Source organism: Pontibacter harenae (assembly GCF_020907245.1).
Classification (GTDB): Bacteria; Bacteroidota; Bacteroidia; order Cytophagales; family Hymenobacteraceae; genus Pontibacter; species Pontibacter harenae.
Window position 1 is genome coordinate 115343 of the sequence record NZ_JAJJWH010000002.1, and the last position, 57671, is coordinate 173013.

Consider the following 57671-nt stretch of genomic DNA (forward strand, 5'->3'; position numbering starts at 1 on the left):
CTCACCAGAAGTAGCACCGTAAAGCGCTACGTTACCGATAATGATATTATCCTCTGGTTTAAAGTTAGCCTCTTTATCAGGATACACTACCAGGTGCCCGCCAGAAAGCCCTTTACCGAAGTAATCGTTGGCCTCTCCTTCCAACTCTAGATGCAGGCCTGGGGCCGCAAAGCCACCAAAAGTCTGACCAGCAGAACCCCTGAACTTCAGGTGAATGGTATCGGCTGGCAATCCAACGCCTTTGTAGCGCTTAGATACCTCATTCGAAAGCATTACACCTATAGAACGGTTTGTGTTTTTTAACACGAAACTTGCCTGAACTGGTGTCGCATTTTCAAGTGCTTCCTGAGCCGCATCAATCAACTTCCAGTCCAGCACTTCTTCCAGCACATGGTCTTGCTCCATCTGCTTATAAATGCCTGTGCCTGTAGATTCTGGTTGTCTGTACACCAACGGTGCTAGGTTCAGGTCTTTTATTTTCCAGTGGGTAATGTTATCTCTCACCTTCAGCACATCGGCCTGGCCCACCATTTCGTCAACTGTTCTAAAGCCAAGCGATGCCATAATCTCTCGCATATCCTCAGCCAGGAAGTTGAATAGGTTTACTACATCCTCTGGTTTGCCTGTGAACAATGCTCTTAACTCAGGATTTTGTGTAGCCACACCTACAGGGCAAGTGTTCTGATGGCACTTACGCATCATGATACAGCCTTCCACAATAAGGGCAGCTGTTGCCACACCCCATTCCTCAGCACCAAGCAACGTAGCAATGGCAAGGTCGCGGCCTGTTCTGATTTGTCCGTCAGTTTGCAGCGTTACACGGCTACGAAGGTTATTTTTTACCAAGGTCTGATGCGCTTCTGCAAGCCCAAGCTCCCAAGGAATACCCGCATGGCGAATAGAACTGATTGGTGAAGCACCTGTTCCACCATCGTGGCCAGAAATCATGATCACATCAGCCTTTGCTTTCGCAACACCAGCTGCTACTGTACCAACACCAGCCTCAGAAACTAGTTTCACGTTGATACGAGCTTCTCTGTTGGCGTTCTTTAAGTCAAAGATCAGCTGTGCCAGGTCTTCTATAGAATAGATGTCGTGGTGTGGCGGAGGCGATATCAGGCCTACACCAGGCGTAGAGTGACGCACTTTGGCAATCCAATCATCTACTTTATCACCTGGTAATTGACCGCCTTCGCCAGGCTTGGCACCTTGCGCCACTTTTATCTGAAGTTCATCAGCATTGGTTAAATAGTAGCTTGTTACACCAAAACGGCCCGACGCCACCTGCTTTATAGCAGAGCGTTCCCAGTCGCCGTTCGGGTTACGCTCAAAGCGTACTTCGTCTTCGCCACCCTCGCCGCTGTTGCTCTTTGCACCAATGCGGTTCATGGCAATAGCCAAAGTACTGTGTGCCTCATAAGAGATAGACCCGAAAGACATGGCACCAGTGGCAAAACGCTTCATGATGCTTTCTACTGGCTCTACTTCTTCTAAAGGAATAGCCTCACGCTGCTTAAAGTCCAGCAGGCTGCGGAGCGTACATACACGTTCGCTTTGGTCATTTATAAGTTGTGCATATTTCTTATAAAGCGCATAATCGCCGCGCTTGGTAGAATATTGCAGCAGGTGAATTGTTTCTGGGTTCATCAGGTGGAATTCGCCATCGCGTTTCCACTGATAGAAGCCACCTACAGGCAATCTGGAGGAAACGTGCTGCGGGAATGCGTAACGATGACGCGCAAGCACTTCTTTCGCAATGCCATCGAAACCAATGCCTCCAATACGCGAAATAGTCCCCTCAAAACACTTATTTATTACTTCAGCACCTAAGCCAAGGCACTCAAATATCTGGGAGCCCTGGTAAGACTGCAGCGTAGAAATGCCCATTTTAGACATGATTTTCAGCAATCCAGCGTTTACAGCCTTAATATAATTCTGCATGGCCTGCTGATCGCTTACCTCCTTCTGCAGTTGCTTATTTTTATTAAGCGAAAGAATTGTTTCGAAGGCCATGTAAGGGTGTACCGCACTCGCGCCAAAACCTATAAGCGTTGCAAAATTATGTGTTTCCCAAACATCGCCAGCCTCTACCACAATACCCGCCATCGTACGGATGCGCTTACGGATCAGGTGGTGCTGTACAGCGCCTGTAGCCAGTAATGAAGGCATAGGAGCCTGTCCTTTGTCTACATTTCTATCTGTAAGAACTAAGATATTATATCCGTCTGCAATAGCTTGTTCAGCTTCTGCACACACTCTGTCAACGGCTTCCTCTAACCTACCTGACTCGCCATCGGCGGCAAACACAATAGAAATATCTTTGTGTCGGTAGCCATACTTGTGCAGTTGCTTTAGTGTAATGATATTCTCGTGCGAAAGCACGGGCTGCGAAATGTGTACCTGCTTACAGTGTTCTGGTGTTTCGTCCAGAATATTAAGCCCCATACCCACACGCGTAAACAACGACATTACCATTCGTTCCCTGATTGGGTCGATGGGTGGGTTACTTACCTGGGCAAACAGCTGCTTAAAGTAGTTCGACAAATGCTGGCTCTGCGTCGAAAGCACGGCTAAAGGCGTATCAGCACCCATAGAACCTACTGGCTCTTTCGCGCTTTCTGCCATTGGGCCTACAATCATCTTCAAATCTTCGGCAGAGTAACCGTATACTTGCTGGCGTTGCAGTAGTGTCTCTTCATTCAGCTCAAGCGCAGGCACCATTGGCGGCAACAGTTCACGCAGCTTCAGGCGCTTAAAGCGCAGCCATTCGCGGTAAGGATTGCGGCTGGCAATCTGCTCTTTTATTTCTTCATCACTGATAATTCTGCCTTGCTCCAGATCTACCAAAAACATCTTTCCTGGCTGCAAACGACCTTTGGAGATCACTTTGCTTTGATCTACAGGAAGGGCACCCGCCTCAGAAGCCATGATAACAGTTCCGTCTTCTGTTACACAGTAGCGCGACGGTCGCAAGCCGTTTCTATCGAGCATAGCACCTACTATCTTACCATCGGTAAAGCAGATAGAAGCAGGGCCATCCCAAGGCTCCATCAATGAAGCATGGTACTTGTAGAAATCCTTCTTCGTCGGGGTCATCAGGTAATTGTACTCCCATGCCTCCGGCACCATCATCATGAGAGCGTGCGGCAACGAGCGTCCAGCTAAAACCAGCAGCTCCACCATGCTATCAAAGTTAGCTGAGTCGGAGTGGCTGGAATCACAGATTGGAAGAAGCATGTTCAGCTCTTCTTTCGTGAACAGCGAAGACTCCATCAGCACTTCCTTCGTTTTCATCTTGTTCACGTTGCCACGAATGGTGTTAATCTCACCGTTATGAGCAATAAAACGAAAAGGCTGTGCCAGTTTCCATTTCGGGAAAGTATTGGTAGAGAAACGAGAGTGCACCAAGGCTATCGAAGACACCACACGCTCATCCTGCAAGTCAAGATAATACGTTTTAACCTGGTCGGTACGTAACTGCCCTTTGTAAACTATAACACGTGCCGATAAGCTGGCAAAATAAAAATCGTGAAGTGATGCATCTATGGTACTGCCAATGGTGTGTGTGGTGTAGTTCCTGAACACGTACAGCTTACGCTCCAAAGCATCGGCATCCAATGTAGTATCCTGGTGCACCACAAAAAGTTGTTCTATATTTGGCTCGTTAGCTAGCGCTGTTGCACCCAAACCTTTACGGCTTACAGGCAGTTCTCTGTAACCTAAGATAGTTAAGTTCAGCTTATCAGCAGCCTCCTGCAATATTTGCTTACACTGCTCCCTTACCTCAGCCTCAGCAGGAAAGAAAACCATACCCACACCGTACTTGCCAGGTTCAGGAAGCGCAATATTTAGTTTTGAGGTTTCTTCCTTTAGAAACTGGTGTGGCAACTGGAAAAGAATACCCGCTCCGTCGCCAGTTTCTGGCTCACAGCCACAGCCACCTCTATGCTCCATGTTCTCAAGCATAATAAGTGCATCTGCAATGGTGGCATGCGTTTTTCTTCCCTTCAAGTTTGTCAAAAAGCCTATTCCACAGGCATCATGTTCAAGTTCAGGAATATAAAGGTCTTTTACAGGTTCTTTTTTCATTGTATGATGTATATACAGTTATTTTACCACAACACAGGGTTGGGCGGTTAACGTTTAACAAGTATTAAGTTTGGATGGGTGCCTCTAACTCTTAAACATCATTGTAATTGTTGAACTGCACATAAAATACAGGTTCGTAACGTTTACAATGGCTTTTAGTGAAAAGTACATTTCGTAGCGCGAATCAGATTCAATACAATATCATAAACAGCGTTTTGTATGAATTGGCTCAACAAGTTAGCACTTTTTTTTAAAAAATGGAAATACAAGGGCCTATTAGCAGCTTAAATAGAAATATATTGTATACAAATTTGCATTTTTATAATTGCACAAGATTATAGTTTTTACACTTACCCCCTATTCATAAAAGGGGGCACTGAGTTAAAAACATCTAAATAAGAACCACTCCTACTTGCCATAAAGGGGGCAAAAACAAAAAATTAAGTTTTAAGCCAAAAAATAAAAATTTCTAAACTGACAACATAATTTTAAAAACATTGAAATTATAATAAGTTATACGAGATATTATTCTAAAACAGACATCACTCCTAAAACTCTCCTAGGTATTTGGTTATCAAACAACTTGCTAACTACATTTCTGAAGCTACCTATTCCTAAGCAACTATTAACCAACATAGTACCTATTAATAAGGCAATTATTTATGATAGCAAAAAAACTATGCAACAAACACACCATAGTTATTTGTAACTGTCGCTTTAACTTAATTGATGTTCGTACATTATTTTTTCAATAATCTGTTTCTTTCACAAGATAGATTCCTACCTTTGCAAACCGAATGAACATTCAATAGAGAGGAAAGCAATGGAGCCGTTAGCAGAAAAGAAAAAGGCCATATTCGAAAGCACACTAGAACTAGTGAATGAAAACGGTTTTCATGGCACGCCTATGAGCATGGTAGCCAAGAGAGCTGGAGTTGCTGCAGGCACTATATATCATTACTTCGAAAGCAAGGATAGCCTTATCTGCGAGTTGTTTCAAAGTATAGAAGCACAACGGTTGAACGTGTTAAAAGAGGCCGATGACAAGACCCTGCCCTACCAGGACAGATTTTTCAATGTCTGGCGCAGTTTGTACCTCTTCTATATCAAGAACCCAAACGTGCTTAAATTCTACGAGCAGTTTGTAAACTCCCCCTATAACTCTACAAAGAAAGGCGGTGGTTTCAAACCATACCTAAACCTGATTTTCTCATTTTTTGAAGAAGGAGTAAACGAAGGAATTCTCAGAAAAGTAGACCCGCAGGTATTAGGTGTTATGGTGCACGGGAATATCATTTCCACAGCTAAAATACATGTTCATGGCACCATCAGCTTAAGCGAAGAAGCATTGAAACTTATACAGCAGATAGTTTGGGATGGTATTGTGAAGCGCGACAGATAGCCAGTTGGTTCATCTCACTCAAATCATTATAAAACAAATCTAACTTAAATAGCAACTATGATTATTATGCCCGTGAAAAGCATCTAAACCAGCAAATCCAGATAAAATTCGAAACACAAAAAGGTACTATCAGAATATATGAAATTAGTAGATCGTTTAAAGCCATTGCTGCTGGGATGCCTCCTGTCTCCCACGCTGCTAATGGCCCAAACAGCCCCAGCTACCGCACCACAGCAACTTACACTGGAGCAGTGTGTGGAGTATGCGCTGAATAACAGAGCGGCTGTGGAACAGGCAACCATAGACGAGGCCATTGGTGAGAGGCAAATCAATGCCAGCCTATCAGGCTGGCTTCCGCAAATTAGCGCCAGCTACGGTGGCACGCACAATATACAACTGCAGCAACAGCCTTTTGGAGAGCAGATTGTAACGCTCGGTCAGAAGTATACCTCTAACCTGCTGCTGGAAGCAAACCAAACCCTTTTTAGCAGCGATTTGCTCCTAGCCTCCAAAGCAGCGCGATTCCAAAGGGAGCAGCTAGACCTGAACACCGTGAACACCAAGATTAATACGGTGGTGGATGTGAGCAAAGCTTTTTATGATATTTTACTTACGCAGGAACAGATCAGGATTCTGGATGAAAACCTGGCAAGGCAGGAGAAGCAGTACCAAGATGCACGAAGCAGGTATGAGGTAGGCTTGGTAGACAAGACAGACTATCAACGGGCTGCCATTACGTTGGCTAATATCCGCAGCGACCGTAAACGGGCGCAGGCGGCCATAAGCGCTAAAAAGGCACTGCTGAAACAGCTGATGGGTTACCCTATTGAGTCGGACTTGAGCCTGAGTTTCGCTTATGATGTCATGCAGCAGGCTGTATTGATAGATACCACTGCTATTCCAGAGTTCGGGAACAGAGTTGAGCTACAGCAGTTACAGACTCAGCGACAATTGCTCCGACTGAACACCAGCTATAGTAGGTGGGGCTTTTTACCAACGGTTTCCACTTATATCAATCATAACAGGCTGTTCTTCAACAACGAGTTTTCTGAGCTTTACAGTACTACTTACCCTACCTCAGCAGTCGGTCTACGTGTGGCTATACCTGTATTTCAGGGCACCAGGAGAATACAGAACCTACGGATAGCCCAGCTGCAGGAAACACGTGCCGACATTGAAATCGAAAATACCCGCAAAGCCATCAATACGGAGTACCAAACTGCGCTGGCTAACTATAAGAGCAGCTACAACGATTGGATCACACTCAGAAATAACTTAGAGCTGGCACAGGAGGTGTACGACATTATCAGACTACAGTACGACGAAGGAATAAAAGCCTATGTCGATCTGATTGTAGCAGAGACAGACCTGCGCACCACGCAGCTTAACTACTACAATGCCTTGTTTAATGTGCTGGCGAACAAGCTAGACTACGAAAGAGCTTTAGGAACTATAGACGTTAATTAAAACAGCTAATAAACCAGAATGAAAAGGAATTATACTTGGCTGCTATCAGCCGTATTGTGCTCCACTGTATTGGCATCCTGCGGCGGAGACCAGGCTGCAGAGCAACAGCAGAACCCAATGGCAGCCGCTGTGCCTGTTACAGCTTATACTGTAAAGTCTGAGTCTGTAACAGGCACCGACACTTACCCAGGCAGTGTTGTCCCAATTAATGAAGTGGAGCTTCGCCCTCAGGTGGCAGGCTATATCTCGAACATCTATGTGCAGGACGGACAGCGCGTTACAAAAGGCCAAAACCTATACGAAATAGACAGAAACAAATACCAGGCTGCCTACCAGCAGGCGCAGGCTAACCTGCAGAGCACCCGAGCCAATCTGGCACGCGTACAGAAAGACCTGGAGCGCTACGAGCGTTTAGCTGAACGTGATGCCATTGCCAGGCAGCAGGTAGACTATGCACGCACAGATGTACAGACAGCGCAAGCACAGGTTACATCGGCCCAGGCGCAGGTGAGAAGTGCGTCCACCGACCTAGAGTACTCGCTTATAAAGGCTCCTTTCACAGGTGTCATCGGTATTTCGCAGGTGCGGGTGGGTGCGCAGGTTTCCCCTGGCCAGCCTACTTTAAACACTATTTCCTCTGTAGATCCTATTGCGGTGGACTTCGTGATAAACGAGCAGGAAATAGGTCGTTTTGCCGACTTGCAGCAAGGGCAACAACCTGATTCTCTTTTCACCATCAAGCTTACCAATGGCAGGGAATATCCTTACCCAGGAAAATTGCTGGCCATTGATCGCGCAGTTGGACGCCAAACAGGCTCTATAACCGTACGGGTACAGTTTCCTAACTCTGAGCGCCAACTTATTCCAGGCATGACGGTGAACGTGCAAGTACTAAACCAAGATATAGGAACACAGCCAGTTATTCCGTTCAGAGCAGTAACAGAGCAGCTAGGCGAATACTATGTTTACCAAATTCAGGGCGACTCAGTGGTGCAGCAGAACGTGCAGTTGGGCACCAGGTTTGGCAGCGACATTGTGGTGCGTGAAGGAGTAAAGCCAGGCGACCAGTTAGTTGTTGAAGGAATACAGCGCCTTAGCCAGGGAGCCAAAGTACAAGTAGGTGCTCCACAAGCCACCCCTGCTCAACCTGCTGCAGCAAGATAATTTTCACGAAGCAAGATTCTCTTAAGAAACATGATATCAGATGTATTTATAAGAAGGCCCGTCACCTCCATTGTGATCTCCATAGTGATCGTACTGGTGGGTGTGCTGGCTATGATGAACCTCCCCGTTACGCAGTATCCCGATATTTCGCCTCCTACGGTATCCGTGTCGGCCAACTATACAGGTGCCGATGCGCAGACGGTAGAACAAACGGTGGCTACTCCTGTGGAGACACAGATTAACGGTACGCCAGGCATGGCTTACATCACCTCTACCAACACGAGTACAGGTCAGATGAACATGAGCGTGGTGTTCGAGATCGGAACCGACATTGACATAGCCACGCTGGATGTGCAGAACCGTGCCAGTATCGCGGAACCAAGCCTACCAGAAGAAGTAAGGCGATTGGGTGTAACGGTAAGAAAACGTAACCCAAGCATCATGATGGTGATTGGTATATACTCCCCTAAAGGCACGCACGATATTCAGTACCTGGATAACTATACGAACATATTTGTGCGCGATGCCTTGCTTCGTGTGCAGGGTGTAGGCGATATAAGTGCCCTGGGCCAGGATTTTAGTATGCGTCTATGGCTACAGCCAGATTTGATGGCGCAGTATGGCATAAGCTCTAACCAGGTTATAGCAGCTGTACAGGAGCAGAACTTACAGGTAGCCGCGGGTACAGTGGGCGGCAAGCCACAGGAGAACACACAGGCATTCCAGTACCCGATAACTGTGAGTGGACGTTTGACTACCCCAGAGGAGTTTGAAAACATTGTAATTCGTACCGATCCTGCAACGGGTTCTATTGTATACCTGCAGGATGTGGCCCGAGTGGAATTCGGAAGGTTTGACTATGGCAGAGCATCCAAAATAAACGGTGATCCTGCGGCCATGTTGCTCCTTTACCAGGCTCCAGGCAGTAACGCCTTGGAAACCGCAGAAGGTATTTATGCCACATTGGATGAGCTTAAAAAATCCTTCCCTGCCGACGTAGACTATGTGGTGTCTTTTGAGACGATTTCAGTAGTGCAGGTATCCATCAATGAAGTGGTACATACTCTAGTGGAGGCCCTGATTCTAGTTATTATAGTTGTGTTCCTGTTCCTGCAGAGCTGGCGTGCCACGTTAGTGCCTATCCTTGCTATACCTGTTTCTATTATTGGTACTTTCATTTTCTTCATACCGCTTGGCTTCACTATCAATACCTTAACTTTGTTCGGCTTCGTGCTGGCAATTGGTATTGTGGTAGATGATGCCATTGTGGTGGTAGAAGCAGTGCAGCATTATATAGACCACGAACGGCTCTCAGCGAAGGAAGCAACACGCAAGGCTATGAAAGAAATCACTGCACCTGTAATTGCAATTGCCCTTATTCTGGCGGCGGTATTTATACCTGTAGGCTTTATTCCTGGTATCGTAGGGCGACTGTACCAACAGTTTGCCATCACCATCGCCATCTCAGTATTGATCTCGGCATTTGTTGCGCTTACCCTGACACCAGCACTATGTACGCTGATGCTAAAGCCAATGAATGTGAACAAGAACTCCAGGGGACTTAATAAGTTCTTCTACAAGTTTAACAACTGGTTCGGCAGAACTACAGAGTCTTATTCTGGTGGTGTTCGCAAAAGTATAAAGGCTGCACCGTTAGTGCTGATTCTGTTGGTTTGCCTTTATGTTGGTACGATTGGATTATTTGCCACCAAACCTACAGGCTTTATTCCTACGGAAGATGAAGGCCGCTTATTTATTTCAATAGAGCTGCCTGAAGGTGCTTCTGCTAACAGGACGGAAGCGGTTATGCAGCAGATGAGCGATATACTCGCAGATGTTCCTGCGATTGTAAACAATACGTCCATTTCTGGTCTGAACGTTATTAACTTCTCCTTTAAGTCTAACTCAGGAACTTTCTTCCTGCAGCTGAAGCCGTGGAGCGAACGCGAAGATCCTTCCATGCAGCTAGCCGGTGTAATGGCAGAGTTAAATCAGCGCTTTGCAAGCATAAAAGAGGCAAGCATACGGGTGGTATCTCCCCCTGCCATTCCAGGCCTTGGCCAGTCAGGTGGTTTCAGCTTTATGCTGGAGCAGCGTTCTGCCGGCGATATAAAGGAAATGGAGCGCATAATGGGTATGTTCTTAGGCGCAGCGAATCAGCGCCCTGAGATTGCGATGGCTTATAGTTTCTTTAACACCAATACTCCTGGTTACCATGTGGAGGTAAATCGTGAGCAGGCGAAGCGAATGGGTGTATCCATATCAGACATTTACAGCACCATGTCGTCGTTCATGGGTAGCCGTTACATCAACGACTTCACTCGCTACGGACGTAACTTCCGTGTGGTAGCACAGGCTGATACTGCTTTCAGAATGGACATAAACAGGCTAAACCAGTTTTACGTGCTAAACAGGCTGGGAGAATCTGTACCGCTGAGTGCTTTAGTAAATTATAGAGTAGTTGAAAACCCTTCAGTAATCTCACACTATAACTTGTTCCGCTCTGTAGAAATTATGGGTAACGCTGCCCCTGGTTATAGTAGCGGGCAGGCACTGCAGGCACTACAAGAGGTTGCAGCGGAAGTACTTCCTACAGGCTATGGCTACGACTTCTCAGGCCTCAGCCGCGAGGAACTTACAGCGGGTAACAGCACGATCTATGTGTTCTCACTTTCCATTATTCTGGTACTGCTCCTTTTGGCAGCGCTGTATGAAAGCTGGTCGGTTCCGTTCTCTATCCTGTTTGCGATTCCGCTGGGAATGTTTGGGGCCATACTTGCTCTTACCTTCCTGCCAAGGCTGGACAATAACGTGTACGCGCAGATTGGTATGATTACATTGATTGGTCTGGCCGCTAAAAACGCCATCCTTATTGTGGAGTTTGCCAAAGAGCGTGTAGACCGTGGCATGGAGTTGATCGAGGCCACCATAGAGGCTGTAAAGCTCCGACTGCGCCCGATCATTATGACCTCGCTTGCCTTCATACTTGGTGTTGTTCCTTTGGTGCTGGCCTCAGGCGCTGGAGCTGTATCACGCCAGACAATAGGATGGGTGGTAGTCGGCGGTATGTTAGCCGCGACATTCCTGGCTATCTTCATAGTTCCTGTGTTGTATGTAGTTATCACCAGGCTGGCATATGGTAAAAAAGGACTGGCAGAACTTCAAGCCAACTATAAACCAGAAACTGATGAGGGAGGCGATCCTGAGTATGTAAATCCTCATTAAGAGCACCTAAACTGTATCTTTAAATTTGAAAAAGCTCTGGCCGATATGGTCAGAGCTTTTTTGTTACTCTATATGGTTGTAACACAATTGCTATGAGGCATCTTAAAGCTGCCGCACCAAAACAAAGTTTAAACATTTTATTTTGAGCCGCTAAATCTTTAGGCTATATTCATGGCTAAAACAAACTTTTAGCCATGAAGAAATGCTACATCTTATCTCTCTTCGCTCTTCTTTTAACAGGAGGTAAAGCGTTTAGTCAATTTAATGCAGCTTATCACCAATCTAGTTTGCCGTTTGCCTCTGTTTCCTACGACTTCAACAGATTCCATCCTGATCTACGTTTGAGCACAGATGTCTTAACAAGAGATTTAAGTGCAGAACTAACTCTGAACTATAAGTTTATAAACAAAGACAGCTACTACATGTACAGCGGCTTGGGTTTTAGAGGAAACAACTTCCAGGGCTTTGTTTTACCTGTTGGGCTTACCGTTTTTCCGTTTGAGCGTAAGATGTTCGGTTTCCACTCAGAAGTAGCCGTTATTGGTTTAGGTAATGATGTTCCTGCTCTCAGAGGAAGCTGGGGTATAAAAGTACGATTTGCCAGAGGAGAAGAATAACAACAGTTCTTTCAGAACACTTCTAAAACAACAAGAGCCGCTACAGCAGAATGCTATAGCGGCTCTTGTTTTGCTATACAGCCTGTTTTACAATTTGAACTGTACCGAAAACTTCAGACCAAATTTTCTGGTAACAGGCTGGTTTAAATAAGTTAATCTATGGAAAGCATCTACACGAAGTACCTTGAAAATATTTTCTATACCATAACCCACCTCAACGTATGGCTTACTTCCAAGCGTCATAAAAGTTTGCTGCGGAGTTCCGTTAGCTCCTGTAGGTGATAAAATTGAAAGGTTCTTTTCGCTAAGGTTACCATACAGTACATTGGCGGTGGCAAGCGTTCTCCATTTTAGCTTCTTAATCAGCGGGAGCCTGTTCATCAGCAACCCTTCAAAAAACTGCTCATAATGTAGCGAGGCGTATGAATCGCTTGCAAACTCAAAGTTATCCATCAACTGGTATGTCTGGTCGTAATAAAAAGGAGTTTCATTGCCCAAATGTACTTCCAGCAGCGGATAAGGTACTGCCGAGAAAATTTTACCTGCATCAATGCGATAGTTAGCATTTCCCAAACTCCCCATTACAAACTCTTGGCTAATACCTACATCTGCACGTTGATATTCAAAACTGGAGCCTATCACATTATTCAGTCCAAGCGTGTACTTAAACGTAAGCACAGGCCAACTTCCATTGCCCAGGCTAATACGTTCGTTGTCGTTTTGCACAAAGACCTCGTTTTTAGCTATTCTGGCTGAATACGTGAGTTCAGTTGTATTGAAGTCTTTCGCAATGTTCAGCGGCTGTTCCTTCCCGCTTGTATAGTAGCCAAAATCATACTGTGGCTGAAAAACTTTATTGCTGATAGCAATGCGCTGGGTAACTCCTCGTATCAGATCGCGCTGCAGGTAAAAATTTGACTCCTTGATCAACATCGGCATCTCTAATTCTCCGAATCGGGAGAAGCCGACATAAAAAGGGCTACTGTTCAACCGATCGCTGAGTAAAGCAACCTGTTGCAGGTCTTCGCTCCTGCTGACACCCATTTCGCTCCAGTGTTTTCGAGAAAATATATAGCGTGCAGAAGCTCTGTATTTAAGGCACTCATCTTCTGTGCCGTAGGCTGTGTACCCACTCAGTTCCCACTTATCGCTAAAGTTAATGTTTGTTTTTAACCCTGCCTGAAAACGGTGCCCCTCAATGTTGTTATAGGCATAGGTATAAGGGTACGCTCCTAAACTTACTTTACCTACTTTTTTATACCCTGTGGCAAGCACAGTTACTAAATTGGTCAGGCGTTCAACCTTGGGCGAAGAACGAATGGAATCTATCAAGGCATAGGCTTGTTGGTCTGAAACTGTAAGCGTGTCATGGCGCTTTTCTTCCCAAAATAGTTTAGTATCAGCATTCGCTTTTGCGGTTACTTCTATCGACTGCTGAAAGAAAGATGATTCTTTTTCATTGTTTACCTGTACATCTTTACTAGAGGTAGTTACTTTAGCAACAATACCAGGACGCTTCTCGCTTAGCTTCGCAATTTTCATGGTGGCCATCGTTTTAGCAGGTATCCAAGCCCCTTGCCCCACAGGAAGCAACTCCTGCACCAGGTGCACACTCTCAACCAAATTTATGTTCGCTGACTTGCTAATCGTTACGTCAATCTTGCGCAATGCATAGGAGTCAGCTGCAATCCATATATGGCCGTTAAAAGCCAGATCCTGCTTTCTTTTCTGATCAACTTTTATTTTATAGCACCAGTTATTTCCTACATAAAGGCTGTCAAGCAATTCATACTCATAATAGCCTTTCCAGCCATCGGCTATAGGGCTGACAAAGTTCTTTTGCAGCACACTTACCCAGTTCATATAAAAGTTGTAGTCCTGGTGATTGGAACCAATGACTTGCGTAACCAATGAGCCATCCTGAATGCCTATACCACTAACCTTGGAGGCTTTGATAATCTCTTTCGTCTTCTTCGGGTCGCGGTTATAGTAGAAATCAGAAAGCGACTCCGACATAAAGAAAGGAAGCATTTTTTTACCGTCTTCTCCTGCTATATACATAGAAGAATCAACCATAGAAGAGAGCGCAGAACGCAGCCCCACCTTATGTACTTTTTTAGGTGCAAGGTTGTCTACTTCAAACTGCATTTTGGTATAGGCTTCGTAGTTATAAGCCATCAGTTTACGCTTATCGTTCTCTTTTTTATGCGCTACCACCTCCCTCATAATCCTGAACGCAGGATTTTCTGTAGGCCTGATAACAATTTCCTGAAGATTTAAAGCATTTGTCCTTAACTGGAAATCAATTACCTGAGAGGGAGTTCCTTTGCTGATCGCTTTTGATTGGGTAATATATCCCATAAACGAAACAGTGATAGAATCGGGGATTGTAGCCAAACGCAGGCTGTAAATACCTGTATCGTCCGTAGTAGTGCCCAGGCTGGTGTTTTTAATGTAGATACTTACAAATGGCAGAGCCTCGCCTGTGACGGCGTCTGTCACTTTACCAGAAACACGCGTTTGCGCCTGTGCTCCCAGCACACCAAATAGTGCAACCAGGAAAATTATATAATTTTTCAATACTTTCAAATTTTGCGGTCGCAAAGGTAGAACGAAGTTTAAACAAAAGCTATTTAATAGAATTAAGAAAAATTAAAGTTTTTCTAATGTTAGACTTTTGAGGTCCCAAGGAAATGGGCAAAGGAGATTAACTTCTAGCAAGCTACTATATACTAACAACTTATACGCTTCAAAGCAAAAAAAGAGCAGTATCTCAAAAGCCTTTTCATATGCTATTTTGTGTAGAGAGCATCTCCATTGCTTAATGCTGATTTCTCAAGTGCAAGAGTTAGTTTTAGAATCGCAAAACAGGCTAATCAATACATTCTTTAAGCAAAAAATGATCATGACCTTTCAATATATGATTGCTGTGCAAAAGTTACCTGCTGAACAAAAAATCAGCATCTGATTTTAAACTATAACTATGCAGAAATAATGTTTTGATTTATCTTTTAATTTCTATATTATTTCTTGCTTATATTTATAACAGACTATAAATTTGACAGTTAGTCCAACCTTTTATCTGAATGCTTTATGAGAGCAAACCAATTCCTGTTACTGCTATTCTTTATTGTTTGTGCCTCCAACGCCAGCTTTGCACAAGACATTGTCACAAAGAAAAATGGTGAAGATGTGAAGTTGAAAGTACTTGAAATATCCCAGACCGAGATCAAGTACAAACGGTATGAAAGCTTAGAGGGTCCTATCTATACCATGTCGAAGGCAGATGTTTTAAAAATCACTTTTGAAGACGGCACGGTAGAAGTTTACGACGTGGAAGATGTGGTATCTTTGGGTGCAAGCAAAGATGGCTTGTATGTACAGGGGTAGCATGATGCAAACAGGTATTACAAAAGTCTATACTGGTGCCAGCACAGGTACACTGGTCACAAGTTTGGTCTCCCCTTTAATAGGGTTATTTCCTGCCATTATCTGCTCTTCAGCAAAGCCTCAGGAGTCGAACCTGGACTATCCTAGTCATGAGCAGATGAAAGACCCAGATTACAGAGCAGGGTATACACAGCGGGCCAAAAAGATAAAATCTCGCAAAATATGGACAAACTGTGGAATTGGCTTTGGCGTAAATTTAATTGCCGTTGCTGTTTTATAGGGATACCACTATTGGCCTTTGCCGCGCATTTGCTTTTCCATGGCATCCCACATCTCCTGCGGTATCTGGTCGAAACTGTTAAACTCCCCTGCCCCGTATAACCACTCGCCTCCATCTATCGTCACAACTTCGCCATTCACAAAAGATGCGTAATCAGACACCAGATAAGCTGCCAGATTAGCCAATTCCTGGTGCTCCCCAAAGCGCCCCACAGGAATTCGCTTCACGGGGTCCAACTGATCAGCCAACTGCTTCGGGAACAGACGAGTCCAAGCTCCCTCTGTAGGAAAGGGGCCTGGAGCAATGGCGTTGGAACGAATGCCGTATTTAGCCCACTCTGAAGCCAGCGAACGTGTAAGCGCCAACACACCTGCCTTAGCACAGGCCGAAGGCACCACATACCCCGATCCCGTCCAGGCGTAAGTGGTGACAATGTTCAAAATAGCTGCTTTCTCTTTTTGCTCAATCCAGTGCTTGCCTAAAGCCAAGGTACAGTTGTAGCTTCCTTTCAGCACAATATCCGTTATCACATCAAAAGCTTTGTTACTGAGGCGCTCTGTCGGGCTTACAAAGTTTCCCGCTGCATTATTCACCAACACATCTATCTTACCAAACTGATACAAAGCTGTCTGCAGCATCGCCTCTACCTCGTTGTACTTGCGCACATCACAAGATAGCGCCAATACGGTTCCGCCTGTCTCGGCCTCCAGTTCCTTTGCCGTTTGCTCGAGCACATCCAGCTTTCGGCTACAGATAACAGCGTTGGCTCCAAGTTCTAAAAAATACTTTACCATAGAGCGGCCAAGACCTGTACCACCACCTGTTACAATGATTGTTTTGCCTTTCAGAGCGCCTTCTTTTAACATAGGTTCAGCTTTCATATCAGTCGTTTTGTTTATAGTTTGTTTTGTAACGTATAAGCACATCAATAGGAGTTGATTTAAAGATACGCTAATTCACAAAATCGTATAACCTTTAACAACATAAATGAACTTATGGAACTACAAGAGATAAAAAACGAGCTATCGAACTTAACAGACCGACTTTCTCTGGAAAGTGCCACATCAGAGCCATTTGAGTTTTATCATGATGAGCAACACGATGCTTCAGCCCTGAACGAAGAGACGGTACGTAAATTGGCAGGTATGCCTTCGCATTACCCTACGGAGGTATTGCCAGTGCAAGAGCTTTTTCAAGCTTATGCAGGAGATAAAGAAGAAAACAAACAGCGCTTTCAGAAGCTACAGGAAAAGCTGCAAGAGCTGCTGCAGGATGTGAAAGCCTATTGTGTTGGAGAAGTAAGAAGAACGGTTTTTATTCTCGGCACTACAGAGAAAGGCGAAATAGCAGGTCTAAAGTCGGCACTGACAAGACCCTACTAATAATGTGCTAAAAATGATCCTGCACGAGCTTATGCGCAGCTATAATGCCGCTGAGGCAAACGCCCACAATGCCCTGCCCAGGATAAACCGTGTCACCACACACATAAGCGCCTCTGTGGTCTAATCGGGCATCCTTCATTTGCCAGGGCTTTGTGCTTTTATAATGCGGATAACCACCTACGGCACCGTAGGCACGTTTTGTCCAGAAGGTCCAGGCACCTGGCGTAGCAGATTGGCTGTAGCTGATGCTTTTTTGTTGAATCAGTTCCTGTTGTTGCAGTGCCGCAAGTATAGCCTTTTCTATGGGAACCTTATCTTCGATGAATTTTTGCGCAGGATCAGGGATATGCGTACTAACAGATGCCACTACCTCCCCCGCTGGAGCACGAAGATCATCTGCTGGATGACTGAAACTGACGAAGATACTCTTGCTCCCGATGATGGGCAGCCCTTGTGGCACGTGCACCTGATGATGCAGTACCTCTGGTGTTTTCTGTTGCTTTAGTACCAGTCCCATCGTAAAGGCTCCATTTTGTTTAGCTGATGGTAAAAGGTACGGCTGCAACCGCTGCTTTATAGCTTCATCAGAAAAGAGCTCAGCTGTATTATGAAGCGGAATGCCACTGATGATAAATTTACTTTGGAAAGTATTCTTAGCTGTTGTTACCTTATATCCTTCTTTGATGCTAGAGATAGCCTGCACTTCCTGCCCAAATTGCAAATCACCTCCATTGTCAAGAATGTAGTTCACCACAGGCTTTACCATATTTATCAAACCACCATCCAGGTTGTAGTTGTTGTACAAAGTATAGCACAAGGCTGTGGCACCGAACAGTTCATTTACCTCATGCAGGTAGTTCTGGGCCGTAATCAGCAACTGCTCATTCACAAAATCTACAAAAAGGTTGTTGTCCAGTAGCTTATACTTTCGCAACACATCATCCATTGTTCTGAAGGCTGCAGGAATAAGCTTCAACTGTGCTGGCCTTGTGTGCAACGCAGAATAAGCAAGATCTTTAGCATTGGAAGGCGGAAAGCTTTGCTGCTGCAGCGATGTGTGCCACACTGCCTTACTCACCTTGTAACAGTGCTCCCAAAAAGCCCTTTGGTTATACTTCCCGAAAACACGCTCCGCCTCTCCTATCCATTCTTCCAGTTCCTGGTACCGCGTGAGCAGCTGACCGTTTGGTAAGTGCACCTGCATTGGCTTTTCAAGTTTACGTACGGGCAAGGTTATACCCGTTTCGTCCAGCAGGTAGCGCAGGGGCATGTGTAGGTCTAAACCTACAAGTGTGGTTGCTCCTGTCTCAAACCAGTACCCTTTTCTTTTAAAAGATGAAGCGCAGCCGCCCGCATACTTCGCCTGCTCCAGCACACATACTTTCAGTCCTCTTTTTGCTAATAGGGCGGCAGCCGTTAAGGAGCCAAAGCCAGAACCTACTACTACTACATCATAGTCCATGCAAGGGCAAGTATAAATTGTTAGCTTTTCTTCTTTATAGATAGTTCTAACAGAAATGCCGTTATTTTGTTTATTATAACTCGGAACATTAGCTGGAAACAGAATAACAATGGAAGGAAAAGCAACTATTAGTATCATGGGCTGTGGCTGGCTCGGTTTACCCTTGGCCAAACAACTTATAAGTATTGGATATAGTGTTAAGGGGTCTACCACTACTCCTGACAAACTATCTGTTTTGCAAACTGCAGGCATAGAGCCTTATTTAATAGATTTTTCAGAAGCAGAACCTGATACAGCAGGACTAGCTAGCTTTCTCCAGAGTGATATACTCTTGCTGAACATCCCGCCGCGCCTTCGCTCCGATAGCGGCGAAAGCTACCTACAACAGATGCGCCTTTTGCTCAAGTCACTGTTGAATTCATCTGTTAACCGTGTGCTTTTTGTTTCATCCACCTCTGTGTACCTTGACCTGAACCGAACCGTGACTGAAGAAGACACCATCTTTACGGAAGAAAAAGAGCCAGATAACACGCTGCTACAGGTCGAGAAAATGTTTTGTGAACGCGAAGAGTGGCTTACAACAGTTGTTCGTTTTGCTGGTTTAGTTGGAGGCGACCGTAGGCCAGGTCGTTTTATGGCAGGCAAAACAAATGTGCCGAACGGAGATGCACCTGTCAACCTTATTCATCTGGAGGATTGTGTTGCCATTCTGCAACGAATAATAGTGGAGCAAAAATGGGGAGAAGTATATAATGCCTGTGCCGATGAGCACCCGCTCCGTAAAGACTTTTACACGAAAGCCGCCGAAGCCATTGGACTAACACCTCCTACCTTTGCCGAGGTGGAAAAAACTGCATTTAAGCTCATAAAAAGCGAAAGACTAAAAGAAGACCTCTCTTACGTTTTCATCCACCCTGACCCAATGCTATTCTTTTAGTATCTTTGTTTATAGTTACTGATGGCAGGTTAGTGTTTTCAAATTTATACTCTGCTGAACAGAATTTCTAAAAAGCAGTAAAGCGGAAGCTGCGCAAATCTTCAAATCGAGCATATGACATCAGTACCTAATAAAAATTTATCAATTCAGAACGAGTAACAAAAATGGCAAAAACAGTAGTGGTGATCGGTGGCGGAGCAGCAGGATTTTTTGGAGCCATTGCCTGTGCGGAGGCTAACGCAGAAACAGAGGTGATACTACTCGAGAAAACAAACAAGCTACTGTCTAAAGTGCGTGTTTCGGGTGGTGGCCGCTGCAACGTGACTCACCAATGCTATGTGCCTACTACCTTTAGCCAGCATTACCCGCGAGGAGCAAAGCAATTAAAAGAAGCTTTTAAGACATTTGGAGCTACCGAAACTGTGGCATGGTTTGAACAACGCGGCGTGCAGTTAAAAGCCGAAGCTGATGGCCGTATGTTCCCTGTAACCGACAGTTCAGACACTATTATCGATTGCTTATTGCGTGAGGCCAATAAAGCAGGCGTACAGATTAGAAAAGGGGCTGGCGTTGAACGCATAGAAGTTCTTAAAAGTGATAGCTCCAACCAACAACAGTTTGTACTACACCTAAGCAACGGCAATACCATCAAGGCTGACAAAATTTTAGTGAGCACAGGCGGAAACCCTAAAGCTCAAAACTATGATTGGCTTCGGAAAATAGGCCATACTATAAAGGAACCTGTGCCGTCTTTGTTTACCTTTAACGTGCCTGCTTCGCCTCTTAAAGAACTGCAAGGTATATCTGTGCCACAGGCCAAGGTACGTGTAGCTGGTCAGAAGCTGGAGTATGAGGGACCGCTGCTGATCACCCATTGGGGCTACAGCGGACCTGCCGTGCTTAAATTGTCTGCCTGGGGAGCCAGGATATTTAGCGATCTAAACTATAGCTTTACAGCCCTCATCAACTGGATTCCTGAATTCACAGAGGAAACGCTGCGGGAGAACCTGCAAAACTACAGGCAAGCACATCCTAAGAAGGTAGTAAGCACAAACCCCTTGTTTGGTTTACCGCAACGCCTTTGGAAAGCTTTAACGGCACTGGCTGAGGTGCCAACCGAAACAATATGGGCAGAGCTTCCTGCCAAAAATACGAACAAATTGGTGGAGGCGCTGTTGCGGGCACCTTTCGAAGTTAACGGCAAGACAACTTTTAAAGAGGAGTTTGTTACCTGCGGCGGCATAGATCTGAGCCAGATTAACATGCGCACCATGGAGAGTCGTGTGGTGCCAGGGCTGTATTTTGCAGGCGAAGTGATAGATGTGGACGGTATTACAGGTGGCTTTAACTTTCAGGCAGCCTGGACGACTGGATATTTGGCTGGAAGGGCCATGGCAGCATCCTGATCTGTAGCGGTTTATATCCATAAGAAAAACAATTTTGCACTCATATGAGTAAAATATCATATAAGTGAACCAAAATTTAACATGAACTATGGAAATAAATAAAGAAGTATATTCGACCGTACACCACCTGATTGAAAGATGTAAGGATGGTGCAAAAGGCTACAAAACTGCCTCTGAAGATGTAGAAGATAAAGACCTAAAAGATCTTTTTAAAAAGTACGCTGTGCAGCGCGATAGCATGATTACGGAGCTACAGGACCAGTTGCATAAATTCGGTAAAACTGACGATGAGTCTAGTTCAATTGAAGGTACTGTACACCGTGCGTGGATTGACATCAAGTCTGCCTTGTCAACCAGAGACAGAGCAAGAGTATTAGAAGAGTGTGAGCGTGGCGAGGACTATGCTGTTAAAGCATACAAAGAAGCCTTGAACAAAGATTTGCCAGGTGAGTTGAAGCCGATTGTGGAGCAGCAATTTAACGACGTTAAAAACGCCCATGATCATATCCGCTCTTTGCGTGACGCAGCTAAAGATGCATAATCTTGATTAACTATATTTTAGAAAGGGGCTTCGGCCCCTTTTTTATTGCTCGTACCTAAAGAATGTAAGTCAATTTTTGGAGTGAGGACCTGTCCTTCATTTATTATGATCTGATACAATCAGTAAATAGAAAAAGCATGGAAGTTTAACAGAAAGTACGTTTCAGATTGCTCCAGCAATGAAACAAAAGGCCTCAAAAACAATAAGGGAGACATCCGTCTGATGTCTCCCTTATTTATAAACTAACTGTTTTGAGCAGTCAGCTTAATCTTCCAACCTTTTTATGATACTCCTTTAACGGCTACTTCAAAAGCAGGTTGCTTTTTTTGGAACATTTTTCCGCAAAAAAATAGCCCAGCATTATAAGCTGGGCTATATATTATTGATTACTAAATCTTTACTTGAAAATCATCTACAAAAAATAGACAGATTTTTTAAAGAAAGATGTTAGAATCTTTTTCTTCTAAAACCACCGCGATCACCGCTGCCACCTCTACGGTCGCCGCCTCTTGATGAATCGCGATCTCTGTCGCCGCCACGGCCACCGAAGCGACTTCCGCCGCCGCCATAGCCGCCTTCTCTTCTACCGCCACGATCACCATCTCTGCCTCTTCCGCCGCGATCGCCACCAAAACCACCACGGTCGCCGCCGCCGAAGCCGCCTTCTTTACCGCCGCCGTCTTTCTTCTGCGATTTCTCAACTACAACCATACGTCCATCAACTTCTATACGACCTACTTTCTCAAGAATTTCGGCAGTATATTCAGAAGGCACTTCTACAAAGCTGAACTTGTCGTACAAGTCGATGTCGCCAACTTTAGAGGCTGGTATATCAGCATTCTGGCTTAGCAGGTCGATAAGATCTTTTGGATGAACTCTGTCCTTTTTACCAATAGTGATGAACAGACGATCAAAACCTTCTTTCAGAGAACCTAAACCTTTTTCAGCTTCTTTGCCCTTCTCTTTTGTTTTCTCCTCTTTCAGGCTCATTTTCAAAAGGGCAGCAGCAACTTCAAGCGAAGTGTAATCTTCGTTTATAAGCGTTTCCACTCTTGAAATATGCTTTGTCAGGTTTCCTTTCTCTAATACTTCGCGTACCTGGTTCAGAAAAGTATTTGTGCGGAGTTCGTTCACATCTTCATAAGAAGGCACTTGCTGCAGTACAATATTCGCTTTTGTATAGCGCATAATGTCTTTCAGCTTATACATATCAGAACGGCCAGAAACAAAAGAAAATGCTTTACCAGACTTACCCGCACGACCTGTACGGCCAATGCGGTGCACGTATGCTTCTTCATCCTGTGGCAGGTCGTAATTAAATACTGCTTCCACATTATCTACGTCGATACCACGTGCCGCCACGTCTGTAGCTACCAATATCTCCAGCTGTCCGCTACGAAACTTAGCCATAACATTAGAGCGCTGGTTCTGGTTTAGGTCACCGTGCAAAGCATCGGCAAAATAACCACGAGCCTGTAAGCTAGTTACCAGCTCGTCTACCATACGCTTGGTATTGCAGAAAATGATAACGGTTTTCATGTTGTGCATGTCCAGCACACGAGAAAGCACTTCGCCTTTCATGCTGTTACGCACTTCAAAATAAACCTGGTCTATGTTGGTTACTGTCAGTTCCTGGTGCACCACCTTCACAATTACCGGGTCTTTCTGGTAACGCTTGGTAAGTTCCATAATTGGCTTTGACATTGTTGCCGAGAACAGGATTGTCTGACGATCTTCGGGCATCTGCTTCAGCACAAACTCAATGTCGTCACGGAAACCCATGTCCAGCATTTCGTCAGCCTCATCCAGGATGATTTTCTTTATTTTGTCAAGCTTCAGAGTTCCACGCTCAATGTGGTCCATCACACGGCCTGGCGTACCAATCACAATTTGTACACCTTGCTTTAAGGCACGCAACTGGCGATCATATGCCTGACCACCAAAGATTGGAACGATACTGATGTTAGGTTTATACTTGATAAGTTTCTGAATTTCGCCAGCCACCTGTATGGCTAACTCGCGTGTAGGGCATAAAATTAATGCCTGTACGCTTTTATCATGCTCATCTATACCTTCTATAGTTGGGATACCAAAGGCAGCTGTTTTACCAGTACCTGTCTGCGCCTGACCGATAATATCGCGGCCTTGCAGTACAACTGGTATAGCTTCTGTTTGGATTGGGGAGGCTTCTTCAAAGCCCATGTCAGCGATAGCGCGCTGTACTTCTGCCGAAAGCGGAAGCTCTTCAAATCTGATTTTGTTCATCTAATTTACTTAATACGAATATGACACATCTGGAGCAGCCTGTTGTATACCTTTCTCTACGAAAAAGAGCGACTAAAATCTAAAAACAACTAGGTTTTCCAATTATGATGGGCATTCCAGTTATGCAGTAAATCAGACTGATTCCAAATCTGGTGCAAAATTACAAAAAATTAATAAGAAAAACTACAACCTTTTTAGAGAATCACGTAAAAGGGCTACAACATCTATCAATTTAAATATATGAATGATATTTTATAGATTTATTTTTAGATATTTTATTGTTATATTAATTAACGTTTTATTACCTTAACCGAAGAAATGATGACAGAAAAGGCAAAATGGAAGCTAAAAAATTATTTCACCCAAATCTCGCAACCATTCACCCTTATTTTGAGTATTTATGCCAGTAATTTAACTTAAACAATATCCTTTTTAACCTCGTTTACGTAACACACAAAATTAAATGAGATAGATATACTCGTTATACTATATTTTTAATGTACTTCTGAGCAATTTTTTTACCGCCACTTTACGCACTACTTCTAAACCCTGAGCTAATGAGATTGTATTAACCTTCAAGAGCTAATCTTTAAGGTCTGTCAATGCTTGTTTAAAATTTTACTATAAAACCCTTTAGATCCCTTTACTATGTTACACTATTCCAAAATCTCATCTCAAAGCAAAGAATTTAACCTGATCGCCTCTGGAGCATTGGCTTTCAAAATCCACAACAAGATCCTGAAAGACGAAGCTTTTCAGCAAGGCACCAAGATTGCACGCAACATGCTTCTTGGCAACATGATGACAGGCGGTCTTCGCGTTGCCACTAACAACGTGCAAAAGAAAGTGTTCTTCGTAATCATCTCTGACTTGGACAAGGTAAACACAGAGTCACTTTGCAACATGATCGCGAAAGAGCGTGCTAACGGTAGCTACGCAGTATGTCAGGTTATCCCAACTTACTATAATGAGCCGTCTTTTAAAGCTTTAAAATTGTTGCGCCAGAACTTTGATGAGGTAATGGAATTGAACAAGCTTAACCTTTCAGGCAGCAAAGCTCTTAACGCTGAGCAACAGACATGCCTGCTAACAGACTACTCGTTGTCTATGGCGCGCATTATGTACCATGTATGCGTAAACAACTTCGAAACACCTAAAAAGCATGCGGAGGTACAAACTCCAGAGTATGCTTATGCATATTAACATACCTGTTTAAACTACAGGACATAACAAGCCTCCTTTGCTTCCCCCTTGCAAAGGAGGCTTGTTTTTTTATAGCCTTTACCACCACCAAACAGATAGTACCAGCTATTTGGCACCGTATTATTTACCTTGCTGATTGGCGTAAACCACAGACTTACCTAACGGTGTAGTAACTTTGTTTCCTGCAGGCTGAGTACCACACTACTCCTTATCCAGCCAAAAGAATCACTTTTTTGTTCTTGGCATTAGCCCTAAACTTCCTGTACCTTTATAGTTGCTGATATAACTGACTGAAAACAATGCCTTCCGTTTTTAAGATTTACTCCTCCTCTGCTGGCTCTGGCAAAACGTATCATCTTACAAAAGAATACCTTAAGCTGGCGCTGCATACTTCCAATCCTGATTATTACCGTTCAATCCTGGCTATTACGTTTACAAACGACGCTGCTGCCGAAATGAAGGAGCGTATATTGGGTGCTTTGCGTAGCTTTAATGAACCAGGGCAGTCGGAGAAAGACAGGCAAAAAAGTCAGCAACTTTTAGAGAGCATAACAACAGAATTACAGGACGAGCAACCTGAGGAGGCGCTGGACGTGGAGGAGGTGCGCAGGCGTGCCGCAGTACTTTTCAGCCAAATCATTTATAACTACAGCGACTTTAGCGTTAGCACCATCGATAGTTTTGTAAATAAAATTGTGCAGGCCTTTACGCGGGAACTGAACATACCCCACAACTTTGAGGTAGACCTAGACTCGCAGACGCTGGTGAACACTGCTGTGCAACTTTTACTCGATAAGGTAACCAACAGCAAAGATGATTTACTGTCGGAGACGCTGGAGCAGTATGCATTGGAGAAGGCCCGAGAAGGCCGCAGTTGGAACACCCTGCCCGACGACCTCTCAGATTTCGCTAAAAACTTACTAAATGAACAGGTATACGAGGCAGTAACCGATTTGCAAGCGCTGACGCTAGAGGATTTTAAAACCTTACGAGGCCAGTTGCTTGACACAAAGCAAAAAATTGAGGAAGCAGTTGTAGAAGCTGCTAAGCAAGCTTTAACCATTCTGGACAACGCTGGCCTCTCCCCTTCTGATTTTTTCCAAGGAAACCGTGGCCTTTGTGGTTATTTCAGCAAATGGACGAATGTAGTGGATTTGAGCTACGGCAATGCCTATGCACGCCAGACTATAGAAGATGAAAAGTGGTATGCTGGCAAGGCTTCCACAGCCACAAAGAACCAAATCGACAGCGTAAAGCCGCAGCTGACAGAACTGTACTACCACATTGAAGAGATAAAGGAACAGTATGCAGGCACCTTAACTCTTATTAGTGCCATCGTGCCGCACCTGTACAAAGTTTCGGTGCTGAATGAGTTGGAGAAATGCCTGCAAGACATAAAGCTGGACAAGAATACGGTTCACATTTCAGAATTTAACAAGCGCATCATCGATATTGTACTGCAGGAGCCAGTGCCATTTATCTATGAGCGCCTTGGCGAGAAGTATAACCATATTCTGATTGATGAATTTCAGGACACGTCAGTACTGCAATGGAACAACCTGTTGCCCTTGGTAGATAATGCCCTGGCCTCTGGCCATTTTAGTATGGTGGTAGGCGATGCAAAGCAGGCCATTTACCGGTGGCGCGGCGGCGAAATGGAGCAGATTCTGCACCTGTACAAGCGTAGCACCGAAAAACTTTACAGCAATCGCCGCCACGGGAGTATTATTCGGGAGCGCTACGAATCCGTCAGCCATTCGCTGGAGCCAAACAACCTCAGCACCAACTACCGAAGTCGTGCCGAGATTATTAATTTCAACAACGAGCTCTTTACCTTCATCAGCAAAGAACATGAAAGCTTTGGCACGTTCACTTCTATTTATGACGAGGACTTCAAGCAGCAGGTACCAACTGACAGTGACAAAAGCGACGGTCATATCCAGATCATGTTCACGCACCCCGAAGACTCCAACTATAAGTATAACCTAGACGATTGCAGCCGAACAGAAGAGCTTTACGATGGTTATGCCCGTCCAGAAATATTAAGCTATGATGAGAGCATGCTGAACATGGTGCTGCAGCTGGTACAGCAGGGATTAACAGATGGCTATGCCCTTAAAGACATGGCTATACTCTGCCGCACCAACAGCAAAAGCAAGCTCATAGCTAATTTCCTGAAGGAGCGCAGGTATGATATTATTTCCCAGGATTCGCTTTCCCTGCAGTTTGCCGAAGTCATCAACTTAATCATTGCACTGTTCCGCGTATTCAACCGCCCGAACGATACACTGGCTAAATCAGAGGCGCTGTACCTGGTTTGTACCGTGGCGCTGGAAACTATACCCGACACAGAGATCACACAAATAATAGCAAAAATAGCCAAAAGCCCTGATCCGCAGGTCTTCTTTGATCAACTACGTGTGTTCGGGTTTGATTTGAAGGAACGTGAAACAGGTAACCTTTCTATATATGAACTGACAGAACAGCTTATCAGAATTTTTGATTTGCTGGGACATAACAACGAATGCGAGTATCTGTTCCGTTTCCTGGACCTGGTGCTGGAGTATAGCCTGAAAAACAGCAATAACCTAAACAATTTCCTGGCTTACTGGGATGTGCAAAAGGAGAAACTAAGCATAAACACGCCTAAAGACCGTGATGCCATCACCATCACCAGTATCCATAAGTCTAAAGGCTTGGCCTATCCTATCGTTATCGTTCCTTTTGCCGACTGGAGTACTGAGCCAATGACGCGGGCCTTGATGTGGAGTCAATTACCTGACAACGTAAGTGTGACAGGTAAACTTAGGAGTGTGGCAGTTACGATTAGCTCTAAGCTGGAGCCAACTGTTTTAGGTGAACAGTATAGTACCGAATTGGAAAAGACTTTTATTGAGAACCTGAACATGCTGTACGTAGCCCTCACCCGCCCCATTGACAGGTTATACCTAATCGGCAACGGCAAAGATTTTCAGGACGATAAAAAGGCATTGCGAGCTTTAGAAGGCAACGCTAAAAACGTGAGCCATTTACTTTACCGTTACCTTGTTTATAAAGAGTTGTGGCAGCCAGATCAGTTTTGCTACCAACTCTTTAAGGGTAAGGCACAACAGCAACAGGTAGCGCATGCACAGGAGAATACATACTTTCTGGAGCACCTAGTTACAACCGATTGGGCACAGCGCCTGCAATTGAAACAGCATGCCAACAATGTTTTTGATTTTGAAACGCAGACAATACAGCGCCATTACAATAAACAGTTGCATTATGCACTCGCTCGTATTATCAAGGTCAGTCAACTAGACGAGGTGCTGCGCCAAATGATTAACCAGGGCATCATTAGCGATCGGGAAAAGCAAGGTCTGCGGCAGCGCTTACAAGACATTCTAAAACATCAGAAACTACAGCATTATTTTTCAGAAAAGGTGGTGGTAGAGCACGAAAAAGAACTACTCGATGCCCGGGCTTACCTTTACAAACCTGACCGTGTGGTTTTTGATGGAGAGCAGGTCGTGCTGATCGAGTTTAAACTTCCGCCTCCAGAGCCAGAACACCGCAATAAACTTGATCATTACGCTGTACGCTTTAAGCAACTGGGGTATAAAAAGGTAAAATGCATCCTTTTTTACTTTGATACAGAAGAGGTACTGGAATGGAGCTACGGTGGCAAAAGCTTGCAGATGGGGCTGGCGTTGTAGGTTATGCTTTTTAGAGGCTGTTGTTAGGCGTTTATCTATCTAATTGTTTGCTTAGGATAAGAGTATAAATTTTGTAAACATCCATAATTCCTTATTCTCTGAAGTTGCGTATACTGTGCGGTAACACCATTGATGTACATTTCTCTATAACAATTTAATACATGAAGCTTCTCCTGCTAGAGCAGGCAGAACATCTTTTGAGGCTTTCATATTTCTATGCAGAACTATAAGAATCTTACAGTAGACCTTTCTAATTGCGATAAAGAACCTATACATATCATCGGCAGAATTCAGCCTCATGGCTTTATGATGATACTCTCTTCTGCTGATTTGACGGTTGAACAGGTAAGCAAAAACATAGGGGAATATTTAGAGATTACGCCACAAGGATTAATTGGACACACACCACAACTTCTTTGTAAGCAGGAAGAGTATAAGACGTTAGAAAGGCAGCTAAAAAACGCTGAATTACATAACCCTCAACTGCTGGTGTTGCAGAGCAAATGTTTTTTTGGCTTTGTACATGCATCTGGCAATAAGCTGGTTGTTGAGTGTGAGACATACGTGCAGGTATCGGATCATCAACGGTTTGAAAGGTCTTACAGATATTCTCAGTTTCAGACAAGCCTTAGCGAACAGGATACACTGCAGAAACAGGCAAACCTTGTGGCAGATTTTGTGCAACAGATTCTGGACTATGACAGGGTAATGGTTTACCAATATGACCAGGATTGGAACGGAGAAGTTATAGCGGAAAGTAAGAAGCCAGGTATACGCTCCTTTTTGCACCACCACTTTCCCGCCAGCGACATTCCAGCACCCGCCAGAGCACTGCTCCTGCAAAAGCACATCAGGCAGATACCCGATGTGCTGGCTTCGGCAGTAGATATTGCTCCGTATGTAAACACCGCTACGGGCAACCCTACAAACATCCTGCAGTCCGAGCTCCGCAACCCCTCTGAAATACACCTGGAGTATCTGCGGAACATGAACGTAATGGCTACTTTGTCGTTCTCTATAATTGTGAAGGGCAAATTGTGGGGGCTAATTACATGCCATCATCACAGCCCTAAACTTACTAACTTCTGGATCAGGCAAACCTGTGGTATGGCGGCTAAAGCCTTTGCCAATGCCATACCAGCCAGCCAGGAGAAAAGAGACATGCAGGCGCTGCACCAGTATAAGAAAGTTGAAGAGGAACTGGTAAATCAAGTTATCGAAAGTGGCAATGTTATCGATGGCTTGATAGGCCAGAAATGTAGCCTTCTTGATGTAACAGCAAGCAACGGAGCAGCCATTATTTTACAAGACAAAATTACCTGCATTGGCCGTACTCCTGAAGAACATCACATAATAGAGTTAATAGAATGGCTGGTGGAACACAACAATGATCGCATCTTTTTCACCAGGTGCTTATCAGAGGTTATTCCCCAAGCCGCCATATACCAACCCATCGCCAGTGGCCTGATGGCTTTAGAAATATCAAGGTATAACAAAGAGTATATTCTCTTCTTTAAGGAAGAATTAAAAGAAACCAGAGTTTGGGCCGGAAACCCAGAGAAAACATTTTCAGGTGAAGACAAACTGATACACCCACGAAAATCTTTCAGTAAATGGGAAGAAGTGGTGAAAGGAAAGTCGGAGCCGTGGGCGGTACATGAGATCGAAGTTGCGCAGATACTGTTAAAAGATATCATTGCTATTCTACTCCGAAACCAGGCTTCTAAACTAAAGGAACTGAATAAGGAGCTTCATGTTTCTGCTGATGAATTACGAAGACAGAATGATAAGTTAAAAGACTTCGCACATATCATTTCGCATAACCTGCGGTCACCTATAAGCAATATACGCGGCCTTCACGCCATGTATGAAGCAGAACCAAATGAAGAAACAAGAACTGAGGTAATGCAAATGATAGCGGTTGTAACTGGTAATATGTCCGCTACCATTGATGATTTGAATACTATACTTCGTACCTCCATTAATCACACAAACACAACTGAAGTTGTAGACTTGGAAGAGGTTATTGAGAAAGAAAAGCAGAACCTTAACGCTACGCTAAAAGAGACACAGGCAGTAATACAGACAGACCTGCAAGTAAATGAAATACTATTACCGAAAGTATACGTTGAAAGCATTTTTCATAACCTGCTTTCTAACGCACTCAAGTATCGCTCAGAAACAGGCAAGCCAATCATAGAAATAAAAACGTGGGCCGACGAGGAAAACTTTTATCTAACTGTAAAAGACAATGGCTTGGGTATGGATTTGGAAAAAGTAGGTAATAAGTTGTTCGGCCTGTACAAAACCTTCCACCGAAACAAAGATTCTAAAGGCTTAGGGCTTTACCTCACAAAAACGCAGATTGAGTCCTTAGGAGGCAAAATTGAGGTGGAAAGCGAGCCAAACAAAGGGGCTACCTTCATGGTCAAATTCAGTAGGATATAATTAAAGCTTAGGCCGAGAGGTTGAGGCAAATCTTTGTTTCTGATAATCAAAAGCCAACTACGTATTATGGCTTGTTGCTAATAATTATAGTGCGCCTGTTGCATAAAATCTGAACCATAAAACCTAACTTGAGTCCTTTCTGCAACACCAGCTTACACATTACACAAATATGGAACAGCGCATCACCCAGATTACGCTCGGCGTAAAAAATTTACAACGAGCAAAAGATTTTTACCAGAATGTTTTCGGATGGCAACCAACAGCGTCGAGTACAGGTGGCATCGTATTTTTTCAGCTTGACGGTATACAACTGGCGCTTTTCCCGCAGGAGTCTTTGGCAGATGATGCAGGTGTGCCTGCAGACGGTAAAGGATTTAGAAGATTTTCGCTGGCGCACAATGTCGGCTCTGAGCAGGAAGTTGATGAACTGGTAGCCCTTTTGGAGGAAAAAGGTGCAACAATAATGAAGCGCCCAGAGAAAACCTTCTGGGGTGGCTACAGCAGCTACATAGCGGATCCAGACGAAAACCTGTGGGAGATTGCTTACAATCCCTTAACTAAGTAATGGACCTGAAAACCTTAATGCAACTAAGAGGCCTTGGGTATGCATTATAAGTGGACATCAAGGCTCACATTATTTTGCCCAGTCTTCCTTATCATTGCCCTTTTGCTTGCTGGTGGCGGGCATGGATGGTTAGAACCAGCTATAATTCTGTTCCCGCTTGGCCTTTTAAGCATTGTTGTCACTGATTCTTTAAATGTGGTATCTTTGTTATTAGCAGTCATACAGTATCCGCTGTATGGTCTACTGTTGGATAAGGCCCAAGCTATTAATCAGCTTAAGCGCTTCACCATCTCCATCCTGCTTTTCCATTTGTTATTGGTAGTGATAATTCTGGTGATGCGAGACGCTACCTGGAGGTAAAGTGGCCTACGTAAACCAGTCTTCAACTTGAAGACATGGGTTTAGGAGCTGAAAACAATCATCGAATAACGAAATACAAGTGCAGACTTTTCTAGAGCTAGCCGCAAAATACGTTTACGAAAAATACAAGGAGCATATCAGCGACTTGTGCATCGTGCTGCCATCGCGCAGAGCAAGTTTCTTCTTTAAAAATGCTTTGGCGCAAGCCGCAACTGAGCCAATCTGGTCGCCAGAGGTTTCGGGTATGGAAGACTTCATCACACGGCTTGCCAAAACCGAAGTGCTGGAGCCAATTAATCTACAACTGGAGCTGTTCGACTTGATGCGCGAACAGGACCCGCTACTCGATTTCGATCAGTTCGTGACTTGGGGCGGCACCTTATTGGAAGACTTCAGCCGCATTGACCAGAACTTAGTTGACACTAGTAAACTGTTCGACTATTTATCTGAGGCAAAGGCTCTGGAGCGTTGGGACCCGAAGTTTTTGGGCAAAGAGGTCTCTCCTACCATTAAAAAGTATTTCAGCCTTTGGGATAATATTGATAAGACCTACCAGAACCTACGGAAGCGCCTACTGCAGAACAAGCAGGCCTACACAGGTATGGCTTTCCGAAAAGTAGCTGACAACATTAACAGCATTGCCAAAGAACCAGGTTGCCACCAATACATTTTTATTGGTTTAAATGCTCTTACCAAATCAGAAGAAGTTATCATCAAAGCGCTTCTAAAGCATGAGAAGGCAGAAGTATTGTTCGACAGTGATGACTTTTACATGGAAGAAGGCACTCCGAATAGAGCTGGTACTTTTCTGCGCAAATACAAAAGCACCTGGAATCTTCCTGAATGGCGCTGGCAGCAAAACTTACTTCTAACCGATGAAAAAGAGATAAATGTGATTGGTGTAGCCAATGCCAGCATGCAAGGCAAATTGGCAGGTCAACTACTCCAGGAAATACGCCAGCAGCAAAGGCACTCGCAAACAGCTATTATTTTGCCAGACGAAACGTTGCTCTTGCCTGTGCTGCACTCCATTCCTGAAGAGGTGCCGAACTACAACGTTACGATGGGTTTAAGCTTTAAGGGCACTCCCCTCTTCAACCTCATCGACCTGCTTTTTGAGGTGCACCTTACGGGTGTAACACAGCTACAGGAAACTGGCTACAAAGTATACCAATACCACCACTTGTCTGTCAATAAACTGCTCACCCACCCGTTTATCCGAAGGTATGAACTGTACCTGAACGACCAGCCAGAACAGGAGAAATACCATGGGCTTATACAGAAGGTATTAGGCAAGATTGTAGCAGATAACAAGGTGCTGGTAACGGCCCAAGACCTGTTGCAGATGGGCAAACAGCACCCGCTCTTCGAGACCGTCTTTAAAACCTGGCAAGACTGCGATGACATTATCGCGGCCATGTATAAGCTGATAGAGATGCTGCGGGAAATGTACAGCCACCAGCCAAACACGATAGAAACGGAATACCTGTACATCTTTTATACCTTAGTAAAACGCCTGGATACTATTTTCGACTGTCGTGAGCATAAAATAGGTGTCCGCAGTTTCCGTAAGTTTCTGTACGAGCTTATTTCTTCTACTCGATTGCCTTTTAGTGGGGAGCCTATTTCGGAGGTGCAGATTATGGGTATGCTGGAGACGCGTGCCCTAGATTTCGAAAATGTGATCATTCTTTCGGTAAACGAGAACACCCTACCAGCTCCAAAGCGAAACGAATCGCTAATGCCGTACGATGTTTTGCGGGAATTTGGACTGCCCACTTATGCCGAGACAGAAGGCGCGATGGCTTACAACTTCTACCGCCTGCTTCAACGCGCCAAGCGCATCAACCTGCTGTACGTGCTGCCCTCCGATACCTATGGCTCTGGTGAGAAAAGCCGTTTTATACTGCAGTTGCAAAACGATCTGGCGCTCCGCAACCCTCGCATTAAGTTCCGCGATTTGACTGCCGCCATCGAGCAGCAACAGACAAAGAAATATGATGAAGACATACAGATAGAAAAGGATGAGCAGACGCTGGAGCAACTGAAAAAGGAACTGCAAAAAGGGCTTTACCCGTCGCACCTGAACATGTACATTAACTGCTCTTTGCAATACTACTTTAGCCGCATCGCCAAAATACAGGAAATGGACGAAGTGGAAGAGCAGCTTGGAACTGATAAATTCGGCACATTGGTGCACCAGGTGCTGGAGGATTTCTTTAAGCCTTTCGCTGAGAACGGTAAGCCGATTGAAGCCAGCGATGTAGCACAAATGCTGCAGCAATTGCCTGCCAAAGTTCGGGAAGAATTCATTGCAGCCACGCGTGGTGCTACGCCAGACCGTGGCATGAACTACCTGTTATACAAAGTGGCCATACAGGTGCTGGAGAAATATCTAACACTTTTACAGCAATCTGATGAACTGCCTCTGTATGTGCTTCGCCTGGAAGATACTTTAGCCGCTGTACTCCCTGTGCAGGTGGGCGACGAAGAGATAATGGTACGTGTGGCAGGCAAAGCCGACCGCATAGACCTGACGGGAAATGAACTCCGTGTAATCGACTACAAAACAGGAAAGGTTGAAAAGAGCCAGTTAGTGGTAAAACCCGAAGAAGTTGATTTGCATTTCACCACCGACCCGAAGTACGACAAAGCCAGACAGTTGTGGCTTTACCAGTATATTTTGCAACGCACACTACAGCAAAGTCCGGAAACTGTACTGCAAAATGCCCCACACGTAGTTCCGCAAAGCATAACTCCAAAGTCAGGCATTCTGTCGTTTCGTAACCTGGATGCAGGCGTACTTTCATCGGAGTTTAATTTTGTAGAAGCAGACGGAACATCACCTAAAAGCTTTATTGCTGCCTCCGAGGATCTGCTTTCTGCCTTTGTGCGCCGCATGTTGGACCCGCAGGAGCCGATAAAGAAAACAAACGACCTAGATGTATGCCAGTACTGCCCTTACAGAGGAATTTGTGCCAGATAAAGAATTTTTGTGGAAGAAGCCTACTACCTATGTGATACCTAACCTGTACATGGGCTTGATACGCAATAAAAAAGGAGCAGGCACCTTAGTGGCACCTGCTCCTTTTTTATTTATGCTTATAATTCCTAAGCTTCTGGAAAAGCCTTCACATAGTCGAATGCCAGTAGGTTTTGAATAGCACTACGGTGTGCATCAGCCGACATAGTTTCTGCTCCAGCCTCTACCATCTCTTCAGTACCAATCAGCAGTTGTCTTTTGATATTATCTGGATCTGCTTCTCTTGAGAAATAAAGGGCAACATAGTCCCTCTTTCCGAAATAACCCGTCACACCAAATCCCATCGAATTTAGTATGCCATCTACGGTATCAACCACTCCTGGCTCGGCTCGGTCAGCAAAGCCAAAATAATAGTAGTCTCCATCCGACTCAAACTTGTGGCGCGGAAACTCCTTCTGTATCCCTTTTTCAAACTGTTTTACCTTTTCTTCCTCATCAAAGCGATATAACAAAACGTAATTATTCATATTTTCAAATCTTTTATTTAGAATCAATTTCTTATTAAGAGGTACGAACAGTTATGCTATAGGTTAATTAGCCGGGCAAAAGCATGTTTGTTAAAACGAATATAAATGAAGTTTAAAAGGCCTTATTTAGACCCAGAGCAGCCGCAGCACGTATTACCTACTCTTCAAACAAAGGCTAGCGCGTATGCGCTGGCTAAGAGGTTAAGGTTAAACTACAAGCTATGTCAAAACAAACTACTGCGGTGCAGCTACAGTTTTTAGGCGCTGCTGGCGTTGTTACTGGTTCGAAAACGCTGTTGCAGACACATAATCATAAGATACTAATTGACTGCGGACTTTTCCAGGGGAATAAGTCAGAACGAAAGCTGAATAAGGTTAAAAAGCTCCCTTTCAAGCCAGAAGAACTTGATGCTATCATCCTCACACACGGCCACCTGGACCATTGCGGCTATTTGCCCGTGCTCGTAAAAAAGGGGTTTTCTGGTCCTATTTATGTCACCTCTCCTACTTGCGATATCACCGAAATTGTTCTTCGCGACAGTGCCAGTATTCAGGAGGAGGACACAAGAGAGCTAAATAAAAGACGTGAGCAGAAAGGCAAAAAGCCACTAAAACCGCTCTACCGCCAGAAGCATGTAGACCGCACCATGGCACTTTTCCAAACCCACGAAGACAACCTATGGATTGAGGCAGGTGATCAGCTGAAGTTTCGCTTTCAGAAAAGCGGACATATCTTGGGCTCCGCCTCGGTTGAGTTGGAGTGCCAAGGGCGCACATTTGTTTTCTCTGGCGATGTAGGTCAGCAAATGCCCCTTATCCTGGACGAACCGAAACGCCTAAAAAAAGCCGACTACATTATTCTAGAATCCACTTATGGCGATAAGCTACACGACAACAGCGTATCGCCTTACCAGTCTCTGCAGAATGTGGTAAATACTACTTTCGAAAAAGGTGGTTCTCTCATTATTCCTAGTTTTGCTGTAGAGCGTGCTCAGGAAATTATTATGTTGCTGAACAACCTGATGGATGAAAAGAGTATTCCGAACCTTCCGATTTACCTGGATTCTCCGATGGGTAAAAACATAACGGAGTTGTTCCAGAAACATCGCTCCTGGCATAACCTATCCGAAACAGAGTGCGACAACCTAACCCAGAACGTACACCTGATTAGTAGCTTTGAAGACACTTTAAACGTGCTGCGCGATGATGGCCCGAAACAGAAAATCATTATTGCAGGAAGTGGAATGGTAACAGGTGGCCGTATATTGTATTACCTCAAGCAGTTGGTCGGAGACGAAAAAAACACGGTGCTTCTGGTTGGTCATCAATCAGCAGGTACTCGCGGTCGAAAATTAAGCAGCGGTGCCCCTAACATTAAGATAGATGGCGAAGCATATGAAGTTAAGGCAGAAGTAACTCAAATCGGCTCCCTTTCAGCGCACGGCGACCAAGCAGATTTACTTTGGTGGTTACAAGAGTTTGCGGAGGCTCCTAAGCAGCTTTTCCTGAACCACGGAGAGGAAGATGCAGCAGGAACACTAAAGCAGAAAATAGAAGAAGCGCATAACTGGCCCGTAACCGTAGCAGAAATGAACAGGGTATATCCACTATAAAGGAATGGAGGAAAAGAAAGCTTTACCTTGTGATAAATAGCACCAAAGACCACATATTTTTTATCTTAATTTGCTGCTGTTATTAGAGGTATAGTTGGTAATTTGCGCTTGGTTGCCAGCGTAGTTAAGCGCTGCAACCTGTGTCATTTTATCTTCTTCTATCTCTTCTTTACTTTGTTGAACAGAAAGCTTTCTTTATGCCTGCTATCAATGCTTTTGTCAGCAGGCTGTCAGCCAAAAGTAGTAATGCATGCTTCTAACCAAGTGTCTACTACTAGCGCTGTTACAAACACCCAAGCGGTGGAAATTATTTATAGCCAGGAAGAGCGACCATTGAATGCCCAAAAATTGGGTGAACTTAAAATTACAGACTCTGGCTTTTCTTTGAATTGTGGCTTTTTGGAGGTGCTGGAACTGGCTAAAGCAAAGGCTGTAGAAAGCGGAGGTGACGCAGTTTACATAACGTCTTTCAAGGCACCAGATTCCTGGAGTACCTGTTACAGAATTGAGGCGGAGCTTTATAAACTACAGGAACCGTACGTGTCTAAACTTAGCGCTGCTTCACCCAATGTGCATGCTGTTACAGAAGGTGATACTGTTGCTTTCATTGAAACAATGCCAGCTTTCCCCTTAGGCGAACAGGAGCTTCTAAAATTTCTTTCCAGGGAATTTAGGTACCCAGCATCCGCAGTAAAAGACAAAGTAGAGGGACAAGTAATAGTCGCATATGTGGTTGATAGAACAGGTAAGATAGGCGATATAGAAATTAGGCAAAGTGTTAGAGAAGACGTAGACCAGGAAGAAGCGATTGAGGCAATTTCTGATGCCTGAATGGGTGCCTGGCTACCAGAACAACAGGGCTGTACCTGTGCGTTATACTATACCAATGAACTTCTATTTCTCTAAGAAAAGAGAGAAGAAGTAATTAGAGGGTAAAGACATCTACAACCTCTTAATTCTTTATGCTATTAGATTTGGCTGCTAGTTTATCACTCAACCTAAAATTGTTGTACCAGTACTAAACTGTTGTGAACAGAGCAATAAACATACTAGCAAAGTTTGGATTAACCTTGCAGATAGTGAAGACGGCCATGGCAGGTGCTCTATCATGGTTTCTGGCTACCAGTTTGCTGCATGCTGAGTATCCCTTCTTTGCTGCTATTGCTGCTATTATTACCGTTCAGGTTACAGTTGCTGACTCTGTCGATAAAGCATCTCAACGTATTATAGGTATAGTGGGCGGCGTTATGCTTAGCCTGTTATTCGGGCAGTGGTTTGAATTGGGCGCGCTCTCCATCTTTTTGGTGATCTTGGTAGGCATGGCCACTGCCAAAGCCCTCCGCATGAACCCCCAAATTATTTCACAGGTTGCCATTAGTTCGCTATTGGTTCTCGCTGTCGGGCAAAACGAACCTGGCTACGCCTACGAAAGAGTAATTGAAACAATTCTGGGTTCTGCCATAGCCGTTCTAATAAATGCGCTTATAGTACCCCAAAATGCTATTCCTGGAGTAGAAAAAAGCATCATCTCTTATAGTAACCTTTCTGCCACAACACTGAAAGGTTTGGGCGCCATGTTAGACTATGATGGCATCAGAAGAAAAACTGGGAGAACTGAAGTTGATGCCCTTATAAAAGAAGCTAACAACTGCAAAAAAGCTCTTGAACTGGCAGAGCAGAGCTTGAAATACAACCCCTTGCTTACCCACAAGCGCACCAGGCTTAGCCGATTGGCTGTTAGCATAAACAAGCTACAGAGCATCACCATACAAATAAGAGGTATTAGAAGAGGGCTAGCTGATATGCAGCAAGATCTAGTATTTCAGCAGGAGTATGAAAGCAAACCTCAGCTAAAAAAGGCGATGGAAGCGACAGCTAAGTGCATTGCTGCTTTTGGAGAAACCATCGTCGATCCATCAGACACCAAATTAACTCTGCTCGGCATGCGCATCCAGGAGGCAAGGGCAGAACAAGCCCGAAGCCTTACTACCCTCAAGGGCATGACTTCTTTGGAAACGATTCGGGATATAGGCGGTATTCTTACTGATTTACGGCGTATAGTTGCTGAAACAGAACGACAAAATCCTGGCAAAGAAGTTCTGCTGGCTTAACAGCAGTTCCTGCTCTAACACAAGTACTTGTGTTAGACTCCGCCAAAGGGACAAGCGTCCTACTACAGAAACTACACGGCAAAGAACGTAGCAACACCTACTGCTAGCAAACTTACCGTCAGGAGCATAGTATAGGCCAAGGATAAGACAAAAAACTTCAGCACAGTTCGCTTACGCGCATTTCCATAAAAGTTACGCATGGATTTATAGATGTACCAAAGTATAACTATAAATGTCAGAAGTTTAAGGTAGCTTCCTGCAGCAGATGGCAATACAAAAGACATCAGCATCATGATAGCTCCAAACAGAAACATAAAGGAGTGAATGTGGATGGAGTAAATAAGATGCTCGATGTAAAATTTTGTGGAGCGGAAATAGACCATTTTCAGGATCAGCGCAAACAGCGGCAGCAACAAAAACATAATCTTGGGCAGGTTTTGCTTTAAAGCACTCATGTATGCTTTTGCCGTGTTGTCATCTTCCATTACAAGCATAAACTTCGTCTTAATGGAACGTTTGAAACTGCCGTCTCTTTTTGCTTCTGGCAAAAGACTTTGCTCCCGCTCGTACTCCTCCAAATCGGAAAGTTCTTTTACTGGATTAGTTAAGATCACGGCCTCGTTCTGGCTATACTTGCCAACAGTATCAAGTGCTGCTGCAGAATTGTCTAACACACCATTTGTAAATAAAGCAGTCTCTTTAGGTATTTTCCCTGCGGCGGCGTTCTCGTTTACCTCTTTCTTTAGCTCCTCTATTTTAGCTATCTTTTTTTCTTGCTGCTCAAGTTTTGCAACCTCACTTACAGCTTCAGCCTTGCTATGGTCGTTTGTTTTGTTGCCTACGTTTATATCGCTCAGAAAAAGAAAGAAAAAAACTATACTGATGAAGATGTACATGCTGATCGGGTTGAGGTGTGACGCTCTTTTGCCCTCAAAGTATTCTTTCGTCAGTAATCCTGGCCTTGTCATCAAAGGCACCATGCTGTTAAAGAATTTCGATTCGAAATGAAAATAATGGCCTACACTATGCATGGCTACATGAAAAAAACTCTCGTGTAGCTCCAGGTTTTCTTGTCCGCAGTTAGAGCAGAATTTACCTATGACTGTTTCACCACAGTTTAAACAGTTTTTTTCCTTGCGGTAATGCTTTTTCATCTTTCAACAGTAAATTATGTGTTGCCAACTATAACTACAACATTAACTGAATTTTATCCTTGCCTATCCCCTATTTATAAGTCTGCTTTTTTGGCACCTTCTTAAAGATTAGCAGAGTTAAATATAATAAAATAACCTATAGTTCACCATCATTTCCAGCAGTTTAAAACATCAGTTAAAGTTTAAACTTACTTTTAGCTGGATAAAGAATTTTGATTGTATTGAGGATAGAGGGTACAACTAAATTTATACACATAAGCACGCATAAATTTAGGATCGGAAAGCATTATGTTTGGAAGCAGAAACTACTCAGTCAAGATTCCCACCGAGTTTAGCTGTAGCATCATTATATTCGTGGCAGAGCGGGTTAAGCCATATACAGGATAGCCATCCTGATCAATGCTCAGGTCGCCTCTTTTTACATAGTTAGCCAACGGACTTTGCAGGTAAACAAAGCGTATATCAAGAGCTGAGTTACCACTTACACCTAAGTCAAACAGAATACCGGCACCAACCCCGTAACTTAAAACTGTGCTGTTGTATCTGTTCAAAATAACCGCTTGTAAGTCATCATTAAAGAACTCGAAAATGTTCTGCTTTATTTTGGTACGTGTGTTGAAGACAGATATACCCGCCAAACAATCCATGTAGGGTTTTATTCGGAGTTGGTCTGTAGGCTTGATTCGCGCCACCAGGTGCAGTGGCACTATACTATGTGTCGTCTTCCATTTTTCATCGCTCAAGGTACCAGCAGGCCACATTTTCTGCACTCCCTGGCTCAGGTAACTTACTTGTAAACCGAACTCAACAGATGAAGGTCTTTTCAGAGGATTCAGCAATAACCCAAACGTTCCTCCAAACGCATCAGCTTGCGGATAGGCTTGTCTAAAGCTCCCTAAAGGCTGCGCATAAGTAATTCCCATGTACACAGTTCCTCTTGTGTAGCCGCTAATTTCTGGAACAACATCAACTGTTTGGCCGATGGCAACACCACATATTAAAGTCGTCAGAGCTACAAGAACAAAAGCCTTAATCTTCATTTTATAGTGCCGTTAAAACTGTCTTAGAAGTTATACCGCTACTCTATTCAAAGTACAGAAAAAATTCTAAAGCATCAATAGATCAGGTCCTTTGGTTTATAAATTTTGCATGGTGGGCAGGTAAAAGTCTGAGAGGCTTGTTGTGACAACTTTGCTATATAAACCTCTAATTGTAACCTACTAAAGAGATTAAAGCAGTACGGAATCTTCACGACACAGCACTTTTATAGGCACCACACGTAAGAACTGCCTATAAGCTGAGTTAGAAAATCTGCCACAATATTCTGAAATTGCACAGCAAAGAGCAACATGAGCTGGAAAGACACAAAACTATACAGTATACTAAACACGAAATGCCCTCGATGTCACGATGGAGATATGTTTCCGAAAGGCACCTACTATAGTTTCAAGAATTTTTCTGACATGCATGAAAAATGCCCCTGCTGCGGACAGCCTTTTGAGCCAGAGCCAGGTTACTATTATGGCGCCATGTTTGTTAGCTATGCTTTTAGTACAGCTATTTTTGTGGCCGTTTGGGTTGCATTAAGTTTTCTTTTTGAGGAAGTAACGATGACAATGATCACGTTAGCTTTGATAGTAGCTGTATTAGCTTTGCTGCCTGTGAGCTTCCGTTTATCCAGAAGTATTTGGATTAATTTTTTTATCAGGTACGAGGGCCCCTGCGACAAGCTAAAGAAATTGCCATAGAGTTGTTGCAAATTTTCCTGATTAACTTTCCTACTCTATTGGCAGCAAAAACTATAAAGCCACTGTTTATGAGAATTTTAGTCGCATACGCGAAAATTTATTCTTGTTAGCCTATACTTCAAGCCTCTTTTTTAACTGAAATTTAAAGAAACAGCAGCTCACAACCTGCGTAAGAACTTTGGCTTTCCCGATTTAAGATAAGGATAAACCTGCAACTGGTTTGGTTAAAAGTATAAGAGGTTTGAGCGTGAAGTTTGCTCATTACAAACTCAAAGAAACCTAGTTCATTTTGTAGTCTGACAGAGCATGTCTAACTTAACACTTTAAAACAACCTTGCAAATCTGTTGCAGGTGTTTGTGTTACGCTGTTAAAATTAGAAAGCTGCTGATCTATTTACTTTCATCATTTAAAAAGATTTTAGTAGTATAGCCGTTAATGATGAGACCATTACAAAATTTCTATAGTTTGAAATCTTTTATCACCCTGTTGTTTCTGTTCCTTTCCTCCCTTCCGTTGCTTGGCCAAAGCTCCTATACTAAAGTGGTAGCCGAGCCTGGCGATGGCGTTTTTACGCTCCTACGCCGCCATGGTCTCAACCCATCAGAGCATATTAACAGCTTTTTAGAACTGAACCAGGAGAACATCGGAAAAGATAAAAGTTTGTTTGCTGGCCGCACTTATCTCTTGCCTATGGCATCTACTGGCACCACAGCTAAAGCAGGCAGTAGCAACAGTCACTCTCGCAGAGTGATAGAAGAGCCTTTGTTCGGTCCTAAATATAGTCGTGTTGTCGTTAAGGATCAGCAGCTTTCTGGAGCAGTTTATTATTTATCTGCAGGGCACGGAGGACCAGACCCTGGTGCAGTGGGCAATTACGGTCCGTACTCCCTTAGCGAAGATGAGTATGCCTATGATGTTTCTATACGCTTGGCCCGTAATTTAATGGAACATGGAGCAACTGTATACATGATTATTCAGGATCCTGATGACGGTATTCGGGATGAAAGTATTTTAAAGATGGATAGGGATGAGATAAACTATCCTAACGAGGCAATTGCACTAAACCAGACAGAACGTCTCCGCCAAAGAACAAGAGCTATCAATGGCTTATATGCAAAACATAAGGGTGCTTATCAGCGCATGCTGGCCATACACGTTGACAGTCGCAGCAAAAGCCAGAACATTGATGTCTTTTTTTACCACCACCAGAACAGCTCCTTGGGCCAAAAGATGGCTAACCATATTCACCAGACCTTTACCTCAAAGTACAGGCGCTATCAACCAAACAGAGAGTACTCTGGGAGTGTCTCGCATCGAAGTAATCTATATGTAATCAAATACACGCACCCTCCTACTGTTTTTATAGAATTGGGTAACATCCGAAACGATTTAGACCAGCGGCGCTTTGTAATTTCCGACAACCGACAGGCACTTGCCAACTGGATTGCAGAAGGTATAATTTCCGACTATAGGGCACGGGATTAGCACGTCCTTTACTTTATTTACAGGTCTAATTACCTGCACCCCATTCTTGAGTGTAGGCAAGAATTCTTTTAAATTTCAGAAATGATTGCTAGACATTGGGCAGGCTTGTTTAGAGCCGAAGACACCGAAGAATACCTGGAACATTTACAGCAGGGACTTTTCTCTGAACTTCAACATATGGTTGGTTTTGTCAGTGCCTCTATTCTGCAAAGAGAAGTTGATGGTAACGTAGAATTCTTAGTCATAACCAACTGGGAATCTATGGAATCAATTAAAAAGTTTGCTGGAGAGCAACCAGAGGTTGCAGTGGTACCAGCGCATGTTCAGAAAATGGCTCTTCGCTTTGATACTGTCGTGCGACATTACGAGGTAAAATATGCTGCTTAACCTAGATAAATAAAAAGCCAGCTACGCCATCTTTAGGACTGGCATAGCTGGCTCCATTTTTCTGTTTTAGCTTATAGTCTCACCAAAACAGCTAGTTGCCTAATACTCAATTACACATTCAGGTTAGCCATCTGTGGTTCAGCATATCTGTCTCCTGCTGCCACTCCTTTTGGCGCAATGGCATCTATCTGTTTTAACTCATCCCGCATGAGCGACACTTGTAAAGCTCCCAAGTTCTCTTCTAAATATTTTCTGCGTTTGGTGCCAGGTATAGGTACAATGTCTTCGCCTTGCGCCAGTAACCAAGCCAGTGCCAGTTGTGCTGGCTCACATCCTTTCTGAGACGCCATCTCCTCTATCTTTTTAACAAGGTCGATGTTCTTCTGAAAGTTTTCTCCCTGGAAACGTGGAGAATGCCTCCTATAATCATCTTCAGCCAAGTCCTCAAAATTTTTGATCTGACCTGTTAGGAAGCCTCTGCCAAGTGGACTATACGGAACGAAACCGACACCCAATTCTCTGCATGCAGGCAGAATATCATCCTCTACATCACGGCTCCAGAGCGAATACTCCGTTTGCAAGGCTGATATTGGGTGCACGCTATGCGCTTTTCTAATGGTGGCAGCCGACGCTTCTGACAAACCCAAAAAACGTACCTTACCTTCTTTTACCAACTCCGCCATAGCACCTACAGTTTCCTCTATAGGTGTGTCTTTATCTACCCGATGCTGGTAGTACAGATCTATATAATCTACTCCTAAGCGCTTTAGGCTTGCTTCACAGGCACTTTTAACATACTCTGGTTTCCCTTTTATGCCTAAAAAGCTGCCGTCTTTACCGCGCACATTGCCAAACTTCGTGGCTAATACCACGCTGTCTCTTCTGTCTTTTATAGCTTTGCCAACTAGTTCTTCATTTGCACCAACACCATACATATCTGCGGTGTCCAAAAAGTTTACTCCAAGATCTAGCGCATGGTGTATTGTAGCAACTGACTCTGCATCGTCGCGGTTACTGTAAAAATCTGACATTCCCATACATCCAAGCCCTAAAGCCGATACCTCTAATCCTTGTTTTCCTAGCTTCCTTTTTTCCATTGTGTCTTATATTACTTGTTACAACTTATACTTCCTTTCTTGAGATACGCTCTAACTGGTTAGCAGGCTAAAAAATATCTTTTATTAAGAAACGGGTGCTTTTAATTGATAAAAGACTGTCTTCTTTAATCTACTTGTTTGTACACCGTACTAAAATAGCAGCTTAAAAACATATTTAAGGAACAGACAAAAAAGAAGTTTTAGTCCAACCGACAGCATTCAAATAAGATTAATTCAAACAACTTTTTTTGCAGTCAATGCCGCTTTAGGTTAAACCTATCGCAGCGTTAGGGTGTGCAACTTCACCTATCGTCCATCATCTAAAATTTACAACTGTGGCTAATATACCTGAAGAGAAGACACTTGATAATTCGCTAAGAATGTTGAGCGAGGGGTTTCCTTTTATTCACAAAAGAGCTCAGAAATTTGACACCGACATTTTTAAACCAAGGTTGTTGGGGCAAAAAGTTATTTGCCTGCACGGCGAAGAAGCTGCCAGCGTTTTTTTACGATTCTACAATGTTTGTAAGGACTGGAGCTATTCCAAAAAGAGTGCAGAAAACCCTGTTAGGAGAAAACGGGGTGCAAACAATGGATGATGAAACGCATAAGCACCGAAAAGCGATGTTTATGTCGCTGATAACATAAACCTGCCACTACAGCACTTTGGCAGATACTGGCAGGCTTAAATGAGAGAAACTGGAAGAGGTTGTACTGTTTCATGAGACACAGGAAATATTTTGTTTAGCTGCTTGTGTCTGGGCTGGTGTACCCTTGCAACCTGAAGAAGTGCTAGAAAGAGCCAGAGATTTTACAGCCATGGTAGATGCCTTTGGTGCCGTAGGGCTAAGGCACTGGCGTGGTAGAACTGCCAGAAACCGAGGCAATGCTTGGATCAAGAATATTATTGAAGATGTCAGAGACCATAAGTTAAAACCACAAGAGGGCTCGCCACTACATGTTGTTGCCTGGCACCGCGACTTAAACGGAGACTTGCTCGACATAAAAATGGCAACCGTAGAACTAATTAACTTAATTCGGCCTACCGTTGCCATAGCCTGGTATATTACTTACGCAGCTCTTGCACTACATGAAAACCCATCATATAAGAGTAGGATACTAGCGGGCAAAGAAGGACTTACAGAACATTTTGTACAAGAAGTTCGGCGATTTTATCCTTTTGCGCCATTTACAGGAGCACGTGTACGTAACGAATTTGAATGGCGAGGGCATCACTTTAAAGAAGGCACACTTGTGCTTCTGGATATATATGGCACGTTGCACGACCCTGTGTTGTGGGAAAATCCAGAAGAGTTCCTGCCTGAGCGTTTCAGAAAATGGAATGGAAGCGCATTCGATTTGATACCACAGGGAGGTGGAGACTTTATGGGAGGCCACCGCTGCGCAGGCGAATGGATAACAATTGAGGTAATAAAACAAGCTGTAACTTTCCTGGCTAACTGTATGGAATATGATGTGCCTGCCCAAGACTTAAGCTACAGTTTGGTTCGGATGCCTACTTATCCTAAAAGTGGTTTTGTCATGCGTAATGTAAGCGTTATCCCTCAGCACTCCCACAAAATGAATGGTCTGAATAGTCAAGCAGGAAAGTGCCCATTTCATAGCGTGTAAAGGTATATTATAAGATTGCTGCTCATTAGTAGGTGAAAATTCAATTGGAACTATAACAAGATTATAAATTGTCAAAATTATTCATGTATAAATATAATTTTTGTAAATATTATATTTTTATTTAACATACAGATATTCACACACTATAAAACCTAACTATATGAGCAGCAATTTACTTCTTTCGATTACTGACGATGATATGCTTCGTTTACATGGCGGCATCAAAGCTTCAATAGCTCAAATGAGAAGCGAGGATTATGAAGACGAAGAGATCTGTACCTACGAAGAAGTACTCTCCAACCTCAAGAATGGTAAGTCGTCTTACATCGAAGGCATCAAGTTGGTACTGCTGAAATAACCTATATTCCCTTCACTCCTTCCCCTTTTCTCTTAACTTGGTTGTAGAGCTTTAAACCCTTGCCTGATTTCTAAAGCCTTTACTGCCTTAGAACAAATTTATTATTGCTGAGCTTGCTGTAAACAGCATTGAATTAAGCCAATACTCCTCTTCACAACTATTCTCATCCTTCACTAAATCTGTACAATTTCCACGTGTGGCAATCTAGTTCCCACACGTGCCACAGTTATACTTAACGAATTGATACACAATAACTTTTTATCAATGAAACATATATGTTAATACCATCATTTATTCATATTCCTAAACAATTGTGTTATAGAAGCGTTATAAATAATATACTTTAACAGAAATTATTTAGAGTAACTAACCATGAAACAAGCTATGAAAAATTTATTCTTACCATTCGCAATTGCACTAGCTGCTACCTTCGATGTAACAGCTCAATCAGTACGAGACTTACCAAGGCCACAAACTACTGCCCCTGTTTCTGGCGACGCAATACAGCAAGGCAACTGGCTTGTAGGTGCTGGTATCGCCAACATCGGCCACAACTTTAAGTCGGAAACTTTTACTTTGGATGTGCAGCCACGTGCTGGTTACTTTATCAGCGATAATGCAGCTATTGGTGCACAGGTAGACCTTGGGCTTTCTATTTATAATGGTGGTGAATCTTTTAGGTATGGTTTACAACCTTTTGTGCGTTATTACTTTCCTGAAGGAGCCGCACCTACACACAGATGGTTTGGTGAGGCAAGAATCGGTTTCGCAGGTAGTTCAGATGAAGATAGTGACGGCGATTCCGCTTTCTCACGAGTATATGGTATAAGTGCAGGTTATGCTCACTTTGTCGCTTCTAATGTTGCGCTGGAAGGCACCTTAAACCTGATCAGAAGTAGTGCTAACGTTGAAGTAGGCGGTGGAGCCAACACAGGCCTATCTCTTGGTCTTGCACTGCAAATCTATTTGCCAGGAAGAGGAAATCGATAATCAATACCAAGATATAGTTTACAGGCAAGGGCCGCTTCAGCATACTGAAGCGGCCCTTGCTCTTTATTTATAATATTAGCTTAATAAATCCCTGTTCTACGATACTGCTTATCAGTACTTGATGACAACATTATATACTGTCTAATTTTGACCTTTAAAATCTGTTGCTTTTACATATTAATTCGCTATTTTTAATGTTCATCTTCTATAGATAAAATACTTCATTGATGAAGCAACAGAATTATGATCTTATAGTGGTAGGCACTGGCTTTGCTTCTACCTTCTTCCTAAAAAAATACTTAAGTAAAGCATCTAAATCGGCAAAAATATTAGTGCTAGAAAGAGGTCATCTTTTTCCTCATGCAGAAAGATTGAAAGAAAAGAGAAGAGAAAGTACACCTTTTGCCAAGTTAAACGACCACTCCCATAACACATTCATCAACAACAATCCTGAGAAGATTTGGGAGTTTCAAGCTGGTTTTGGAGGAAGCTCTAACTGTTGGTTTGGTTGCACACCTCGCTTTATGCCCTCAGATTTTAAGATGAAGAGCCTGTATGGTGTTGCAAACGACTGGCCTGTTCAGTATGATGAATTAGATTCGTACTATGATCAGGTTGAGGAGGCCATGTCTATATCTGGACCCGAAGAAACACCATATCCGCGCAGTAAACCTTATCCTCAACCCGCACATGCTTTTAATACTGTAGATGTACTACTCAAGAAGAAGTATGGAAACCTTTACATCAACCAACCTACCGCACGCGCAAAAGTTCCTGTAAATGGCAGGGGAAGTTGCTGTGTTAGTGCTGAGTGTAGCGTTTGCCCTGTTAACGCAAAGTTTACAATCGAGAACTCGAACCTTGGCGTATACGAAGACCCCCGTATAGAATTAGTGTATGGTTCTCAGGTATTCGGCCTGGAACTAGAGCAAAATATGGTTCGCAAGGTAAATTATATAAAAGATGGTAAGGAGCATCATGCCTCAGCCGAAGTCTTTGCTCTGGGTGCTAACGCCATTTTTAACGCACATATTCTGTTGAATTCTGGCGACACTAGCCGCTTAACTGGTAAAGGCCTCGGTGAACAGTATGGCTTACAGGCTCTCGTTTATCTAGATAATTTAGCAAATTTTGGAGGAGGAACTTGGGTGAGCGGCAACGGCTATATGTTGTATGATGGTAATCATAGAAAAGATTATGCAGCTTGCCTTATGGAATCGAATAATGCTCCTTTTCTCAGACTTGAAAAAGGTAAATGGAGGGATATTGCAAGTTTTAGGATGATATTTGAAGACTTACCAAGTGAGCAAAACTATGTTGCACCCACTGCTGATCTTATGAAGCCAGAGGTAAATTTTAAAGGCCCCTCTGCTTATACACTGAAAGCAGTTGAGCAGATGAAGCAGAAACTACCTGAAGTATTAGCCTGCCTGCCCATCGAAAAAATAGAATTCCAAAAACCTTTTGCTTCGGAAGCACATATTATGGGTACCACAAGAATGAGCGAGTCGCCAGAGGAAGGAGTAGTAGATAAACACCTGATCCACCACAAGTACAGGAACCTGTTTGTTTTGGGCAGCAGTACCTTTACTACCTTCACCCCTGCTAACCCAACACTTACTCTATCTGCTTTGTCTTTATATGCAGCTGATAAATCATTCTAAATAACAGAAGAAGATATGTTAAGAAGGAAGTTTTTAAAATTATCTGGCTTAGGAGCCCTGGTAGTGGCAGCCCCAACTGCTGGGTTTGCTTCTATTTCTCTGAAGGATGCAACAGTAGGCTCTATCATCAATGAGTTTGATTATCTACAGCTAGACAAGAAGGGTGTTGAACAGTTTGTTGATGACTTTCTGGCTTATAACTTTTGGAACGGGAGCTTTAAGCATACTCTTGTTATGCGAGCAATATATACAACTAAAACCAAATCAGACCGCTCAGTTAGTTTATTTAAAACTAATATGCTTAAAACACTGGCAGATACTTATCTACTTTCCACTGATTTTTTCAGCAATAATATGGATGAAAATAAGCCATTAAAGTACATGGGCCTTTACAGCCCACATCTGAAGCCATGCGCAAATCCTTTCTCTTTTATTCATTATCCTGCTGTTGTAAGCTGAGGTTTAGTTAAATTCGTCAAAGCTTGTTCTTATTCTAGTTATTTAACACTTCTGTTAATCAATCTCTTACCATTCTTCAACAAAAAAAGGAGTGCCTACGACAATTTATATCGTAGGCACTCCTTTTTTGATGTCATTTATCAATACAACTATAACCTTTTGCTACTTTCCTCTGAAGGTATATTATAGCCTAAACATTATCTATTTTCATCTAAATGACAATTGGAGATTTACTAGTGAGAGCAAGGCTGAGGCTCATACTTATTGAATGATCTAAACTGCAAGAATTTAACATGTATGGGATTTAGTGAAGTCAGTTCGCTATGGAGTGCAGCGTTAGCTTTTGTATAAGTATATTCTTGACCGTTTCGGATATACTTTACCGAGTCTGGTTTCTTGGAAGCGATGTATTTTTTGAAATTATGATACACCATTAACTTCTGACTATTTGCCAGATTTTGAAGATTCTCATCTGAAGAAGAAATTACTTCCACCACGTCTTTCTGAAAGTCAAAAATCTGAGTCTCAACTGGTATAAACAAATGGTTCGTAACCCCTCCTTCTGTCCTTAAATTGGAAAACATAGCAAAAGAGTTTTCAGTCTTCAGACCTAGGTATGGACACAATCCATTTATGAACACTATGATTGGGAAAAGAAGCAGAGAATAATGTTTGAGCTTAAATGAGTCTGAGCTAGAAAGTGTGTTGCTGTTCTCTTTGGAGAATACAGCTTTTGAAAAAACAATTATGAATACAACTCCATAAGTAGTCCAGCAGATATGCCGAAAGAAGTCGGTAAAGTTTTTTGCTAAAAAGTGAAGAACAACCACACCAAACACAAACAATACCAAGGCTGTTACTAACTTTAAAATACTGAAGCGGTAAAACTGTTCCTTAGATAGCGCCTTTAGTCCTTGCGCTTTTTTATAAAGCTTAAAGATATATCCGCTGAATTTATTGTCTGTAAACAGTACATACGCGGCAAAAAGCATGGAGGAGAAATCATAAAACCCATTAAGAGGGTTATATGCAATGATAAAGTGAAACGATAATCCAAGTAAAACGCCAAGGTTACGCGTCCTTCTAAAGCAAAGTAGAACAGGAATTAATGTTTCGATTATAACGGTAGCATAAGCATTAAGCAGGAGTACGCCATTTGTTAGGGTAAGGGAGGATAAAGGGTTTTGTGATACAAAAAAGTCGGTCGCACAACTAATATCTGGAGAAAAGAAGCTTGTGTTTAGTTTATGTAAGACTACAAAAAAGTAAAGAATAATCACTTCTGCCCTTACTAGTGGAGCAAAAGTTTTATAAAAGTCTACTCTATTGATACGAAAACGTCTCCTCTTAATTACTAGATAAGCTAATGCATGTAGTATAGTTAAGTTTACTAACGTAGTAAATATCCAGTGATTACTGATATAGGGCATCATTTTAAGAGACTCATACAACTGCAACGACAGAAAGAAAAGCAGCCTTATAATTGACCAAGGCTTAAGTATAAGAAAAACAGCTGCGAAGCTTAATAAGACATAATGCATCTCATCAGTAAAAATCCTGTCGTTTGCCATGTGAAAAAGTGTTGCAACAGCCCAAAGTGACCAGAATAATTTATACCTAATGTCTATAGATGAATCATAATCTAATGCACCTTCATTACTTTCAGAATCAATGCTTGGGGTATTGATTGGATCTGTAAGTACACTTAGAAATAAATGATTTTTTCGAAGTAGATTTATAAGCATATTCTTTGTTCAGAAGTAAAATGAAGCACTGAAATGGATGACCTATAAGTTAAGTTTTGTACTTGCTGCGCTAGACGTAGCTTAGCTTTAGCATTGAACCTTTCTCAAATTATAGAGCAATTATATATTGTAATACTTTTATTATATTTTGAATTATTTATTTAAAGGTGAACATATAATTCAAGAACGAATATTATAACGATATAAAAATATATAGGTTTTGTTAAATACTAAAGTTTGATAGAAATTTAATCTTAGCTTCTAATTCATTCCGCATCTAGGTCTTGCCTTGCAGATCTATTTACCAGGAAGAGGAAATGATATAAGCAACAAGGGCCGCTTCAGTATGCTGAAGCGGCCCTTGTTGGATAGAAATATTTTGGATGTCATCATCGTTTTAGCACCTCTTCCACTACCCTTTTATCACCGTCTATCTGGTGCGCATAGGTCAGTCCCAACAGCTCTGCTATGAGTGGATACAGATGTACGTTCTCAAAGGATTCTATCCTTTGCCCTTTTTTGAAGCCACTGCCCCATGCGTAAAAAGAGGCATGCATTTCTTTAACAGCTGCAGGGTCATACCCGTGGTGACCTGGTGAGGGTTTGTTTGGGCCAGCGTGAAAAATGTAGGGCCAGTTAGCTATAAGAATAATATCACCAATGCGGTTGTAAGTATCATCTTTCGAACCATAATGCCACTGCTCAGGCAGGCTTTGCTTCAGGTAAGTTTTAAACCCCTCCTCATTTTTCTTTAACTGCCGATAGGTCTTTCTTACCTTCTTCTTATTCTTTGCATGGAGTTCAACCATTACATCTCCTGGCGATATAATAAAATTTGCGCTGTCTTTTATAGACGGCACGGTTAAGGTATGTTCCATATCTACGTTTGTCATTCCATGGTCTGACACAAACACAATGTTTACGGGCAAACCCGTTTTAGCCACTTCCTCTGTTAGCTTACCTATCGCTTCATCTATTTCATGCACCGCTTGCACTGTTTCTGGTGCATCTGGCCCAAACCTGTGGCCAGCGTGGTCTACCTCTGGCATGTAAAAAGTAATCAGGTGTGGTCGCTTTTCTTCAGGCAGCTGCAGCCAATCCAGCACAATATTTATGCGGCGCTCCATCGGCAATTGCTCATTGTACTGGTAATGATAAGTAGGCATAATTCCTTTGATCGGCGCCTCAGATCCTACCCAAAATAAGCACGCTGTCAACATTTGCTGCTGTTCTGCCAACACCCACAATGGTGTGCCCCCGTACCAACTACCGTCTTCTACTTTGCTCCTGTCCCGTATCGTGTAGTACTCATTTCGGTTCGGATCATAAAATTGGTTGTTAATGAGGCCGTGGTGTGCAGGATATAAGCCTGTAACTATAGAATAATGATTGGGGAAGGTTTTAGAAGGAAAGGCAGGAACCATAGACGTGGCCTGTACGCCTTTTTCGCGCAATGCCAACAGATGCTTTGCCTGATACTTTTCGGCGTAGTCATACCTAAAACCATCTGCTGATATGAGTATCACGTATGGCTTTTCCTGTTGCTCCAGCCTGTTTGCCCTACCTGGTATTACTATTTGAGTTGTATCTGCCTGCGCGAAAGCCACAAGCGAGCATGAGATAAAATACAGTAAAAATAGGTTCCTTATCATAACAGCTAAGGTAAGCGTCGTAGAGGACAGATGCAGGTACAACTACGTTAAAAAATTAAAAATTTATAACTGCTGCGTTTCCTGAAAATATAGTTAATACGCTCTTTGAAGCCATTATATATAATTTTTTGTATATTATTCTGTCAGAAAAAGAAGGAGATTAAACACTCTTATCCCTTTTCATTTCTCTAAAACTTAATACCTTTATGATACTAGTAACTAATGAGTATTAATCTTAAATAATATGAAGAAGCTACTTTTCTCTTCGGCTTTAGTTTTGATATGTAGCAGTTTAAGCTTTGCGCAGCCCTCCATTACGGGCTCTATGAAGCCTGAAGGCACTGAATCTTATCTGTCTTCTGTTAAGCTCCATTTCAACAATGTGGAAGAACTTCAGGAGTATAAGTGGGACGAGTTGGAGTCTGTACTCAGCAGAAGCAAAGACGCTATCAGAAAAGATTTTAAACTTGTTATCTCAGCTGATGTGAACAAGGAAAAATATCGCAATAAAAATATTATTCCCGATTCTTTTACTGTTAAGGTGTCAGAAGAAAAAGATACTACCAAACTAATAAGAGAAGCACAGCGCGGTGTAGAAAAAATGCTGGCCATACTCATTGAAGAAGACCCGAAATAATTGAAGGGTTTAACTTTTCACAAACAACCGCTTATCAAATTCAAACGGAACAGTTTCCAGCACCCTGATCTTGCTGAACTCCTGGTGGTGCGGGTTTACAAGGAAGTTATGATTGCCTTGTACTACTGCCGAGGGCACTTTCATCACCAAAAATACGCTTGCCTGCACAAAGGCATCTCCAATTTCCTGTGAAGCATTCGGGTGCGGAAACGAATTCCAATCTGCTGGCAGTTCTGCTGTATTTAGCTCCTTAACAGTAACTTCAGCAGGAATTTCAATCTTAACTAAGTGGTAATCTTTAGGCACGATGCCCAATGGCATGTGTACGGCTATTTCTACGGTGCAAAGCGCAATAGACTCGCTGGTGTAAAGCATGGCGGTACCTTTACTGTTCCAGCGCCCGCCCGCCAGTTCTGCTCCCTTGCCAGACAAATCGTTTTTAAACCTCGCCTTGCTGAGTCGGTATACGATCATGCCAGCACGCCGTGTTCTATACGAGTCAGTTCATCTTTCAGCACCCCTATTCCAAAGGTGCTATCTAAGAGTTCCTTTGGCTTTATACCTCCCAGGGCAACATTCTTTGCCTCCAGCCAAGCATCAAAGTTTGCTTGATCTCCAAACACCTCCACTCCTTTATTATACACCATTGTTATCTCCAGGATTTTCTCGGAGTGCAAAGGATCGAAAGTGCGCTGCTCTTTTTTGTAACGCTGAAAAGTTCGCTCCGACAGGTGCAAAAAGTTAGACCATTCGGTCGTGCTGAAAGGACTCTTATCTGCTATTGCCTGAAATAAAGTATATTTCACTCCCTCGCGCACAGCACTGATGAGCATGAAAACATCTTTGTCATCAATCCATTTATAGCTCAGGCTATCGGTTATACTTAGTGCGTGTCCCATATCAGTTGTTGTTACCGTATCAAATATACGAAACTTGTCATTAAAATAACGTCAACTGTCATATTTAAGTTTCCCTTATAATTTGATGTTAGCCAAACCTCCATAAACACACTACTCCTCCCCCAGCAATTCTCTAGCTGAAAGTCTTATGCGGTCAATCCATTTGGTCCATAAAGAATAGGAGAAATACAGAAATACAACTACAGCAACCATGATAGCGCCTAGAATCAGTAGTTTCTTAAAATCGAAAACAACATTAGAAGAGAAGAACAGCAGTATACCAATAGTATAAAGAATACTAGCCACCAACGACCAGGTCCTGATGCGGTAAAGCTGCTGTAGGAAATGCTGCAAAGAATCTTGTATGTTCAACTTCAGGATAGGATGTTGCAGTACAAAAAAACTGTAAAGGTTACTGCCCAAGTATAAAAGAGCACCAAAAATTAAAGTTACATTAGCATGCATTGGTTTACTGGATCCGTCGAAGGCATCGTTAAAAAGGAAAAGTAATGCCAGCATAGCCACAGCCTCTACCACTAGTTTAGTCCTGATTCTGTTCAACACAGGGTGCTGCCTTAACCGCGTCATGCTGTTTAGTTCTTCTTTCTGAAAATGCTGTCCTGTAGAGGCATTCTGCCAGTTAGCTTTCATTTCATCTAAGTTCATGGTCTTAAGCTTTTAGAGTTTGTTTTAGTTTTGATTTGATCCTGTTGAGCCGCACGCCTACGTTATTTTCACTGATACCAAGCACCTCCGCTATTTCGCGGTAAGAGAAATCTTCCAGGTAAAGCGCCATAAAAGCCTTTTCGGCATCGTTTAACTGCTGCAAGGCCATGTAAAGCTGTTCCTCCTGTTCATTTATAGCATTAGCTTCTGCGGCAAGTTCAGGTGGGGCGTCGGAATAGGTAATGGCAGGGCGAGGTTTTCTGAAAGTAGCCAATGCTGTGTTTAGTGCCACCCGATACAGCCACGTGCTTACATCCGCCTGTCGCTTGAATTGAGGATAGGATTTCCAGAGCTGGAAAACGGTTTCCTGAAACAGATCTTGTCGGTCTTCAGGTGAGCTACGGTAAAGCCTGCATATTTTATGAATAATGCCTTGCTGTTGCTCCATCAATTCTAGAAACTCAATTTCCATAGCGGTGCTTTTCTATTTGCCTTATTAGTTGCAGAAAGGCAAAAAACCTTACAGCTAAATCTAAAAAAATTTGAGGATAGGCTTTAGCAGGAAAACAGCAATACCCAAGACGCTCCTCCAAGATGAGTATTTATACAAAAAAGCACTTTTTTATAAACACTATTGTTAAGCGATGACAGATATAAATATATGTGCTCCAGGCATGACTTTTGTATGGCTTGTTCTTATTAGAAGCGGGAGGCGAATACAGAACCGTTGTAGCTAATTAGCAAAACTCGCCTCAGCAAATAAAATCAAATACCATTTAGAGCAACAAGAAATGTAAAAACAGCCTCTACAGAGCTATAATACAATAAGTTGTTTTGCAAAGCCATATTTATTAGCTTTAAAAGCTTTTTAACAGCCATACCATATAGAAATTGTTTATGAAGAAGTTATTTTTTGCCGCTGCGGCGCTACTGTTTTCGGCCACCATGTCTTTTGCCCAGGAGCAGCCAGCACAGCCCGACCCAAAAGTGTTGCCTATGTTTGGAAAGCAAGCCAAAACAGAACAGCAGCAACTGCAGGACGAGAGATTTCTCTCTAGCTGCGATAAAAGCTTTGCTAACAGACAAGAAGCCAGCAAGTTCTTTTTAGAAAGAGGCTGGGAATATTATAACGAGGGGCAGTTAGATACTGCAGTATACCGTTTTAACCTGGCATGGCTTTTAAACCCCGATAACAGCGATGCTTACTGGGCCTTCGGATTAGTATCTAACACACAAGGAAAAGTAGAGGATGCAATAGGTTTCTTCGAAAAAGCGTTGGTATATACACCTAACAACTCTATGCTTCTTTCTGATGTTGCGAGTTCTTATCTAACGCTGTATAACCAAAAGCCAAAGAAAAAGAAACTCAAAAAAGCAGCATCTTATGCCGAAAAGGCTTTAAGCCAGGATGCCAACAACGCTTATGCACTCTTAAACTTATCGCAGATCAAGTATTTTAAGAAGGACTATGCCGAGGCCTGGAGCTACTTTCACAAAGGCAGAGCATTAGACCTGAGGGTAATCGACTACAGCTACGTAACCCTGCTGATGGAAAAAATGCCTGATCCTGATGGCTTCTTCAAGTCAACTGCTCCTAGTGGAGAAACAGCAGCTCAGTAACTATAAAGCCCCTAAAACTAGGGGCTTTTTTATTGCGGCAAGCCTAACAAAGACTGTTCCTGACAACTAGAGTACCCCGCATATTTCTAGTTTAGTTTAAATAGGTGTTTCAGATATTGCCAAGTATAAAATTGAAGAATTAGGCATCAAAGATTCTAGATTTTTATATATTTGTTCATCACCCTTAGTAACTTTTAGCCTAGTAATAATATGAAAAAGAATTTTGTAAGGGCCTCTGTATACTTGTTGGCAGGTAGTATGGCGCTCTCCTCGTGTGTGGTTTCGAAAAAGAAGTACGAAGACCTGCTTTCAAGAAAAAACGCTTTAGAAGTAGATAAGTCA

The 57671-nt window shown here is 43.2% G+C and carries 46 protein-coding genes (2 of these 46 running past the window's edge); 31 read left to right on the top strand and 15 right to left on the bottom strand.

Translation table 11 applies throughout. The features are described from left to right. Positions 1 to 4089, bottom strand: partial view of a glutamate synthase large subunit gene (gltB, locus tag LN893_RS01865; protein ID WP_229967732.1) — the 5' portion only. 426 nt of this gene lie to the left of the window's left edge; the window shows 4089 of its 4515 coding nt (coding positions 1-4089); its start codon is at positions 4087 to 4089; its stop codon lies off the left edge, out of view. 823 nt (positions 4090 to 4912) lie between these two features. Between gltB and LN893_RS01870 the strand changes: the two genes are divergently transcribed. The 5 genes from LN893_RS01870 to LN893_RS01890 all read left to right on the top strand — a co-directional run bounded on the left by LN893_RS01870 (position 4913) and on the right by LN893_RS01890 (position 11964). Further along, complete coding sequence (locus LN893_RS01870; protein WP_229967734.1) at positions 4913 to 5491, top strand: TetR/AcrR family transcriptional regulator; 579 nt, start codon at positions 4913 to 4915, stop codon at positions 5489 to 5491. Between the two features lie 138 nt (positions 5492 to 5629). After that, positions 5630 to 6958: a TolC family protein gene (locus LN893_RS01875; protein WP_229967736.1), complete on the top strand. Its 1329-nt coding sequence runs from the start codon at positions 5630 to 5632 to the stop codon at positions 6956 to 6958. 18 nt (positions 6959 to 6976) lie between these two features. Further along, complete coding sequence (locus LN893_RS01880) at positions 6977 to 8122, top strand: efflux RND transporter periplasmic adaptor subunit (RefSeq protein ID WP_229967738.1); 1146 nt, start codon at positions 6977 to 6979, stop codon at positions 8120 to 8122. A gap of 30 nt (positions 8123 to 8152) precedes the next feature. Continuing rightward, a complete protein-coding gene (locus tag LN893_RS01885; RefSeq protein WP_229967740.1) occupies positions 8153 to 11347 on the top strand; it encodes an efflux RND transporter permease subunit in 3195 nt (1064 codons plus the stop codon). A gap of 194 nt (positions 11348 to 11541) precedes the next feature. After that, complete coding sequence (locus LN893_RS01890) at positions 11542 to 11964, top strand: hypothetical protein (RefSeq protein WP_229967741.1); 423 nt, start codon at positions 11542 to 11544, stop codon at positions 11962 to 11964. A gap of 87 nt (positions 11965 to 12051) precedes the next feature. Here the strand turns inward: LN893_RS01890 and LN893_RS01895 are convergent, their stop codons facing one another. Then, positions 12052 to 14544 carry a DUF5686 and carboxypeptidase-like regulatory domain-containing protein gene (locus tag LN893_RS01895; protein ID WP_229967742.1) on the bottom strand — a complete coding sequence of 831 codons (2493 nt, stop codon included), beginning with the start codon at positions 14542 to 14544 and terminating at the stop codon, positions 12052 to 12054. 513 nt (positions 14545 to 15057) lie between these two features. On the opposite strand from LN893_RS01895, the gene LN893_RS01900 reads away from it, so the two are divergent. Together LN893_RS01900 and LN893_RS01905 are read left to right on the top strand one after the other, a co-directional pair. Then, complete coding sequence (locus tag LN893_RS01900; protein ID WP_229967743.1) at positions 15058 to 15354, top strand: hypothetical protein; 297 nt, start codon at positions 15058 to 15060, stop codon at positions 15352 to 15354. Continuing rightward, entirely contained in the window at positions 15341 to 15634 is a 294-nt protein-coding gene (locus LN893_RS01905) for a hypothetical protein (protein WP_229967744.1), read from the top strand. The genes LN893_RS01900 and LN893_RS01905 overlap by 14 nt, the downstream gene beginning before the upstream one ends. Positions 15635 to 15642: 8 nt before the next feature. On the opposite strand, the gene LN893_RS01910 is transcribed toward LN893_RS01905, so the two are convergent. Beyond that, positions 15643 to 16515, bottom strand: a complete 873-nt coding sequence (locus LN893_RS01910; protein WP_229967745.1) for an SDR family oxidoreductase — start codon at positions 16513 to 16515, stop codon at positions 15643 to 15645. 114 nt (positions 16516 to 16629) lie between these two features. Between LN893_RS01910 and LN893_RS01915 the strand changes: the two genes are divergently transcribed. Next, positions 16630 to 17016: a nuclease A inhibitor family protein gene (locus tag LN893_RS01915; RefSeq protein WP_229967746.1), complete on the top strand. Its 387-nt coding sequence runs from the start codon at positions 16630 to 16632 to the stop codon at positions 17014 to 17016. 7 nt (positions 17017 to 17023) lie between these two features. On the opposite strand, the gene LN893_RS01920 is transcribed toward LN893_RS01915, so the two are convergent. After that, positions 17024 to 18616 carry a phytoene desaturase family protein gene (locus LN893_RS01920; RefSeq protein ID WP_229967747.1) on the bottom strand — a complete coding sequence of 531 codons (1593 nt, stop codon included), beginning with the start codon at positions 18614 to 18616 and terminating at the stop codon, positions 17024 to 17026. Here LN893_RS01920 and LN893_RS01925 point away from each other — a divergent pair. The 3 genes from LN893_RS01925 (at position 18588) to LN893_RS01935 (ending at position 21362) form a co-directional block, all read left to right on the top strand. Then, positions 18588 to 19415: a Rossmann-fold NAD(P)-binding domain-containing protein gene (locus LN893_RS01925; protein WP_229967748.1), complete on the top strand. Its 828-nt coding sequence runs from the start codon at positions 18588 to 18590 to the stop codon at positions 19413 to 19415. The genes LN893_RS01920 and LN893_RS01925 overlap by 29 nt on opposite strands. Before the next feature lie 164 nt (positions 19416 to 19579). Then, positions 19580 to 20821, top strand: a complete 1242-nt coding sequence (locus tag LN893_RS01930; RefSeq protein ID WP_229967750.1) for a BaiN/RdsA family NAD(P)/FAD-dependent oxidoreductase — start codon at positions 19580 to 19582, stop codon at positions 20819 to 20821. Positions 20822 to 20909: 88 nt separating this feature from the next. Further along, positions 20910 to 21362 carry a ferritin-like domain-containing protein gene (locus tag LN893_RS01935; protein ID WP_229967752.1) on the top strand — a complete coding sequence of 151 codons (453 nt, stop codon included), beginning with the start codon at positions 20910 to 20912 and terminating at the stop codon, positions 21360 to 21362. A gap of 447 nt (positions 21363 to 21809) precedes the next feature. Here LN893_RS01935 and LN893_RS01940 read toward each other — a convergent pair whose 3' ends face one another. Continuing rightward, the gene (locus tag LN893_RS01940; RefSeq protein ID WP_229967753.1) at positions 21810 to 23627 is read right to left on the bottom strand and encodes a DEAD/DEAH box helicase; all 1818 of its coding nucleotides are present in this window, start codon (positions 23625 to 23627) and stop codon (positions 21810 to 21812) included. A gap of 648 nt (positions 23628 to 24275) precedes the next feature. On the opposite strand from LN893_RS01940, the gene LN893_RS01945 reads away from it, so the two are divergent. The 6 genes from LN893_RS01945 (at position 24276) to LN893_RS20650 (ending at position 34887) form a co-directional block, all read left to right on the top strand. Further along, complete coding sequence (locus LN893_RS01945) at positions 24276 to 24830, top strand: hypothetical protein (RefSeq protein WP_229967755.1); 555 nt, start codon at positions 24276 to 24278, stop codon at positions 24828 to 24830. Positions 24831 to 25129: 299 nt separating this feature from the next. Next, complete coding sequence (locus LN893_RS01950; protein ID WP_229967757.1) at positions 25130 to 28528, top strand: UvrD-helicase domain-containing protein; 3399 nt, start codon at positions 25130 to 25132, stop codon at positions 28526 to 28528. Between the two features lie 216 nt (positions 28529 to 28744). Then, positions 28745 to 30976 carry an ATP-binding protein gene (locus LN893_RS01955; RefSeq protein WP_229967760.1) on the top strand — a complete coding sequence of 744 codons (2232 nt, stop codon included), beginning with the start codon at positions 28745 to 28747 and terminating at the stop codon, positions 30974 to 30976. 169 nt (positions 30977 to 31145) lie between these two features. Next, positions 31146 to 31541 carry a VOC family protein gene (locus LN893_RS01960; protein WP_229967762.1) on the top strand — a complete coding sequence of 132 codons (396 nt, stop codon included), beginning with the start codon at positions 31146 to 31148 and terminating at the stop codon, positions 31539 to 31541. A 39-nt stretch (positions 31542 to 31580) separates the two neighbouring features. Beyond that, positions 31581 to 31901 carry a hypothetical protein gene (locus tag LN893_RS01965; RefSeq protein ID WP_229967764.1) on the top strand — a complete coding sequence of 107 codons (321 nt, stop codon included), beginning with the start codon at positions 31581 to 31583 and terminating at the stop codon, positions 31899 to 31901. Positions 31902 to 31980: 79 nt separating this feature from the next. Further along, complete coding sequence (locus tag LN893_RS20650; protein WP_229967766.1) at positions 31981 to 34887, top strand: PD-(D/E)XK nuclease family protein; 2907 nt, start codon at positions 31981 to 31983, stop codon at positions 34885 to 34887. Between the two features lie 125 nt (positions 34888 to 35012). On the opposite strand, the gene LN893_RS01975 is transcribed toward LN893_RS20650, so the two are convergent. Further along, positions 35013 to 35411, bottom strand: a complete 399-nt coding sequence (locus tag LN893_RS01975) for a hypothetical protein (protein ID WP_229967768.1) — start codon at positions 35409 to 35411, stop codon at positions 35013 to 35015. 221 nt (positions 35412 to 35632) lie between these two features. Here LN893_RS01975 and LN893_RS01980 point away from each other — a divergent pair, with 221 nt between their 5' ends. The 3 genes from LN893_RS01980 to LN893_RS01990 all read left to right on the top strand — a co-directional run bounded on the left by LN893_RS01980 (position 35633) and on the right by LN893_RS01990 (position 39135). Beyond that, a complete protein-coding gene (locus tag LN893_RS01980) occupies positions 35633 to 37024 on the top strand; it encodes an MBL fold metallo-hydrolase RNA specificity domain-containing protein (RefSeq protein WP_229967770.1) in 1392 nt (463 codons plus the stop codon). A 210-nt stretch (positions 37025 to 37234) separates the two neighbouring features. Continuing rightward, on the top strand, positions 37235 to 37855 hold the full coding sequence (locus LN893_RS01985; RefSeq protein WP_229967772.1) for an energy transducer TonB: 621 nt from the start codon (positions 37235 to 37237) through the stop codon (positions 37853 to 37855). A gap of 197 nt (positions 37856 to 38052) precedes the next feature. Continuing rightward, the gene (locus tag LN893_RS01990) at positions 38053 to 39135 is read left to right on the top strand and encodes an FUSC family protein (RefSeq protein WP_229967774.1); all 1083 of its coding nucleotides are present in this window, start codon (positions 38053 to 38055) and stop codon (positions 39133 to 39135) included. Positions 39136 to 39206: 71 nt separating this feature from the next. Here the strand turns inward: LN893_RS01990 and LN893_RS01995 are convergent, their stop codons facing one another. Further along, positions 39207 to 40289: a DUF3667 domain-containing protein gene (locus tag LN893_RS01995; protein WP_229967776.1), complete on the bottom strand. Its 1083-nt coding sequence runs from the start codon at positions 40287 to 40289 to the stop codon at positions 39207 to 39209. Between the two features lie 305 nt (positions 40290 to 40594). Further along, the gene (locus LN893_RS02000) at positions 40595 to 41329 is read right to left on the bottom strand and encodes a hypothetical protein (RefSeq protein ID WP_229967777.1); all 735 of its coding nucleotides are present in this window, start codon (positions 41327 to 41329) and stop codon (positions 40595 to 40597) included. A gap of 309 nt (positions 41330 to 41638) precedes the next feature. Between LN893_RS02000 and LN893_RS02005 the strand changes: the two genes are divergently transcribed. The 3 genes from LN893_RS02005 (at position 41639) to LN893_RS02015 (ending at position 43910) form a co-directional block, all read left to right on the top strand. Next, positions 41639 to 42037, top strand: coding sequence for a DUF983 domain-containing protein (locus LN893_RS02005; protein ID WP_229967778.1), 399 nt, complete (start codon positions 41639 to 41641; stop codon positions 42035 to 42037). 436 nt (positions 42038 to 42473) lie between these two features. Continuing rightward, positions 42474 to 43523, top strand: coding sequence for an N-acetylmuramoyl-L-alanine amidase family protein (locus tag LN893_RS02010; protein ID WP_229967779.1), 1050 nt, complete (start codon positions 42474 to 42476; stop codon positions 43521 to 43523). An 81-nt stretch (positions 43524 to 43604) separates the two neighbouring features. Beyond that, positions 43605 to 43910, top strand: coding sequence for an antibiotic biosynthesis monooxygenase family protein (locus tag LN893_RS02015; RefSeq protein ID WP_229967780.1), 306 nt, complete (start codon positions 43605 to 43607; stop codon positions 43908 to 43910). 110 nt (positions 43911 to 44020) lie between these two features. Here the strand turns inward: LN893_RS02015 and LN893_RS02020 are convergent, their stop codons facing one another. Continuing rightward, a complete protein-coding gene (locus tag LN893_RS02020) occupies positions 44021 to 45007 on the bottom strand; it encodes an aldo/keto reductase (RefSeq protein ID WP_229967781.1) in 987 nt (328 codons plus the stop codon). Positions 45008 to 45781: 774 nt separating this feature from the next. Between LN893_RS02020 and LN893_RS02025 the strand changes: the two genes are divergently transcribed. The 5 genes from LN893_RS02025 (at position 45782) to LN893_RS02045 (ending at position 50110) form a co-directional block, all read left to right on the top strand. Continuing rightward, on the top strand, positions 45782 to 46639 hold the full coding sequence (locus tag LN893_RS02025) for a cytochrome P450 (RefSeq protein WP_229967782.1): 858 nt from the start codon (positions 45782 to 45784) through the stop codon (positions 46637 to 46639). Between the two features lie 160 nt (positions 46640 to 46799). Beyond that, positions 46800 to 46997 (top strand): hypothetical protein, encoded by a 198-nt coding sequence (locus LN893_RS02030; RefSeq protein ID WP_229967784.1) that lies wholly within the window; start codon positions 46800 to 46802, stop codon positions 46995 to 46997. Positions 46998 to 47381: 384 nt separating this feature from the next. Then, positions 47382 to 47987, top strand: a complete 606-nt coding sequence (locus LN893_RS02035; RefSeq protein ID WP_229967786.1) for a hypothetical protein — start codon at positions 47382 to 47384, stop codon at positions 47985 to 47987. A 227-nt stretch (positions 47988 to 48214) separates the two neighbouring features. Then, positions 48215 to 49651: a GMC oxidoreductase gene (locus tag LN893_RS02040; protein WP_229967788.1), complete on the top strand. Its 1437-nt coding sequence runs from the start codon at positions 48215 to 48217 to the stop codon at positions 49649 to 49651. A 15-nt stretch (positions 49652 to 49666) separates the two neighbouring features. After that, positions 49667 to 50110, top strand: coding sequence for a hypothetical protein (locus LN893_RS02045; protein ID WP_229967790.1), 444 nt, complete (start codon positions 49667 to 49669; stop codon positions 50108 to 50110). A gap of 233 nt (positions 50111 to 50343) precedes the next feature. On the opposite strand, the gene LN893_RS02050 is transcribed toward LN893_RS02045, so the two are convergent. Further along, the gene (locus LN893_RS02050) at positions 50344 to 51855 is read right to left on the bottom strand and encodes an HTTM domain-containing protein (RefSeq protein WP_229967792.1); all 1512 of its coding nucleotides are present in this window, start codon (positions 51853 to 51855) and stop codon (positions 50344 to 50346) included. A 389-nt stretch (positions 51856 to 52244) separates the two neighbouring features. Beyond that, the gene (locus tag LN893_RS02055) at positions 52245 to 53507 is read right to left on the bottom strand and encodes an alkaline phosphatase family protein (protein WP_229967794.1); all 1263 of its coding nucleotides are present in this window, start codon (positions 53505 to 53507) and stop codon (positions 52245 to 52247) included. A 244-nt stretch (positions 53508 to 53751) separates the two neighbouring features. Between LN893_RS02055 and LN893_RS02060 the strand changes: the two genes are divergently transcribed. Next, positions 53752 to 54144 carry a hypothetical protein gene (locus LN893_RS02060; RefSeq protein ID WP_229967796.1) on the top strand — a complete coding sequence of 131 codons (393 nt, stop codon included), beginning with the start codon at positions 53752 to 53754 and terminating at the stop codon, positions 54142 to 54144. 9 nt (positions 54145 to 54153) lie between these two features. On the opposite strand, the gene LN893_RS02065 is transcribed toward LN893_RS02060, so the two are convergent. The 4 genes from LN893_RS02065 to LN893_RS02080 all read right to left on the bottom strand — a co-directional run bounded on the left by LN893_RS02065 (position 54154) and on the right by LN893_RS02080 (position 56181). Beyond that, positions 54154 to 54618, bottom strand: a complete 465-nt coding sequence (locus LN893_RS02065; protein WP_229967798.1) for an RES family NAD+ phosphorylase — start codon at positions 54616 to 54618, stop codon at positions 54154 to 54156. Beyond that, entirely contained in the window at positions 54615 to 55043 is a 429-nt protein-coding gene (locus LN893_RS02070; RefSeq protein ID WP_229967801.1) for an Xre family toxin-antitoxin system antitoxin, read from the bottom strand. The genes LN893_RS02065 and LN893_RS02070 overlap by 4 nt, the downstream gene beginning before the upstream one ends. Positions 55044 to 55154: 111 nt before the next feature. Continuing rightward, a complete protein-coding gene (locus tag LN893_RS02075; RefSeq protein ID WP_229967803.1) occupies positions 55155 to 55709 on the bottom strand; it encodes a hypothetical protein in 555 nt (184 codons plus the stop codon). Positions 55710 to 55713: 4 nt separating this feature from the next. Further along, complete coding sequence (locus LN893_RS02080) at positions 55714 to 56181, bottom strand: RNA polymerase sigma factor (protein ID WP_229967805.1); 468 nt, start codon at positions 56179 to 56181, stop codon at positions 55714 to 55716. Positions 56182 to 56606: 425 nt separating this feature from the next. Between LN893_RS02080 and LN893_RS02085 the strand changes: the two genes are divergently transcribed. Together LN893_RS02085 and LN893_RS02090 are read left to right on the top strand one after the other, a co-directional pair. Then, entirely contained in the window at positions 56607 to 57329 is a 723-nt protein-coding gene (locus tag LN893_RS02085; protein ID WP_229967807.1) for a tetratricopeptide repeat protein, read from the top strand. A gap of 210 nt (positions 57330 to 57539) precedes the next feature. Continuing rightward, positions 57540 to 57671 carry the start of an OmpA/MotB family protein gene (locus LN893_RS02090; RefSeq protein ID WP_229967809.1) on the top strand. It continues 747 nt past the right edge of the window, so only the first 132 of its 879 coding nucleotides appear in the window; the start codon lies at positions 57540 to 57542; the stop codon falls past the right edge of the window.

Excerpts from the sequence above, each read along its gene's own strand:
- LN893_RS01885 (WP_229967740.1), top strand. The coding sequence starts at position 8,153 with ATGATATCAGATGTATTTATAAGAAGGCCCGTCACCTCCATTGTGATC.
- LN893_RS01920 (WP_229967747.1), bottom strand. The coding sequence starts at position 18,616 with ATGATACTAATAGTTGCTTTTCCTTCCATTGTTATTCTGTTTCCAGCT.
- LN893_RS02060 (WP_229967796.1), top strand. The coding sequence starts at position 53,752 with ATGAAGAAGCTACTTTTCTCTTCGGCTTTAGTTTTGATATGTAGCAGT.
- LN893_RS02010 (WP_229967779.1), top strand. The coding sequence starts at position 42,474 with ATGATGAGACCATTACAAAATTTCTATAGTTTGAAATCTTTTATCACC.
- LN893_RS02020 (WP_229967781.1), bottom strand. The coding sequence starts at position 45,007 with ATGGAAAAAAGGAAGCTAGGAAAACAAGGATTAGAGGTATCGGCTTTA.
- LN893_RS01935 (WP_229967752.1), top strand. The coding sequence starts at position 20,910 with ATGGAAATAAATAAAGAAGTATATTCGACCGTACACCACCTGATTGAA.
- LN893_RS02080 (WP_229967805.1), bottom strand. The coding sequence starts at position 56,181 with ATGGAAATTGAGTTTCTAGAATTGATGGAGCAACAGCAAGGCATTATT.
- LN893_RS02030 (WP_229967784.1), top strand. The coding sequence starts at position 46,800 with ATGAGCAGCAATTTACTTCTTTCGATTACTGACGATGATATGCTTCGT.
- LN893_RS01915 (WP_229967746.1), top strand. The coding sequence starts at position 16,630 with ATGGAACTACAAGAGATAAAAAACGAGCTATCGAACTTAACAGACCGA.
- LN893_RS01910 (WP_229967745.1), bottom strand. The coding sequence starts at position 16,515 with ATGAAAGCTGAACCTATGTTAAAAGAAGGCGCTCTGAAAGGCAAAACA.
- LN893_RS01950 (WP_229967757.1), top strand. The coding sequence starts at position 25,130 with ATGCCTTCCGTTTTTAAGATTTACTCCTCCTCTGCTGGCTCTGGCAAA.
- LN893_RS02070 (WP_229967801.1), bottom strand. The coding sequence starts at position 55,043 with ATGGGACACGCACTAAGTATAACCGATAGCCTGAGCTATAAATGGATT.
- LN893_RS01940 (WP_229967753.1), bottom strand. The coding sequence starts at position 23,627 with ATGAACAAAATCAGATTTGAAGAGCTTCCGCTTTCGGCAGAAGTACAG.
- LN893_RS02040 (WP_229967788.1), top strand. The coding sequence starts at position 48,215 with ATGAAGCAACAGAATTATGATCTTATAGTGGTAGGCACTGGCTTTGCT.
- LN893_RS02065 (WP_229967798.1), bottom strand. The coding sequence starts at position 54,618 with ATGATCGTATACCGACTCAGCAAGGCGAGGTTTAAAAACGATTTGTCT.
- LN893_RS02075 (WP_229967803.1), bottom strand. The coding sequence starts at position 55,709 with ATGAACTTAGATGAAATGAAAGCTAACTGGCAGAATGCCTCTACAGGA.
- LN893_RS01960 (WP_229967762.1), top strand. The coding sequence starts at position 31,146 with ATGGAACAGCGCATCACCCAGATTACGCTCGGCGTAAAAAATTTACAA.
- LN893_RS01985 (WP_229967772.1), top strand. The coding sequence starts at position 37,235 with ATGCTTTTGTCAGCAGGCTGTCAGCCAAAAGTAGTAATGCATGCTTCT.
- LN893_RS01870 (WP_229967734.1), top strand. The coding sequence starts at position 4,913 with ATGGAGCCGTTAGCAGAAAAGAAAAAGGCCATATTCGAAAGCACACTA.
- LN893_RS02015 (WP_229967780.1), top strand. The coding sequence starts at position 43,605 with ATGATTGCTAGACATTGGGCAGGCTTGTTTAGAGCCGAAGACACCGAA.
- LN893_RS02045 (WP_229967790.1), top strand. The coding sequence starts at position 49,667 with ATGTTAAGAAGGAAGTTTTTAAAATTATCTGGCTTAGGAGCCCTGGTA.
- LN893_RS02050 (WP_229967792.1), bottom strand. The coding sequence starts at position 51,855 with ATGCTTATAAATCTACTTCGAAAAAATCATTTATTTCTAAGTGTACTT.
- LN893_RS01980 (WP_229967770.1), top strand. The coding sequence starts at position 35,633 with ATGTCAAAACAAACTACTGCGGTGCAGCTACAGTTTTTAGGCGCTGCT.
- LN893_RS01945 (WP_229967755.1), top strand. The coding sequence starts at position 24,276 with ATGTTACACTATTCCAAAATCTCATCTCAAAGCAAAGAATTTAACCTG.
- LN893_RS01975 (WP_229967768.1), bottom strand. The coding sequence starts at position 35,411 with ATGAATAATTACGTTTTGTTATATCGCTTTGATGAGGAAGAAAAGGTA.
- LN893_RS01905 (WP_229967744.1), top strand. The coding sequence starts at position 15,341 with ATGTACAGGGGTAGCATGATGCAAACAGGTATTACAAAAGTCTATACT.
- LN893_RS02085 (WP_229967807.1), top strand. The coding sequence starts at position 56,607 with ATGAAGAAGTTATTTTTTGCCGCTGCGGCGCTACTGTTTTCGGCCACC.
- LN893_RS01930 (WP_229967750.1), top strand. The coding sequence starts at position 19,580 with ATGGCAAAAACAGTAGTGGTGATCGGTGGCGGAGCAGCAGGATTTTTT.
- LN893_RS02055 (WP_229967794.1), bottom strand. The coding sequence starts at position 53,507 with ATGATAAGGAACCTATTTTTACTGTATTTTATCTCATGCTCGCTTGTG.
- LN893_RS01890 (WP_229967741.1), top strand. The coding sequence starts at position 11,542 with ATGAAGAAATGCTACATCTTATCTCTCTTCGCTCTTCTTTTAACAGGA.
- LN893_RS02035 (WP_229967786.1), top strand. The coding sequence starts at position 47,382 with ATGAAAAATTTATTCTTACCATTCGCAATTGCACTAGCTGCTACCTTC.
- LN893_RS01900 (WP_229967743.1), top strand. The coding sequence starts at position 15,058 with ATGAGAGCAAACCAATTCCTGTTACTGCTATTCTTTATTGTTTGTGCC.
- LN893_RS02005 (WP_229967778.1), top strand. The coding sequence starts at position 41,639 with ATGAGCTGGAAAGACACAAAACTATACAGTATACTAAACACGAAATGC.
- LN893_RS01955 (WP_229967760.1), top strand. The coding sequence starts at position 28,745 with ATGCAGAACTATAAGAATCTTACAGTAGACCTTTCTAATTGCGATAAA.
- LN893_RS01925 (WP_229967748.1), top strand. The coding sequence starts at position 18,588 with ATGGAAGGAAAAGCAACTATTAGTATCATGGGCTGTGGCTGGCTCGGT.
- LN893_RS02000 (WP_229967777.1), bottom strand. The coding sequence starts at position 41,329 with ATGAAGATTAAGGCTTTTGTTCTTGTAGCTCTGACGACTTTAATATGT.
- LN893_RS01965 (WP_229967764.1), top strand. The coding sequence starts at position 31,581 with ATGCATTATAAGTGGACATCAAGGCTCACATTATTTTGCCCAGTCTTC.
- LN893_RS01875 (WP_229967736.1), top strand. The coding sequence starts at position 5,630 with ATGAAATTAGTAGATCGTTTAAAGCCATTGCTGCTGGGATGCCTCCTG.
- LN893_RS01880 (WP_229967738.1), top strand. The coding sequence starts at position 6,977 with ATGAAAAGGAATTATACTTGGCTGCTATCAGCCGTATTGTGCTCCACT.
- LN893_RS01995 (WP_229967776.1), bottom strand. The coding sequence starts at position 40,289 with ATGAAAAAGCATTACCGCAAGGAAAAAAACTGTTTAAACTGTGGTGAA.